The 57,671-nt window shown below is 63.0% G+C and carries 50 protein-coding genes (1 of these 50 running past the window's edge); 26 read left to right on the top strand and 24 right to left on the bottom strand.

The features are described from left to right. Together AC070A_RS16300 and AC070A_RS16295 are read right to left on the bottom strand one after the other, a co-directional pair. Positions 1-625 carry the 5' end (the start) of a xanthine dehydrogenase family protein molybdopterin-binding subunit gene (locus AC070A_RS16300; RefSeq protein WP_112997303.1) on the bottom strand. 1,721 nt of this gene lie to the left of the window's left edge, so the window shows 625 of its 2,346 coding nt (coding positions 1-625); its start codon is at positions 623-625; its stop codon lies beyond the left edge, outside the window. A gap of 81 nt (positions 626-706) precedes the next feature. Further along, positions 707-1,195, bottom strand: a complete 489-nt coding sequence (locus AC070A_RS16295) for a (2Fe-2S)-binding protein (protein ID WP_034802397.1) — start codon at positions 1,193-1,195, stop codon at positions 707-709. Between the two features lie 430 nt (positions 1,196-1,625). Between AC070A_RS16295 and AC070A_RS16290 the strand changes: the two genes are divergently transcribed. From AC070A_RS16290 to AC070A_RS16270, 5 genes are all read left to right on the top strand, one after another. Further along, entirely contained in the window at positions 1,626-1,883 is a 258-nt protein-coding gene (locus AC070A_RS16290) for a YMGG-like glycine zipper-containing protein (RefSeq protein ID WP_058321762.1), read from the top strand. Between the two features lie 218 nt (positions 1,884-2,101). Next, positions 2,102-3,331 (top strand): MFS transporter, encoded by a 1,230-nt coding sequence (locus AC070A_RS16285; protein ID WP_113736645.1) that lies wholly within the window; start codon positions 2,102-2,104, stop codon positions 3,329-3,331. Positions 3,332-3,600: 269 nt separating this feature from the next. Further along, positions 3,601-5,514 (top strand): autotransporter assembly complex protein TamA, encoded by a 1,914-nt coding sequence (locus AC070A_RS16280; protein WP_113736644.1) that lies wholly within the window; start codon positions 3,601-3,603, stop codon positions 5,512-5,514. A gap of 103 nt (positions 5,515-5,617) precedes the next feature. Continuing rightward, positions 5,618-9,796, top strand: a complete 4,179-nt coding sequence (locus tag AC070A_RS16275) for a translocation/assembly module TamB domain-containing protein (protein ID WP_112997082.1) — start codon at positions 5,618-5,620, stop codon at positions 9,794-9,796. Between the two features lie 160 nt (positions 9,797-9,956). Continuing rightward, positions 9,957-10,748, top strand: a complete 792-nt coding sequence (locus AC070A_RS16270) for an APH(3') family aminoglycoside O-phosphotransferase (RefSeq protein WP_255571358.1) — start codon at positions 9,957-9,959, stop codon at positions 10,746-10,748. Between the two features lie 66 nt (positions 10,749-10,814). Here AC070A_RS16270 and AC070A_RS16265 read toward each other — a convergent pair whose 3' ends face one another. Together AC070A_RS16265 and AC070A_RS16260 are read right to left on the bottom strand one after the other, a co-directional pair. Then, entirely contained in the window at positions 10,815-11,297 is a 483-nt protein-coding gene (locus tag AC070A_RS16265) for a VOC family protein (protein WP_057255053.1), read from the bottom strand. Positions 11,298-11,408: 111 nt separating this feature from the next. Beyond that, entirely contained in the window at positions 11,409-11,843 is a 435-nt protein-coding gene (locus AC070A_RS16260; RefSeq protein WP_043614769.1) for an Lrp/AsnC family transcriptional regulator, read from the bottom strand. A 154-nt stretch (positions 11,844-11,997) separates the two neighbouring features. Here AC070A_RS16260 and rocF point away from each other — a divergent pair, with 154 nt between their 5' ends. From rocF to AC070A_RS16240, 4 genes are all read left to right on the top strand, one after another. After that, positions 11,998-12,921, top strand: coding sequence for an arginase (rocF, locus tag AC070A_RS16255; protein WP_058321760.1), 924 nt, complete (start codon positions 11,998-12,000; stop codon positions 12,919-12,921). A gap of 22 nt (positions 12,922-12,943) precedes the next feature. Then, positions 12,944-14,149: an ornithine--oxo-acid transaminase gene (gene rocD / locus AC070A_RS16250; RefSeq protein ID WP_112997084.1), complete on the top strand. Its 1,206-nt coding sequence runs from the start codon at positions 12,944-12,946 to the stop codon at positions 14,147-14,149. A 339-nt stretch (positions 14,150-14,488) separates the two neighbouring features. Beyond that, a complete protein-coding gene (locus tag AC070A_RS16245) occupies positions 14,489-14,968 on the top strand; it encodes a chemotaxis protein CheW (RefSeq protein ID WP_057255050.1) in 480 nt (159 codons plus the stop codon). Positions 14,969-15,401: 433 nt separating this feature from the next. Beyond that, entirely contained in the window at positions 15,402-17,186 is a 1,785-nt protein-coding gene (locus tag AC070A_RS16240; RefSeq protein WP_113133418.1) for a methyl-accepting chemotaxis protein, read from the top strand. A gap of 150 nt (positions 17,187-17,336) precedes the next feature. On the opposite strand, the gene AC070A_RS16235 is transcribed toward AC070A_RS16240, so the two are convergent. From AC070A_RS16235 to AC070A_RS16205, 7 genes are all read right to left on the bottom strand, one after another. Next, positions 17,337-17,570 carry a formate dehydrogenase subunit delta gene (locus AC070A_RS16235; protein ID WP_057255048.1) on the bottom strand — a complete coding sequence of 78 codons (234 nt, stop codon included), beginning with the start codon at positions 17,568-17,570 and terminating at the stop codon, positions 17,337-17,339. Further along, the gene (fdhD, locus tag AC070A_RS16230) at positions 17,560-18,399 is read right to left on the bottom strand and encodes a formate dehydrogenase accessory sulfurtransferase FdhD (protein WP_113133417.1); all 840 of its coding nucleotides are present in this window, start codon (positions 18,397-18,399) and stop codon (positions 17,560-17,562) included. Before fdhD ends, AC070A_RS16235 begins: the two co-directional genes overlap by 11 nt. Positions 18,400-18,420: 21 nt before the next feature. Further along, entirely contained in the window at positions 18,421-21,300 is a 2,880-nt protein-coding gene (gene fdhF / locus AC070A_RS16225) for a formate dehydrogenase subunit alpha (protein ID WP_058321755.1), read from the bottom strand. Between the two features lie 11 nt (positions 21,301-21,311). Continuing rightward, a complete protein-coding gene (locus AC070A_RS16220; protein ID WP_112995707.1) occupies positions 21,312-22,868 on the bottom strand; it encodes a formate dehydrogenase beta subunit in 1,557 nt (518 codons plus the stop codon). After that, positions 22,865-23,344: a formate dehydrogenase subunit gamma gene (locus AC070A_RS16215; protein ID WP_057255044.1), complete on the bottom strand. Its 480-nt coding sequence runs from the start codon at positions 23,342-23,344 to the stop codon at positions 22,865-22,867. The genes AC070A_RS16220 and AC070A_RS16215 overlap by 4 nt, the downstream gene beginning before the upstream one ends. 179 nt (positions 23,345-23,523) lie before the next feature. Continuing rightward, positions 23,524-24,420, bottom strand: a complete 897-nt coding sequence (locus tag AC070A_RS16210; RefSeq protein ID WP_112995706.1) for a LysR family transcriptional regulator — start codon at positions 24,418-24,420, stop codon at positions 23,524-23,526. A gap of 220 nt (positions 24,421-24,640) precedes the next feature. Beyond that, complete coding sequence (locus tag AC070A_RS16205) at positions 24,641-25,408, bottom strand: SDR family NAD(P)-dependent oxidoreductase (RefSeq protein ID WP_112995705.1); 768 nt, start codon at positions 25,406-25,408, stop codon at positions 24,641-24,643. Positions 25,409-25,579: 171 nt separating this feature from the next. Here AC070A_RS16205 and AC070A_RS16200 point away from each other — a divergent pair, with 171 nt between their 5' ends. The 8 genes from AC070A_RS16200 (at position 25,580) to AC070A_RS16165 (ending at position 34,228) form a co-directional block, all read left to right on the top strand. Next, the gene (locus tag AC070A_RS16200) at positions 25,580-26,344 is read left to right on the top strand and encodes a DeoR/GlpR family DNA-binding transcription regulator (RefSeq protein ID WP_058321804.1); all 765 of its coding nucleotides are present in this window, start codon (positions 25,580-25,582) and stop codon (positions 26,342-26,344) included. A gap of 131 nt (positions 26,345-26,475) precedes the next feature. Next, entirely contained in the window at positions 26,476-27,993 is a 1,518-nt protein-coding gene (glpD, locus tag AC070A_RS16195; RefSeq protein ID WP_112995704.1) for a glycerol-3-phosphate dehydrogenase, read from the top strand. A gap of 139 nt (positions 27,994-28,132) precedes the next feature. After that, positions 28,133-29,203, top strand: coding sequence for an ABC transporter ATP-binding protein (locus AC070A_RS16190; protein WP_110878788.1), 1,071 nt, complete (start codon positions 28,133-28,135; stop codon positions 29,201-29,203). 21 nt (positions 29,204-29,224) lie between these two features. Then, positions 29,225-30,295, top strand: a complete 1,071-nt coding sequence (locus tag AC070A_RS16185) for an ABC transporter ATP-binding protein (protein WP_093233142.1) — start codon at positions 29,225-29,227, stop codon at positions 30,293-30,295. A 2-nt stretch (positions 30,296-30,297) separates the two neighbouring features. After that, complete coding sequence (locus AC070A_RS16180) at positions 30,298-31,164, top strand: carbohydrate ABC transporter permease (RefSeq protein ID WP_057255038.1); 867 nt, start codon at positions 30,298-30,300, stop codon at positions 31,162-31,164. 22 nt (positions 31,165-31,186) lie between these two features. Next, positions 31,187-32,005, top strand: coding sequence for a carbohydrate ABC transporter permease (locus AC070A_RS16175; RefSeq protein WP_057255037.1), 819 nt, complete (start codon positions 31,187-31,189; stop codon positions 32,003-32,005). Then, positions 32,005-32,427 carry a DUF2160 domain-containing protein gene (locus AC070A_RS16170; protein WP_082616181.1) on the top strand — a complete coding sequence of 141 codons (423 nt, stop codon included), beginning with the start codon at positions 32,005-32,007 and terminating at the stop codon, positions 32,425-32,427. Before AC070A_RS16175 ends, AC070A_RS16170 begins: the two co-directional genes overlap by 1 nt. A 79-nt stretch (positions 32,428-32,506) precedes the next feature. Then, positions 32,507-34,228, top strand: a complete 1,722-nt coding sequence (locus tag AC070A_RS16165; protein ID WP_057255036.1) for an ABC transporter substrate-binding protein — start codon at positions 32,507-32,509, stop codon at positions 34,226-34,228. A gap of 111 nt (positions 34,229-34,339) precedes the next feature. Here the strand turns inward: AC070A_RS16165 and AC070A_RS16160 are convergent, their stop codons facing one another. Continuing rightward, on the bottom strand, positions 34,340-34,795 hold the full coding sequence (locus tag AC070A_RS16160) for a hypothetical protein (protein ID WP_162728077.1): 456 nt from the start codon (positions 34,793-34,795) through the stop codon (positions 34,340-34,342). Between the two features lie 301 nt (positions 34,796-35,096). On the opposite strand from AC070A_RS16160, the gene AC070A_RS16155 reads away from it, so the two are divergent. After that, positions 35,097-36,584, top strand: a complete 1,488-nt coding sequence (locus AC070A_RS16155) for a nucleobase:cation symporter-2 family protein (protein ID WP_113133414.1) — start codon at positions 35,097-35,099, stop codon at positions 36,582-36,584. A gap of 158 nt (positions 36,585-36,742) precedes the next feature. Continuing rightward, positions 36,743-37,654 (top strand): DMT family transporter, encoded by a 912-nt coding sequence (locus AC070A_RS16150; protein ID WP_112995701.1) that lies wholly within the window; start codon positions 36,743-36,745, stop codon positions 37,652-37,654. 71 nt (positions 37,655-37,725) lie between these two features. Here the strand turns inward: AC070A_RS16150 and AC070A_RS16145 are convergent, their stop codons facing one another. Continuing rightward, a complete protein-coding gene (locus tag AC070A_RS16145) occupies positions 37,726-38,154 on the bottom strand; it encodes a Fur family transcriptional regulator (protein ID WP_057255032.1) in 429 nt (142 codons plus the stop codon). A 122-nt stretch (positions 38,155-38,276) separates the two neighbouring features. Between AC070A_RS16145 and AC070A_RS16140 the strand changes: the two genes are divergently transcribed. The 4 genes from AC070A_RS16140 to AC070A_RS16125 are packed head-to-tail and all read left to right on the top strand — an operon-like array spanning position 38,277 to position 41,816. Further along, positions 38,277-39,182 carry a metal ABC transporter substrate-binding protein gene (locus AC070A_RS16140; RefSeq protein WP_112995700.1) on the top strand — a complete coding sequence of 302 codons (906 nt, stop codon included), beginning with the start codon at positions 38,277-38,279 and terminating at the stop codon, positions 39,180-39,182. Next, a complete protein-coding gene (locus AC070A_RS16135) occupies positions 39,179-40,114 on the top strand; it encodes a manganese/iron ABC transporter ATP-binding protein (RefSeq protein ID WP_058321745.1) in 936 nt (311 codons plus the stop codon). Before AC070A_RS16140 ends, AC070A_RS16135 begins: the two co-directional genes overlap by 4 nt. After that, entirely contained in the window at positions 40,111-40,971 is an 861-nt protein-coding gene (locus AC070A_RS16130) for a metal ABC transporter permease (RefSeq protein ID WP_057255029.1), read from the top strand. Before AC070A_RS16135 ends, AC070A_RS16130 begins: the two co-directional genes overlap by 4 nt. Then, entirely contained in the window at positions 40,968-41,816 is an 849-nt protein-coding gene (locus tag AC070A_RS16125; protein ID WP_112995699.1) for a metal ABC transporter permease, read from the top strand. The genes AC070A_RS16130 and AC070A_RS16125 overlap by 4 nt, the downstream gene beginning before the upstream one ends. Positions 41,817-41,855: 39 nt before the next feature. Here AC070A_RS16125 and AC070A_RS16120 read toward each other — a convergent pair whose 3' ends face one another. Continuing rightward, positions 41,856-42,605, bottom strand: coding sequence for a F0F1 ATP synthase subunit A (locus tag AC070A_RS16120; protein ID WP_112995718.1), 750 nt, complete (start codon positions 42,603-42,605; stop codon positions 41,856-41,858). Between the two features lie 432 nt (positions 42,606-43,037). Then, positions 43,038-43,943: an aminoglycoside phosphotransferase family protein gene (locus tag AC070A_RS16115; RefSeq protein WP_112995717.1), complete on the bottom strand. Its 906-nt coding sequence runs from the start codon at positions 43,941-43,943 to the stop codon at positions 43,038-43,040. A gap of 277 nt (positions 43,944-44,220) precedes the next feature. Here AC070A_RS16115 and AC070A_RS16110 point away from each other — a divergent pair, with 277 nt between their 5' ends. Further along, entirely contained in the window at positions 44,221-45,147 is a 927-nt protein-coding gene (locus tag AC070A_RS16110) for a DUF6030 family protein (protein ID WP_255571356.1), read from the top strand. 36 nt (positions 45,148-45,183) lie between these two features. Here the strand turns inward: AC070A_RS16110 and AC070A_RS16105 are convergent, their stop codons facing one another. Beyond that, the gene (locus AC070A_RS16105) at positions 45,184-45,615 is read right to left on the bottom strand and encodes an Lrp/AsnC family transcriptional regulator (protein ID WP_057255025.1); all 432 of its coding nucleotides are present in this window, start codon (positions 45,613-45,615) and stop codon (positions 45,184-45,186) included. A 125-nt stretch (positions 45,616-45,740) separates the two neighbouring features. Here AC070A_RS16105 and AC070A_RS16100 point away from each other — a divergent pair, with 125 nt between their 5' ends. Continuing rightward, positions 45,741-46,844: a saccharopine dehydrogenase family protein gene (locus AC070A_RS16100; protein WP_057255024.1), complete on the top strand. Its 1,104-nt coding sequence runs from the start codon at positions 45,741-45,743 to the stop codon at positions 46,842-46,844. A gap of 223 nt (positions 46,845-47,067) precedes the next feature. On the opposite strand, the gene AC070A_RS16095 is transcribed toward AC070A_RS16100, so the two are convergent. From AC070A_RS16095 to AC070A_RS16060, 8 genes are all read right to left on the bottom strand, one after another. Further along, on the bottom strand, positions 47,068-48,495 hold the full coding sequence (locus tag AC070A_RS16095) for a mannose-1-phosphate guanylyltransferase/mannose-6-phosphate isomerase (RefSeq protein ID WP_112995698.1): 1,428 nt from the start codon (positions 48,493-48,495) through the stop codon (positions 47,068-47,070). Positions 48,496-48,749: 254 nt separating this feature from the next. Beyond that, the gene (locus tag AC070A_RS16090) at positions 48,750-49,151 is read right to left on the bottom strand and encodes a F0F1 ATP synthase subunit epsilon (protein ID WP_057255102.1); all 402 of its coding nucleotides are present in this window, start codon (positions 49,149-49,151) and stop codon (positions 48,750-48,752) included. 119 nt (positions 49,152-49,270) lie between these two features. Beyond that, positions 49,271-50,788, bottom strand: coding sequence for a F0F1 ATP synthase subunit beta (gene atpD, locus AC070A_RS16085; RefSeq protein ID WP_113736640.1), 1,518 nt, complete (start codon positions 50,786-50,788; stop codon positions 49,271-49,273). 24 nt (positions 50,789-50,812) lie between these two features. Beyond that, the gene (locus tag AC070A_RS16080) at positions 50,813-51,694 is read right to left on the bottom strand and encodes a F0F1 ATP synthase subunit gamma (protein WP_058325690.1); all 882 of its coding nucleotides are present in this window, start codon (positions 51,692-51,694) and stop codon (positions 50,813-50,815) included. Between the two features lie 27 nt (positions 51,695-51,721). Next, on the bottom strand, positions 51,722-53,251 hold the full coding sequence (gene atpA, locus AC070A_RS16075) for a F0F1 ATP synthase subunit alpha (RefSeq protein WP_057255020.1): 1,530 nt from the start codon (positions 53,249-53,251) through the stop codon (positions 51,722-51,724). Continuing rightward, positions 53,251-53,811: a F0F1 ATP synthase subunit delta gene (locus tag AC070A_RS16070; RefSeq protein ID WP_058325691.1), complete on the bottom strand. Its 561-nt coding sequence runs from the start codon at positions 53,809-53,811 to the stop codon at positions 53,251-53,253. The genes atpA and AC070A_RS16070 overlap by 1 nt, the downstream gene beginning before the upstream one ends. A gap of 262 nt (positions 53,812-54,073) precedes the next feature. Then, positions 54,074-54,460, bottom strand: a complete 387-nt coding sequence (locus tag AC070A_RS16065) for an AGROH133_08824 family phage infection protein (protein ID WP_057255018.1) — start codon at positions 54,458-54,460, stop codon at positions 54,074-54,076. A gap of 138 nt (positions 54,461-54,598) precedes the next feature. Continuing rightward, entirely contained in the window at positions 54,599-56,815 is a 2,217-nt protein-coding gene (locus AC070A_RS16060; RefSeq protein ID WP_112995697.1) for a primosomal protein N', read from the bottom strand. A gap of 177 nt (positions 56,816-56,992) precedes the next feature. Here AC070A_RS16060 and fsa point away from each other — a divergent pair, with 177 nt between their 5' ends. Then, complete coding sequence (gene fsa, locus AC070A_RS16055) at positions 56,993-57,646, top strand: fructose-6-phosphate aldolase (protein ID WP_057255016.1); 654 nt, start codon at positions 56,993-56,995, stop codon at positions 57,644-57,646. Positions 57,647-57,671 lie beyond the last annotated feature (25 nt).

Raw genomic sequence — 57,671 nt, 5'->3', positions numbered from 1 at the left:
TGCCAAGTGCGGCCCGCGGCTCCATCGGATTGGGCGAGAGCCGGTTGTTATGAATCGTGACCTCGGTGACATGCGCGGCCGATGCGATCGCCTTGTCAGTCTCCGATTCGTCGCCGATCTGCCAGTCGAAGATCAGGTTGTTGGGCGCTTCCGGATGAAGCTGTGGCTGTCCCGCCTCGAGCGCTTTCGACGCATCGATCACGACGGGAAGTTCCTGATAATCGACGACGACCGCCTCGGCCGCATCGCGTGCCTCGGCCACGCTATCGGCAACGACGATCGCCACGGCATCACCTACATAACGCACGGTCTCGTGCGCAAGCGGCCGCCAGGCGCCCATCTTCATCGGCGATCCGTCCTTGGAGTGGATCATCCAGCCGCAGATCAGGTTGCCGATACCGTCGGCGAGGATCTGCTTGCCGTCGAGCACGTCGATCACGCCGGGCATGTCCTTGGCCGCAGACGCGTCCACCTTCAGAATCTTCGCGTGCGCATGCGGGCTGCGCACGAACACCGCATATTTCATGCCCGGCACGGACATGTCGTCCGTATAGCGGCCCTTTCCGGTCAGGAACCGCTTGTCTTCCTTGCGCGCCACCCGCGCGCCAATGCCTTCAACGCCCATTGCCTATCTCCTCCCGAGATATCCAGCGACAGTCCTTCGATGACATGCCTTCGGGGCGAGGTCCCGCCCCCAAATCTACCGCTATTCTGCGGCCACGCGGGCGCCGCTCATCTCAGCGGCGGCAGCAAGGATCGCCTTGACGATATTGTGATAGCCGGTACAGCGACAGATGTTGCCTTCGAGCTCGGCGCGCACCGTCGCCTCGTCCAGTTGGCCCTGGTGCCTTCGGATCATGTCGACGGCCGTCATCACCATGCCGGGTGTGCAGAAGCCGCATTGCAGGCCGTGATTGGCCTTGAACGCCGCCTGCACCGGATGGAGTTCGCCGTCCGCCGCCAACCCTTCGATGGTGGTGATCGTGGATCCGGCCGCCTGTGCGGCGAGGATGGAACAGCTCTTGACCGATTTTCCGTCCATATGGATGACGCAGGCGCCGCACTGCGACGTGTCGCAGCCGACATGGGTGCCGGTCAGTCCGAGATTTTCGCGTATGAATTGCACCAGCAGTGTGCGGTCGTCGCAATGACCGCTCACCTGACGGCCGTTGACCGTCATTGTTACTTTCGCCATTTCGCTCCTCCGGGGTCGGTCAATGCCAACACGAGCGCGGCCGAAAAGTCGGGTGAGATGGTTCACGCGACTAGGGTACGCGCCAACTGATATCGATGCCCGTCGCCCACGGATCCGCTCCTCCGGATGTCGCAGGCTTGTTTGTATCATTTGTCTTTTTTGGGAATGCCGCAACCGCTACCGCCCGCCGGACGACAATATTTTTCCACGCGGGTTGTATCTCGCGGAACTGAGCCTTCATGTCCCGTTCAGGAACGATATCATTATCTTGCGCGCCGGAAGAAGCCGCAGGTCCCCGTAGACTTTCAATAGGGACCGCGTATTTTCCGAACTGCAAGTTCAGGTGGAGCGGGATGTTCCCGGCTTCGCCATCATCCACGGGACGGACTGAGCGCTAGGCTTAAGATCCGTAGAGATCGGAGAGAACAACATGAAGAAAGCCATCGCACTTGTGCTGGTCGCCCTATCGGTCGCAAGCTGCACCCAGACGGAAAAAGGCGCCGGCATCGGTGCCGTTTCCGGCGCGATCATCGGCGGCGCTGTCACCGGCGACGTCCGTGGCGCAGCGGTCGGCGCGGCCATCGGCGGCGTTTCCGGCGCAGTCATCGGCAACGTCACCGAGCAGCCGGGCCAGTGCTACTACCGCGACCGCTATGGCCGCCGCTACATCGACTCTTGCCCGCGCTAAGGCGTAGCGAAGACGGTCATCCTTCGGCGTAGCGCAAGCTCTCCGTAGGATCCAATTACCCCCCTCATGGCGCAAAGCCTGAGGGGGTTTTTCGTTCCGGACGCGCCGGCGAAGCTAGGCATACCCCCAAGAAATGATCCGACGCGCGCAAACCGGGTGGTTATCGGCCGCGCAAATCCGTCTGCTGTCCTCGAAGTATCATCCATCGAGGCCGTCACATGTCGAAATCACCAGGCAATCCACTGCCGCCAGCCTTCAAGCGGATCGGCTGGTCCAATCTTTTTGCGCAATTCTCGGAGCAGATGGCGCTGGCTGCCGCTCCGCTCGCCGCGGTGCTGCTGCTCGCCGCCGGTCCGGCGGAAACCGGATGGCTGCAGATGGCCCAGACACTTCCGTTTCTCCTGCTCGCCATTCCGGCCGGGCTCGTCGCCGATCGCGCCTCGCGACTGAGGCTGATGGTCTCCTCGGAAATGCTGCGCGCGCTGTCGCTGGTCGCCACGCTGCTCCTGATGGTCAGCGGCCTTTTGACCCTGCCGCTTCTGGCTGCGATGGGGTTCGTCGGTGCCATCGGCACCGTTTGTTACAATGTCGCTGCCCCTGCCCTTATTCCGGTGATCGTTCCCCGCGCCCAACTGGCCGATGCCAACCGCTGGCTGGAACTCGCCCGCAGCCTTGCCTATTCGGGCGGGCCGGCGATCGGCGGCGCGATCGTCGCATGGACGGACGCATCCCTGGCCTATGTCGCTGCCACATGCCTTTCTCTTCTCTCCGTCGTCCTGCTTGCCGGCCTTGGCGAGCATCACCAACCCGCCGCGGCAAAACGCAAACTTCTGCAGGATCTGACCGAAGGCGCACGGTTCCTTGCCGGCCACACGCTGCTCAGGCCGATCCTCGTCACGGCGATAGTCTTCAACACCGCCTGGTTCGTGCTGCAGGCGGTCTATGTCGCTTATGCCATTCAAACCCTCGGCATGACGGCGACAGGCGTCGGCATCACGCTCGGCATCTATGGCGCCGGCATGATGATCGGCGCATTCGCCGCGCCCGCCATTGCGCGCCGTGTCCCCTTCGGCGTGATGATTGCGCTTGGTCCGCTCGGCGGGTTGGCGGCGGCCGCCGTGATGCTCTCGACGATCTGGATGCCATCCGGCGTTCTTGCCGGCTTGAGCTTCTTCCTCTTTGGCGCAGGGCCTGTGCTCTGGTCGATCGCCACCCTCACCTTGCGCCAGGCCGTCACGCCGAATGCGATGCTGGGTCGGGTTTCCGCCTTCATCACCACAGCCACGTTCGGCGCGCGGCCGATCGGCGCAGCGCTGGGTGCCGTCGTCGCCACGCGTTTCGGCGTCGAGGCATGCCTGGCCGTTGCCGCGACGGGTTTCCTGGTCCAGTTTCTCGTTATCATAGCCTCTCGCGTGCCGCAGTTGCGGGCACTGCCGGAAGCCGCATAGGCCCGACGATCCGCGGACAAAACCAGCCAAACACCCAGCAAAATGCCGGCGCGCCTGGCTGGCAACCGTCCGTCCGGAGCCTATGGTTGTGCTGCGCCGACAACATTTCGGAGCTTTTTCCCGGAAAACGGCACCGAAAATCGGTATCAGGGGTGGATGCAGCCGGCTGTCATCGTTAACAGATGGAAAACCTTAGGCATGCAATAGTGACCCGGCCGCATAAGCAGGCAGTTTGTATTGGGTCGCCTGAAGACGGGATGCGGAAGCGAATGTCCCCACCACGGTCGAGTATTGCGTACTGGAAGGCCGCAACTGCGCTTGCAGTCGCCTTCTCGTTTGCGCTCGGCCCGATTTCCGCCAAAAACGCCCATGCCTTCAAGCTCTTCGGCATGAAGTTCTTCGAGAGCGACGAAGAGGAAGCGCCGGTCATCGACCCGGTCAACTATACGCTTACCTTCGACGCCGGCACCGAAGACAAGGAACTGAAGGAAGCGCTGGAAAACAGCTCGCAGCTCGTCCAGGGTCAGGAAAAGCCCGTGTCCGGCGATCTCGGTCTTGCCATCCGCGCGCGCGACGATCGCGACCGGCTGCTCGCCGCCCTCTACGAAAAGGCCCGCTACGGCGGCACCGTGGCAATTCGCGTCAACGGCCAGGACATCGACAGCCTGCCGCCGGATCCCGCCTTCCCCGACGGGCAGGCGATCCCGGTAACGGTCACCGTCACGCCCGGCCCCGCCTTTACGGTCGGTTCCGTCAGGTTCGAAGGTGATGCGGCCGGCTTCAATCCTGATAACTATGGCCTGCCTGCCGGCGCACGCGCCGATTCGACCCTGATCATCAAGGCTGGCGAAAAGGTCGTGAACGACCTGCGCGAGCAGGGCCGGCCACTCGCCAAGCTCACCGAACGCAGCGCCGTCGCCAACCACGCCAATTCCACCGTCGACGTCGTCATCGGCGCAAGCGGCGGGCCGGTCGCGCCTGTCGGCGATGTCAGCGTATCGGGAACCAAGACCGTCGATCCCGGTTTCGTGCGCGACTATTCGCGCCTCAACGAAGGGCGCCCCTATTCGCCCGAGGATATCCGCAAGGCATCCGAGCGCCTGCGCCAGCTCGGCGTGTTCTCAAGCGTGACGATCAAGGAAGCCAACACGCTGTCGCCTGACGGATCGATCCCAATGAAGATCGAGGTCTCGGAAGGCAAGCATAAATATTTCGGCTTCGGTGCGCAGGTTTCGACCACCGATGGTCTGGGTGTCTCGGGTTATTGGGGACACCGTAATCTCTTCGGGCGGGCGGAATCGCTGCGCATAGAAGGCTCGGTCGACCGCATCGGCGAGACGAAGGAACTGGACAGGCTCGACTATTCGGTCGGCATCCTCTTCGCCAAGCCCGGCGCCTTCGGCCCCGCCTCGACCTTTACCGCCAGCCTCAAGGCCAACATCCAGGATCCGGACGCCTACCGCGCCAAGATCCTGACGGGTGCTGCCGGCGCCACATTCGAACTCTCGCCGACCGACACCGTGTCCGGTGGCGGCGAGCTGAGCTGGGCCAACATCGACGACGCCTTCGGCTCGAACTCCTACCTGACTGCCGCCATTCCGCTCGAATATGTGCGCGACACTCGCGACGACAAGCTGAACGCGACCGACGGCTACCGGGCGATGATCAACGCCAAGCCGAGCTACGAGATCAAAGGCCAGACCTTCTTCTCGTCCTTCGAAGCGTCGGCATCGGGCTACCATGCGCTCGGCGACGAGAAGCGTTTCGTTCTCGCCGGCAAGATCGGCGCCGGCGTGCTCGTCGGCGGCAGCGGGCTTGAGGATATCCCGGCGAACCGTCGCTTCTATCTTGGCGGTGGCGGTTCCGTGCGCGGCTACTCCTACCAGGAGATCGGCCCGCGCAACGCCGACAACGAGGAGACCGGCGGGCGTTCCTATGTCAACGCCTCGCTTGAAGCCCGCATCGCGATCACCGACACGATCGGCGTGGTGCCGTTTATCGATGCCGGCACGGTGTCGGCGAAAACGACGCCCGATTTCTCCGACATTCGCGCCGGCGCCGGCATCGGCCTGCGTTATGCCACGCCCTTCGGCCCCATCCGTCTCGACTTCGCCGTGCCGCTCAACAAATATCCCGGTGGCACCAAGTACGGCATCTATGCCGGTATCGGCCAATCGTTCTGAGTAGGGCCGATTCTCCAGCAAGAACCGGCAAATTGCCGTCATTGCGCGATAGTTTCGCCCTGCGGCGATTCCGCTGCAGCGCAACTTGCGCTAAGGGTAGAGCATGAATCAGGTCGTCCGCTTCCTTCGCGCGACGCTGCGCTATGGCCTTCGTGTGCTTGGCGTGATTGCGGTCGTTGCCCTCCTTCTCGTCGCCTTCGTGGGCTTCACGACTCCAGGCGCCCGCCTCGTCGCCTGGGCAATCGAGAAATATGCGGCAACGCCTGACCAGATCGTGCGGATCGCTGATCCGAGTGCGCTGCTGACAGGTGAGTTTGCGGCAGGAAGCATCACGCTTTTCGACGGCCAAGGCGTCTATGCGGAGGTCCGCGACCTCAAGCTCAACTGGTCGCCGGCGGCCCTCCTCTCCTTCCGCTTCGACGCCGCGGCGTTGTCCGCCGGCTCGGTGCGTGTCGAACGCCTGCCGATCCCCTCGACCGAGACCAAGGAAGTGCGCGCGACCTTCGCGCTTCCCGTCGACGTCAAGATCGACGCGATCGATCTCAAGGAGATCGTCATCGGCAAGGCAATCGCCGGCGAAGATCAGTTCCTGACCGCCAGCGGCAAGATCAATGCGACCAACGAGAGCATTGCCCTCAGCCTGACCGCCGCCCAGCGTGACCGGCCGGAAGCGCGCGCCGTCGCCGATATCGTCTTCAACCCGGCGGGCAACGAGCTGAAGCTGGAGGCAACCGTCGATGAGCCCAACAACGGCGTGCTCGCAAAACTCCTTCGCCTGCCCAACGAGCCCGCGGTCAACATCAAGCTGACCGGCGAAGGTCCTCTTTCCGACTGGGCCGGCACTGCCACGGCCGCGCTCGACGGCAGCGAGATCCTCAAGCTCGACGGTCGCCACGTCCAGACACCCGACGGCATGCATCGGCTCACCGTCACTGGCGGCGGCGGCTTCGGTTCGCTGATGCCGCCGGCACTGCGTGCGATGTTCGAGGGCGAGACCAGCATCGACGTCGCAGCCGCGTTCAACGGCCAGGGCATGGTGCGCGTCGACAAGGGGCAGATCGCGACCGGCGCGCTGACCTTTGGCGCCTTCGGCACCTTCGACAGCAAGGGCGACAACAATCTGCAGGCCCGGCTTGCCGGCACCAACGGCGCGATCGACTTCCGCTGGCCGCTGCAGAAGGGCGAGGCCCAGGCAAAGATCAACGCCGTCAACCTGTCGCTGATCGGCGACGCGCAGGCCGCAATCCTCGATCTCGCCGCCGACGTCGCCTCCGTGACGCTGCCGGACGCGGCACTTGGCGCCGTCAAGCTGTCGGCGCGCAGCGACGGCTTCAACCTCGCTACACAATCAGGCCCGCTAAAAACGGTGATCGAAGTCGGTGAGGCAGGCTTCGTCGACGCCAACGTCACCCGGCTGGTCCAGGCGCCAATGAAGATCGACGCCAGCCTGTCGGTGACGAAGGAGAACATCGTCTTCGATCCGGTGACGATCGAAAGCCCCGGCATTGGCGGTTCGGTCACCGGTGCCGTCTCACGTGAGGAAAACACAGTTGCCGCCGCGTTCAAGCTCTTTACCGTTCCGGAGGCTCTGCCGCCGGCTGCGGCAGCGAAGTTCGACGGGACCATCGCGCTTGCCGGCGAAGTGAAGACGGCGACCGACGGCAGCGTGACCGTCGAGGGCCTCGAGCTCAAATCGAGCACGATCGAGGCGGCCGGCACGATAGCCTTGGCCCAGGGACAACTGACCACCGATCTCAAGGGAAAGCTGCCCAATCTCGGCAAGCTTCTGGCTGACGCCAAGGGCGAGGCTGAGTTTACCGCAGCCGTGACCGGCCCGCTCGCCGAACTCGGCATCAAGGCCGAACTGACCTCGAGCGGCGCCACGCTCGCCGGACGCACCCTCAGCGACCTCACGATCAAGGCCGACGCGAAGGCCAACCCCTCGAGCCCGCAGGCGAGCCTGACCGCAACCGGTGCGCTCGACGGCCAGGCGATCGACGTCAAGGCCGACGTCGTCTCCAAGGACGGACGCACCGCGATCCCCGTGCTCGAAGCCAGGATCGGTGAAAACAAGCTGACCGGTGCGATCAGTTTCACCCCGGACTTCAAACCGGACGGCAAGATCGATTTCAACCTGCCCGATCTCGGCCTGCTTGCCGCCATGGCCGGGCAGAAAGCCTCTGGCGATCTCAACGGGTCGGCCGCAATCAAGACCGCAAACGGCATCACCTCCGTCGTCGTCAAGGCCGGCGGCAGCGGCATCAAGCGTGATGCCCTGACGATCGCCAAGCCGACTGCCGATATCACGATCTCCGATGTCGCGGCCCTCGCCATCAAGGGCAGCGTGCGCGCCGAAACCATCGCTCAAGGCGCCAACCGCGTTGCCGGCCTCGCCGTCGATTTCCAGCAGCAGGCGGGACGCACCGGCTTTTCGATCGACGGCAAATATGATGGTGGCCCGCTCACGGCTAAGGGCGATCTCACGAGTGCGAAGGGACGCACGGAAATTCGCCTCGCCTCCTTCGGCGCGACGCCAAAGGGCATCCCGCTGAAGCTCGCGCAGCCGACGGTCATCGCCATCGAAAACGGCACCGTCCGCCTCAACGCGCTGACGATCCAGGCATCGAAGGGCACCATCGCGGTCAACGGAACGGCCGGCGAAAAACTCGACATCACCGCCAAGCTCAATGCGCTGCCCGCAGCGCTGGCCAACGCTTTTGTCCCGGACCTCGGCGCCGAGGGCACGATCGCCGGCACCGTCGACGTCGCTGGCGCAACGTCCGCACCTGTCGTCGCCTACAACCTCAAATGGTCTGGCGCGTCGCTGGCCGCCGCACGCACGGCCGGGGTCGCCGCCTTCGACATCGCCGCCAACGGCAAGTTCGCCAACAACAAGGTAACGCTCGACACGACGCTTTCGGGCGCCAGCGGCCTTTCCTTCAAGGGCGGCGGCAATGTCGATATCGGCGGCAACATGCCGATCGCAATGAAGTTCAACGGCAACCTACCCTTTGCCCTCATTGCCAACCTGATGGCGGAAAAAGGCTTCACGCTCACGGGCCAGGCCGGCATCAACCTCGCGATTTCCGGCTCCGCCAAGGCGCCGCAGATCGCCGGCACCGTCACGACATCCGGCGGGCGGCTCGTCGACGTGCGCCGCAACCTGGCACTGAACGATCTGACCGCCAATGTCGCGCTCGACGGAAAGCAGGCGACGATCTCCAAGCTCTCGGCCAATCTCGCGACCGGCGGCTCGATCGAGGCGACCGGCACCGTCGGCACGGTCCCCGGCTCCGGCTTCCCGGCCAATCTGACGATCCGCCTGAACAATGCCACCTATGTCGACGGCACGCTGTTCAACGCCAATCTCAATGGCGAAATGACGCTGACCGGTCCGCTGGTCGCGACCCCGACGCTCGGCGGCAAGGTTACGATCCGCAAGGCATCGATCACCATTCCCGAGAAGCTGCCCACCTCGCTCTCGGCAATCGACATCAAGCACAAGAATGCGCCGCCCAAGGTGCAGAAAATGGTCAAGGACCTGCGCAAGGACGAGGTGCCGGCAGCCGGCGCCAATGCCAGCGGCGGCATCGCCTTCGATCTGGCAGTTGCCGCCAACCAGGTCTTCGTGCGCGGCCGCGGCATCGACGCCGAACTCGGTGGCAACCTGACGATCCGGGGCACGGCCGTGCAGCCGATCGTTTCCGGCGGCTTCGAAATGCGCCGCGGGCGCCTCGAAATCCTCGGCAAGCGCCTGACCTTCACCGACGGCAATATCGGCTTCGGTGGCGACCTGATCCCGACGCTTGACCTCAAGGCGACCTCCAGCGTCGGCTCGACGACCATCACAGTCTCGGTTGCGGGCCTCGCTAACAATCCGCAGATCGCCTTCTCGTCATCGCCGGCGCTGCCGCAGGACGAGATCCTGGCACAGCTGATCTTCAACCGGTCGCTGTCGAACCTCTCGGCCTTCCAGATCGCCCAGCTCGCCTCCGCCGTCAGCCAGCTTGCCGGCGGAGGCTCGACGTCGCTGCTTGATGGCCTGCGCAACAAGCTCGGCGTCGACGACCTCGACGTCACCACCGACGAGCACGGCGGCGCTTCGGTGCGCGCCGGCAAGTATCTCAACGACCGGACCTATATCGAGCTGCAGCAGGGCTCTGATTCCGCCTCCAGCAAGGCGGTCATCAATCTCGATGTCGGCAAGGGCGTGAAACTCAAGGGCTCGGCCGCCGGCGACGGCTCGGCCTCGGGCGGTATCTTCTTCGAAAAGGAATATTGAGGGGCGGTTTGTCTGGCGTCGCGCTCCTCGACGACATTTTGATCAGATCAAGATATGGCCTGCGGACCGAATACGATCCGCAGCCGCGCGAATGCGTACCTACATCGGCATCAGCCGCCGTCACGGCCGATTTGCTGCATTCATTTTTCAGGTGATTGTATTGTCTTCCCGAAAACCGCATCTCGAATTGCCCGAGAATCTCCTGCCACTCGTTGCAGGCTATGACTGGAATCATGACACGCTCGGACAGTCGGACTCGAGCATCTATCTGCTGAAGGCGCCGGATCGCGCGATGCTGGTGCTGAAAGTCGAGGCTGCCGGCCCCTTCAGCGAATTCGTTGACGAGGCGGAGCGGCTTGATTGGCTGGCGTCTCAGGGCATGCCCTGTCCGCGGGTGATCGCCCGCGCCTTCGACGCGGAAACGAACTGGCTGCTGCTGCAGGCTGTCGAGGGCACGGACCTCGCCTCCACGACGCTGTCGCCAAAGGACCGGATCGTCATCTTGGCGGACGCCCTGAAACGCTTGCATGGGCTGGACGTCGCCGACTGCCCCTTCGATCACCGGATCGAAAAGCGCATCGCCATCGCGGGAGCGCGCACCGAAGCCGGCCTTATCGATGAAGACGATTTCGACGAAACGCGACTCGGCCGCACGGCGGCAGATCTTTTTGCAGAACTCCGAGCCCGCGTACCTTCGATCGGCAAGCTCGTCATTACCCACGGCGACGCCTGCCTGCCGAACATCATTGAGAGGTATGGCCGGTTCTCCGGTTTCATCGATTGCAGCCGGCTGGGCGTCGCCGATCCCTATCAGGACATTGCACTTGCCTGTCACAGCATCGCCCACAATCTCGGCGAGGAATGGGTGCAGCCGTTTCTGGCGCGCTATGGCATCGACAGGGACGATCCGGAGAAACGCGACCTCTACTGCCTGCTCGACGAGTTCTTCTGATTGCCACGCGGCGGGCAACATATCCCGCCAAAGTGCACGGCCATACAGGGAGAGGCCCGCAACGCCTCAGGCGGCGTTGCGGGCCTCGATGTTCAGATCGACGATTTCGGCATCCTCAATGGCGTTGAACAGCGCCCAGATATGGCCGAAAGGATCGATAAAGGCACCGACGCGGTCACCGGTCGACAAAGTCTCGGCCGGATTGCGCAGGCTTGCCCCCGCGCCGATCGCCCGGCCGATCACACGATCGACATCGCGAACATGCAGTTCCAGGATCACCGCCGTCGTGCCCAGCGCATGCGGAGAGCGCGGTCCTCCAAGCTTGGGCTCCGCATCGCGGCGCGGGTTGGCCCCGGCAATCCGGAAGACCGATTCCCCGATCCTCAGATCCGCACTCGTCAGAATGCCGCTCGGCCATTCGTGCCGCTGCAGGAGCTCGGCGCCGAGCGCCTCGCGATAAAAGGCGATGGCGCGATCCTCGTCGCCATGCCTGACAAACAGCTTCACACAGATCTGCCGATCGGCAAGCCTGCCGCCATTGGCAACCATGACATCCTCCATCTTGGGTGAGGCGCACATCATAGCGAAACATGAGAACAAAGCAAGAACAATTCGACTCCGAGTCGCGATTTCCTCACCGCTTTGGGCGGCGAAAGATGATCAGAATGCACCGGTCATCTTGCTGGTTTTCAACAGGATATTCGTCTCGGTGACGGTGATCCCGTCGATCAGGCGGATGCGCCGCAGCGTCTCGTCGAAGGAGACGAGATCGCGATCCTGCAGCTCGGCGATGAAGTCCCAGCGGCCATTGGTGCTGTGCAGCGCCCGGACCTGCGGCAGGCCGCGCAACTGTTCGGCAACGCGGTCGGCCATCTTTCCATGCACCTCGATCATCACCACGGCGCGGACCCCGGAAGCCGGGATTTCCGCGCCGGTTCGGATGGTAAAGGCGGCGATCGTGCCATTAGCGACGAGCCTGTCGATGCGGGCAGCAACGGTCGCGCGCGATACGCCTGTCATTTCCGATAGCGTTGAAACGGGGATGCGCGCATTCTGGCGCAAGGCGCTGATGAGTGCCTGATCGAGATCATCCATTGCTATCACTTTGTAACATGGTGCTTATCAATCTGTCGATTTTATCTCACTAATCGGCAGTTTTCCATCTTTTTGCTGACATGCATTTTGGCCATAATCCGCGCGATCCCAACCGGGTACACACGGAATTATCTTGAGAAGGAATCGGGCGGATATGACGACCATCACGCTGATCGGCGCACCCATCGAAGAAGGTTCTGGACGGCGCGGCGCAGCCATGGGGCCGACGGCCCTGCGCATAGCCGGCATCGACACGGTGCTGCGCGACCTCGGCCACACGGTTCACGACGAAGGCGACGTCAAGCCGCTGCCGGCCCGCGACCTCGCCAACCACCCGGGCGCCAACAATCTGCAGATCGTCGCAGCCTTTGCCCGCGCGCTGCACGATTCCGTGCACGACACGGTTCGCAAGGGCCACTTCCCGATCATCCTCGGCGGTGACCACGCGCTCTCCATGGGCAGCGTCTCCGGCATGGCGCGTTACGCCGCCGAAGTCGGCCGGCCGCTCTTCGTGCTCTGGCTCGACGCCCACGCCGACTTCAATTCGCCGTCAACCTCCCCCTCCGGCAACATGCACGGCATGCCGGTCGCGTATTTCTGTGGCGAAGCGGAATTCGCTCCGATTCTGCCGGCCGACCGGCCGTTCGTCGATCCGAAGAAGGTCTTCCAGGTCGGCATCCGCTCCGTCGACGATCGCGAGCGCGAAGAGATCACCGAGCACGGCGTACGCGTCTATGACATGCGCGCCGTCGACGAACTCGGCATGGCCCACATCATGCGCCAGATCCTCAATGAGGTTCGCGCCGCCAACGGCCTGCTGCATGTCAGCCTCGACGTCGATTTCATGGATCCGGAACTCGCCCCCGGCGTCGGCACCACCGTTCCCGGCGGCGCGACCTTCCGCGAGGCGCACCTGATCATGGAAATGCTCTGGGAAAGCGAACTCGTTTCCTCGCTCGACGTCGTCGAGCTCAACCCCTTCCTCGATGACCGCGGCAAGAGCGCGCGTATCCTGGTCGAATTGACGGCGAGCCTCTTCGGCCGCCGCGTGCTCGACCGGCCGACCCGCAGTGCCTGAGATAACAAACGGAGGACAATGTATGAATACGACGGCAGCCCTGATCGAAACCGAATACCGGCTTGGCGCGCATAACTACAAACCGCTCGACGTGGTGCTCTCGCGCGGCGAAGGCGTCTATGTCTGGGACATGGAGGGCAATCGCTACCTCGATTGCCTCTCGGCCTATTCGGCCGTCAACCAGGGCCACTGCCATCCGAAGATCCTGAAGGCGATGATGGTGCAGGCGCAGAAGCTGACGCTCACCTCCCGCGCCTTCCGCAACGACCAGCTCGCGCATTTCTATGAAGAGATCGCAGCCCTCACCGGCTCGCACAAGGTGCTGCCGATGAACTCCGGCGCCGAAGCCGTCGAAACCGCCGTCAAGGCGGTGCGTAAGTGGGGTTACGAGGTCAAGGGCGTGGCCGAAAACCAGGCCGAGATCATCGTCTGCTCCAACAACTTCCATGGCCGCACCATGGGCATCGTCGGCTTCTCCACCGACCCGGATGCCCGCACCGGCTTCGGCCCGTTCGCGCCCGGCTTCAAGGTCGTGCCCTTCGGCGACATCGAGGCTTTCCGCGCTGCGATCAACGAGAACACCGTCGCCTTCCTCGTCGAGCCGATCCAGGGCGAAGCGGGCGTTATCGTTCCGCCGGTTGGCTATTTCACGACCGTTCGCGAGCTCTGCACCAAGCATGGCATCACGCTGATCCTCGACGAAATCCAGACCGGCCTTGGCCGCACCGGCAAGCTGCTCGCCGAAGAGCACGAAGCCATCGAAGCCGACGTGACGCTGATCGGCAAGGCGCTCTCTGGCGGCTTCTACCCGGTCTCCGCCGTGCTTTCGAACTCCGAAGTATTGGGTGTTCTGAAGCCGGGCCAGCACGGTTCGACCTTCGGCGGCAACCCGCTCGCCTGTGCCATCGCCCGGGCGGCGCTGAAGGCGCTGACGGAAGAAGGCATGATCGAGAACTCAGCCCGCATGGGCGAGCGCTTCCAGAAGGGCCTCACCGACATCCGCTCCAACATCATCAAGGAAGTTCGCGGTCGCGGCCTGATGCTGGCGGTCGAGCTGGTGCCGGAAGCCGGTGGCGCCCGCAAGTACTGCGAAGCACTGAAGCAGCTGGGTATCCTTGCTAAGGACACCCATGGCGACACGATCCGCATTGCGCCGCCGCTAGTGATCAACGCTGAACAGGTCGACTGGGCCGTGGAACAGTTCGCAAAGGTTCTCGCCTCCGCCTGACCCCAAGATCCGATCCGCCCCGAGCCAGGCTCAGGGCGGATCTTCCTTGAAGCGACGCAATTCCGGACGGAAAACCGTTTCACACTTTTCCTGGAACTGCTCTAAGCACTTGCAAAAGCAAGTCTTAACGAATCCCGGCCTATAGTCCCTTCCCAAAGCGCAAAGCGGTTCTTCCGCGCATGATGCAGCTGCGCCCCGCCGGATGTGATCGGCGGACTGTAAGGATCTCTCCCCAACGGACCATCGCCGCGCTCCCATGCGCCGGCAGCCATGCGGAGATATCTCGAGTTTGGCGGTGTCGCGCCATGGGCGTCGACCGGAAAGCTGGAAGGACCTTCGATGACAAGCACACTCAGGACGGCCGGGTTTGACGGCGAGACGCTGGAGATCATTGCGTTCCGCCTCCACGATCAGGAATTCTGCGTCAAGACGACGACGATCCGCGAAATCCGCGGCTGGGCGCCCTCCACCCCCATTCCCCATTCGCCGCCGGAAGTGATCGGTGTCATGAACCTGCGCGGCACAGTGATCCCGATCATCGATCTTGCCCACAAGCTCGGCATGAAATCGACGACGGCCAACGAACGCAGCGCCATCGTCGTCGCCGAAGTGCACAACATGGTGATCGGCCTCGTCGTCGATCGCGTCTCCGACATCCTCACCGTTCAGGGCAGCCAGGTGCAGCCGGTGCCGGAAGTGACAGCGTCCTTCGACAAGAGCTTTGCCGAAGGCATCATCGCCAACGAGAACGGCATGATCTGCTTCCTCAACCTGGCGCGAATGTTCAAGGAACGTGAAGTCGAAGAACTGGCCGCCTGAGGTAACCCTGAGGTAGCAGACGAACGACATGAAGGCCGCCCTACGTGCCGTGGGGCGGCCTTTCTTATTGGCGGCAGACCCAGATTGCACGGCAGTAGATTAGAAAAGCAGGATCAACTAATTCAACTAAAATTGGATATACGAGTTTTTACAACTGAAATTTGATAGTTGCTATTTTAACACCTGCTTAATAGTCCTGTTACTAACCTAGATTGTAGAAACACGGCGCCTTGGGCATGAAGCCCGGTAGTTCGAACTCCCCTCACGAAGCACGAAGCCGCTGACCCGGTGGGCCGGCGTAGGACGACCAGACAATTTTCGGCAGGCCGGTATTTGTCTTAGTCCGGGAGTTGCGCCGCTTTGGCCCCGCAAACCCTGTCAAAGAAGGCACGAAGCCCCGGCTTGAGCCAACAAACGAGATCAGAGGGTTACAATGTTCGCTCTCGGTAAAATTGCAGATGCGCGCCAGATCGTCGCCGCGCTTTCGAAGTCGCAGGCCATCATTCAGTTCGACCTGACCGGCAAGATCCTGACCGCCAATGAGAACTTCTGCCAGGCGCTCGGCTACGGCCTTTCGGAAATCGTCGGCCAGCACCATCGCATGTTCTGCCCGGCCGACTACACCCAGACGCAGGAATACCGCGACTTCTGGGCCCGCCTCGGGCGCGGCGAGTTCGACGCCAATGCCTACAAGCGCATCGCCAAGGGCGGCCGCGAAATCTGGATCCAGGCGACCTACAATCCTGTGTTCCGCGGCGGCAAGCCGTACAAGGTGGTGAAGTTCGCAACCGACATCACCGCCGCCAAGGCGCGGGCAACCGAGGATGCCGGCAAGCTCGACGCGATCTCCCGTTCGCAGGCGGTCATCGAGTTCACACCGACAGGCGAAATCCTGACGGCCAACGAGAATTTCTGCGCCGCACTCGGCTACAGCCTCTCGGAAATCCAGGGCAAGCATCACAGCATGTTCTGCGAACCGAATTACGCCCGCACCGCCGAATATGCCGACTTCTGGAAACGTCTCGCCGCCGGCGAATTCTTCTCCAACGAGTTCGTGCGCTACGGCAAGGGGGGCAAGGAGATCTGGATCCAGGCGGCCTACAACCCGATCCGCGACTTCAGCGGCAAGGTCTACAAGGTCGTCAAGTTCGCGACCGACGTCAGCGAGCGCATGAGCGCGATCAACAGCCTCGGCGCCGGCCTGAGGGCGCTCGCCGAGGGCGACCTGACCCGCAACCTCGACACGCCCTTCGTGCCCAGCATGGAAACGGTGCGGACCGACTTCAACGGGGCGACCGCCAAGCTGCGCGAGGCGATGCGCACCGTCGGCGACAATGCCAGCGCGATTGCCTCCGGCGCCCGGGAAATCCGCTCAGCGGCCGACGACCTGTCGAAGCGCACGGAACAGCAGGCGGCCTCCGTCGAGGAAACCGCAGCCGCGCTCGACGAGATCACCACGACGGTTGCCGACTCCAGCCGCCGGGCCGAAGAGGCGGGCGGACTGGTGGCCAAGACCAAGGCCGGCGCCGAACGCTCCGGCAATGTGGTCAAGAGCGCCATCGGCGCGATGGGCCAGATCGAACAGTCGTCACGCGAAATCTCCAACATCATCGGCGTCATCGACGACATCGCCTTCCAGACGAACCTCCTGGCGCTCAACGCCGGCGTCGAGGCGGCACGCGCCGGTGAAGCCGGCAAGGGCTTCGCCGTCGTCGCCCAGGAAGTGCGCGAACTGGCGCAACGCTCCGCAAGCGCGGCCAAGGATATCAAGGCGCTGATCGGCACCTCCACCGAACATGTCAAGAACGGCGTGTCGCTGGTCGGCCAGACGGGTGCGGCGCTCGAAGAGATCCTGACCCAGGTCCAGGAGATCAATGCCAACGTCTCGGCGATCGTCGAGGCCGCCCGCGAACAGTCGACCGGCCTCAAGGAGATCAACCAGGCGGTCAACTCGATGGACCAGGCGACCCAGCAAAATGCAGCGATGGTCGAGGAAAGCACGGCCGCAAGCCACGCCATGGCCCGCGAGGCAGACGCCCTGCACGAACTGCTCCGACAGTTCCGCTACGGCGAGCAAGCCCAGATCATCGACGCGAACCGCCACTTTGACGACCGCGCGCAACCGACCCGGCTCCACGCAACCGCCCGCGCCATGCGCAGCGGCCAACGAACAAGCCTTGCTGCGGCACCGGCCGCGGATGGCTGGCAGAATTTCTGAGCGCACATCCCTGCACCCCGCGCTCGGGAATGGGGAAGGCGGCTACCGGTAGCCGCCTTCCCTTAAATCTTTTCAGACGCAGCAATTGCTTGGAAAACGCCCTGTCCGCGGAGAGCGGAGAACCTGCGGTCGATGATGAGCGCAGGCTAGCTAGGCGGCTTCCGGACGCTTGATCTTCGCCGCCGCTTCCAGCACCAGCGGCGTCAGCCCCTCGCCGCCATTGTCGATATGCTCGAACAATTTCCGCCGCATGCGTGGCTCCCAATATTTGTTGATATGGGTGGCAACGCCCTGGGCCGCCTCGTTCTGCGGCTGGCTCTTGAAGAAGGTGGCGATCTGGTTCGCCATGTAGATCAGCTTGGCGTTGGTGTTGTCATGCGACATCGGCGACAGCTCCGGACTTGATGCGTTCGGCATGGGTGAATATCTCGAATTCGTCGCCGCGCACCAGCGCAATCAGCGTCATGCCCGCAGCCTCGGCCGTGCGGATGGCCAGCGCCGTCGGCGCCGAAATGGCGATGATCACGGGGCTGCCGACGACAGCCGTCTTCTGCACCATCTCGACGGAAACGCGGCTGGTGACGACGACGACACCCTCGCTTCCCCTAAAGCCGGCACGCGCCGCAGCACCCACCAGCTTGTCGAGCGCATTGTGGCGGCCGACATCCTCTCGGACCGCGATCAGGCCGCGTCCAGGCACATAAAAGGCAGCACCGTGCACGGCGCGCGTCTCGAAATGCAGCGGCTGCTGGCCGTTGAGCAGTGCCACGGCGGAGACGACATCCTCCTGCGACAGCGTCAGCTTCGACCCGGAAACATCCGGCGTCGGCCGCACCGCCTGCTCGATCGATTCGATGCCGCAGAGCCCACACCCGACCGGACCCGCCATGTGCCGGCGACGCTGGCGGAGCATGTCGTTCTCTTCGTCCTCAAGCACAATCTGCAGGTCGATGCCGAGATTGCCGGCCACCGTCTCGGCGACGATCTCGACCGTTTCGATCTGGCCGGGATCCGTGATGATGCCTTCGGTCAGGCTGAAGCCGACGGCGAAGTCTTCAAGGTCGCCGGGCGTCGCCATCATCACCGCGTGGGTCGAGCCGCCATAGCTGAAGGCAACCGGCGTCTCCTCCGGCACGGCGCGTGAACCGTCCCGAAGCGCGCCCTTGCGGCGGGCAGCCTCGGGAACGGTTGTCGATGTCCTAAACGTCGCCATGGTCGGTCGCGGCGCAAAACATCATTCCGCCGCCTCCAGCTTGCCGGAAATCCGGCGCGACTGGCGGGCCTGCTCGTCATAGTCCACCTGCCAGTCCGAAGGCCCGTTCGACGGCATCACCTGCACCGCCGTCACCTTGTATTCCGGGCAGTTCGTCGCCCAGTCGGAGAAGTCGGTGGTGATGACGTTTGCCTGCGTCGTCGGGTGGTGGAAGGTGGTGTAGACGACGCCCGGCGCCACGCGGTCGGTGATCAGCGAACGCAGGGTCGTTTCACCGGCGCGGCTGGCAAGCCTGATCCAGTCGCCGTCGCGAATGCCGCGCTGCTCTGCGTCGTGCGGGTGGATCTCCAGCCGGTCCTCCGCGTGCCAGACAACGTTGTCGGTGCGCCGCGTCTGGGCGCCGACATTATACTGGCTGAGGATACGGCCGGTGGTCAAAAGCAGCGGGAAGCGCGGACCGGTGCGTTCGTCGGTCGCGACATATTCGGTGCGGATGAACTTGCCCTTGCCACGCACGAAGCCGTCGACATGCATGATCGGCGAGCCCTCGGGATGCTTCTCGTTGCATGGCCACTGCACCGAGCCCAACTTGTCGAGATAGTCGTAGGAGACCAGCGCGAAGCTCGGCGTCGTCGCGGCGATCTCGTCCATGATCTCGGACGGATGACGATAGTTCCAATTGAGGCCCATGGCCTGGGCAAGCTTCTGCGTGACCTCCCAGTCGGCATAGCCGTTCTTCGGCGTCATCACCTTGCGCACCCGGTTGATGCGGCGCTCGGCATTGGTGAAGGTGCCGTCCTTTTCCAGGAACGTCGAACCCGGCAGGAAGACGTGGGCGTAATTCGCCGTCTCGTTGAGGAAGAGGTCGTGCACGACGACGCACTCCATCGCGGCAAGCCCGGCGGCCACATGCTTGGTGTCCGGGTCGGACTGCAAGATGTCTTCACCCTGGATATAGATGCCCTTGAAGGTGCCATCGACCGCGGCATCGAGCATGTTCGGGATGCGCAGGCCAGGCTCGTTGGAAATCTCGACGCCCCAGAGCTTCTCGAAGGTTTCGCGCGTCGCGTCGTCGGAGATATGGCGGTAGCCCGGCAGCTCGTGCGGGAACGAACCCATGTCGCAGGAGCCCTGCACGTTGTTCTGACCGCGCAGCGGGTTTACGCCGACGCCCGGCCGGCCGATATTGCCGGTGACCATCGAGAGGTTGGCGATCGCCATGACCGTCGTTGAGCCCTGGCTGTGCTCGGTGACACCAAGACCATAGTAGATCGCGCCATTGCCGCCGGTGGCATAGAGCCGGGCGGCACCACGCACGAGTTCGGCCGGCACGCCGGTATAGGCCTCGGTCGCTTCCGGGCTGTGATAGGGCTCGGCGACGAAAGCCGCCCAGTCCTCGTATTCCGACCAGTCGCAGCGCTCGCGGATGAATTTCTCGTCGGCGAGGCCTTCGGTGACGATCACATGCGCCATCGACGTCAGGATCGCGACATTGGTGCCTGGCTGCAGCGGCAGGTGATAGGAGGCTTCGATATGCGGCGAGCGCACGATGTCGGTGCGCCTGGGATCGATGACGATCAGTTTGGCGCCCTCGCGCAGCCGCTTCTTCAGTCGTGACGCGAAGACCGGATGGCCGTCCGTCGGGTTGGCGCCGATGATGACGGCAACGTCAGTGAACTCGACCGAATCGAAATTCTGCGTGCCGGCCGATGTGCCGAAAGCCTGGCCGAGTCCGTAGCCGGTCGGCGAGTGGCAGACGCGGGCGCAGGTATCGACATTGTTGTTGCCGAAGCCGGCACGCACCAGCTTCTGCACCAGATAGGTCTCTTCATTGGTGCAGCGCGACGAGGTGATGCCGCCGACGGAATCACGGCCGTACTGATACTGGATCCGCCGGAACTCGGAGGCCACATGCGCATAGGCCTCCTCCCAGGTGACCTCGCGCCAGGGATCGGAGATCTTCTCGCGGATCATCGGGTTGAGGATGCGGTCCTTGTGGTTGGAATAGCCATAGGCAAAGCGACCCTTGACGCAGGAATGGCCGCGGTTGGCCTGGCCATCCTTCCACGGCACCATGCGCACCAGCTCCTCGCCGCGCATCTCCGCCTTGAACGAGCAGCCGACGCCGCAATAGGCGCAGGTGGTGACGACGGAATGTTCCGGCTGGCCGATCTCGATGACCGATTTCTCTGTGAGCGTCGCCGTCGGGCAGGCCTGCACGCAGGCGCCGCAGGAGACGCATTCGGACGACATGAAGTCTTCCGCCATACCGGCCGAAACGCGACTGTCGAAACCGCGGCCGCCGATCGTCAGCGCAAAAGTCCCCTGCACTTCCTCGCAGGCGCGCACGCAGCGCGAACAGACGATGCACTTGGCCGGATCATAGGTGAAGTACGGATTGGATTCGTCCTTCGGCATCCACTTGGCGTTGATCTCGCCATTGTTGCGGGCCGTGACGTGGTTCTCGCCCTCGTAGCCGTAGCGCACGTCGCGCAGGCCGACGGCGCCGGCCATGTCCTGCAGCTCGCAATCGCCGTTGGCCGCACAGGTCAGACAGTCGAGCGGGTGGTCGGAAATATAGAGTTCCATCACGCCGCGGCGCACATCCTTCAGCCGCGGCGTCTGGGTGGAGACTTCGATACCCGCCGCCACCGGCGTGGTGCAGGATGCCGGCATGCCGGCGCGTCCCTTGATCTCGACGAGACAGAGCCGGCAGGAGCCGAAGGCATCCATCATGTCGGAGGCGCAGAGTTTTGGCACTTCGATGCCAGCGTCCATCGCCGCACGCATGATCGAGGTCCCCTCAGGTACCGTGACCTCGCACCCGTCGATCGTCAGCGTCACCAGTTTTTCGGACTTGGAAGCGGGAGTGCCGTAGTCGATTTCATGTATGAGAGACATGGTCTTCCTCCTCACTCCGCCGCTTCAACGCGCGGTGCCGGCTGAAAGTCATCCGGGAAATGGGTCATGGCGCTCATGACGGGATAGGGCGTGAAACCGCCGAGCGCGCAGAGCGAACCGAACTTCATCGTGTTGCAGAGGTCGGCGAGCAGTTCGCGGTTTTTCTCCGGCTCGATGCCGGCCGCGATCTTGTCGGCCACCTCGACGCCGCGGGTCGAACCGATGCGGCAGGGCGTGCACTTGCCGCAGCTTTCGACAGCACAGAATTCCATGGCGAAGCGCGCCTGGTGCAGCATGTCGACGGTATCGTCGAAAACGACGATGCCGGCATGGCCGATGAGGCCGTCGCGCGCGGCAAAGGCCTCATAGTCGAACGGCGTGTCGAACAGAGCGCGAGGGAAATAGGCGCCGAGCGGGCCGCCCACCTGAACGGCCTTCACCGGCCGGCCGCTCGCGGTGCCGCCGCCGATGTGATCGATGATCTCACCGAGCGCGAGGCCGAAGGCGGTCTCGAACAGGCCGGCATGCTTGACGTTGCCGGCGATCTGGATCGGGATCGTACCGCGCGAGCGGCCCATGCCGAAATCGCGGTAGAAGGTAGCCCCCTTGTCCATGATAACAGGGACGGAGGCGAGCGAGATCACGTTGTTGATCACAGTCGGACAGTCGAAGAGGCCCTTGTGGGCCGGGAGCGGCGGCTTGGCGCGAACGATGCCACGCTTGCCTTCGAGGCTGTTGAGCAGCGCCGTTTCCTCGCCGCAGACATAGGCGCCGGCGCCGGTGCGCACCTCCATGTCGAAGGCCTTGCCGGAGCCGAGCACCGAAGCGCCGAGCACGCCGGCCTTGCGCGCGATCTCGATCGCCTCAGCCATCGCCGCGATCGCATGGGGATATTCGGAGCGGGTATAAATGAAGCCCTTGGTGGCGCCGGTCGCGATGCCTGCGATCGCCATGCCCTCGATCAGCACGAAGGGATCACCCTCCATGATCATCCGGTCGGCAAAGGTGCCGCTGTCGCCCTCGTCGGCATTGCAAACGATGTATTTGCGTGTCCCCGCGGCCTCGAGAACCGTCTTCCACTTGATGCCTGTCGGGAAACCGGCGCCGCCGCGGCCGCGAAGGCCGCTCTCGGTCACCTGCGCGACGATCGCCTCCGGCGCCATGGCGATGGCGTTGCGCAGACCGGCAAGGCCGCCATGGGCCTGGTAGTCGTCGAGCGACAGCGGATCGGTGATGCCGCAGCGCGCAAATGTCAGTCGCGTCTGCTGCTTGAGGAAGGGGATCTCCTCGGTCTTCCCGAGACAGAGCGCGTGGTCGCCGCCATCGAGCAGCCCGGCATCAAGCAGTGAACCGGCATCGCGTGCCTTGACCGGACCGTAGGCGACGCGACCTTCAGCGGTTTCCACTTCGACCAGCGGCTCCAGCCAGTGCATTCCGCGTGAGCCATTGCGTATGATTGTCGCGTCGAGACCGCGGGCCGCGATCGTCTCGGCCACGGCCTTGGCGACCTTCTCGGCACCGAGCGCCACGGCGGCGGCGTCACGCGGGATATAGATTTTCACCGTCATCGCCGCGCCTCCTGAACGAGCGCCTCGAGATCGGCGGCATCGACCCGGGCATGCACCTCTCCGTCAAGCATGGCCGAGGGTGCGCAGGAACAGAGCCCGAGACAGTAGACCGGCTCCAGCGTCACCGCGCCATCCGGCGTCGTCTCATGGAAATCGATGCCGAGCAGCCGCTTGGCGCGCTCGGCGAGCTGATCACCGCCCATCGACTGGCAGGCCTCGGCGCGACAGAGCTTCAGCACATGGCGTCCGGCCGGATGCTCGCGGAAGTCATGGTAAAACGTCATCACACCGTAGACTTCGGCGCGCGACAGGTTGAGCTCGCGCGCAATCACCGGAAGGCACTCCTGCGGTACGTAGCCGAATTCCTCCTGCAACTCGTGCAGGATCGGCAGCAGCGGACCTTCGAGCCCTTTGAGCTCCTCTACGATGGCAAGGGTGGTTTCCGCGATGTCGGCACGCGGCTGATGGATGTTCAACGGGAGCCCTCCCGGCTCATGGGCTGGACGGCGACACCCGCAAACGGGCGACCGGTCCAGCCGACATTTCAATACCTGGCGAAGGCCGTTCCTCGGCGGTCTCCGGCCATGATCAAAAAAGCTTCGCGCTTATGGCCCGATGGGTCAATAAGGCTGTTCCGTCGATCGATAGAAAAAATCTATTGAACCTGGTTTCGCTCACCCAGGATACGCGCCTCGTGCAACAGAGCCGAGACAAGCGGCGTAAACGGCTCACGATGGGTCGCAACCAGGCCGACCGTGTGACGGGCATCCGGCTCGACGATCGGGATCATCCGGATAGCCTCATGAAAACCGAATGATTTCGCGACGTTGAACGGCATGATGCTGGCCCAGCGCCCGGTCCGCACATGCGAAAAAAGCACGATCATCGAGTTCGATTCGAGCGTCGGCCTGGCGACCACGCCTGCCTCGGCAAAATGCTGGTTGACGATGCGGCGGTTCTGCATGTCGGCCGTCAATAGACAAAGCCGAACGTCGCTAACCTCTTTCCACGTCACGCTTTCCCGCTCTGAAAGCGGCGTTCCGGCGGCGGTGACGAGGTGATAGCGCTCGACTTGCAGCGGAACGCTGGTTACCCGGCCGAGCGGCTCGTTCTCCAGATAGGTGAGACCTGCATCGATCTCGAGGTTTTCGAGCAGCGCCAGAATCTGCAGCGACGTGGTCGACAGCACCGAGAAGGTGACATCAGGATGTTTCTCCTGGAATGGCGCGGTAATCATCGGCACCATCGCCAGCGTCGTCGGCACCGCGGCCAGGCGGATATGGCCGGAAAGGCCCTTGCGCGCCGCCCGCATCTCCTCGCGCATGGTGCGGGCATCGCCGACGATACGGCGCGCCCATTCGAGCACGCGCTGCCCCTCCGGCGTCAGTCCCTGGAAGCGCGACCCGCGGCTGACGAGCATCACGCCAAGCTGATCCTCGAGCTGGCGGATGGCGGCCGACAAGGTCGGTTGCGCTACGCCACACTCCTCCGCCGCGCGACCGAAGTGTCTTTCGCGCGCGAGAACGAGGAACATTTCCAGCTTGTCGATCATGTCATGCCTTTGGAGTTCTTGATTCTGCCACGCTACTGGACTGGCTTGCCCCTCACCCTAACCCTCTCCCCGCTCGCGGGGAGAGGGGACGTGCCCGGCGAGACAAGCCCGCTTGCAGTCAAGGCAGAACAAATACGGCGCAGCGCTGTCCCTTCTCCCTGCGCGCGGGGAGAAGGTGCCGGCAGGCGGATGAGGGGCGAACGCCGACGCAAACACATGTTCAAGCAATCAATTGCCCGCCATTGACCTCCAACACCTGCCCGGTGATGTAGCCCGACAGCGCGTGCGAAGCGAGGAACAGATAGGCCGGCGCGCAATCTTCCGCCGTCCCGAGCCGGCCGAGCGGGATGGTCTTGCGGGTCGCCTCCAGTTTTTCCGGCGACGAATAGCGCTCGTGGAAGTCGGTGGTGATCGTGCCCGGCGAAACGCAGTTGACCCGGATGCCCTCGGGCGCGAGCTCGCGCGCCAGCGCCTTGGAATAGGTGGCGACGAAGGCCTTGCTGGCCGAATAGATCGAAGAGCCGGCGCTGCCCCCTGTCAGGGCAGAGATCGATACGGTGTTGACGATCGCCGGATGCGTACCCTTACGCAGAAGCGGCAGCATCGCCCGCGTCATTTCGACGACCGCAGTCTGGTTGAGCTGCACGACGGTTTGGTACTGCTCGTCGGTCAGCTCTGCCGCCGGGAAGCGACCGACCATGGTGCCGGCATTGTTGATGAGGATATCGATGCTATCGAACTGGCCTCTGACCTCCTCGGCCAGCCCCTCGACGCCACCGGGCGCCAGAAAATCCGCGGTGACGACATGCGCCCGGCCTTCCGTCGCCGCCGATTCGAGAAAATCGGGCAGATCGCCGATCGATCGGCCGGCATGGACGAGCACATGCGCGCCGCAATCCAGAAACTGCCGGGCAACCTCCAGCCCGATGCCGCGCCCTGCACCGGTGACCACAACGGTCATGCCCTTGAACAACGCCGGATGAAACATGTCCTTCCCCTCTTCATTCCTCAAGCAGAGTCGCCCATCGGCGAAACGAATGCAACGCGCACTGATCCTTTGGCCCGCAGCGAAAGCGATTTCATCGAAACCGCCGAATCTGAAATTGCATGGCTTTCGTTTTTGCATATTATGAAACAAAACGAAAATGGGGAGGACGGAATGTACCTGACAGGTCGGCAGGCGGAAATCCTGGAGCTGGCGAAGAGCGAGGGCCGGGTGCTCGTGGAGGAACTGGCGCAGCGCTTTTCCGTTACGCCGCAAACCATCCGAAAGGACCTGAACGACCTCTGCGACGCCAAGATTTTGAACCGCATTCATGGCGGTGCGATCTTCCCGAGCGGCAAGGAAAACGTCAAATACGATGCCCGCCGCCAGATCGCAGCACCGGAGAAGCAGGCGATCGGCAGGGCGGCCGCCGAACTCATCCCCGACAACGCCTCGCTGTTCATCAATATCGGCACGACGACCGAGGCCGTGGGTGAAGCGCTGCTCGACCACAAGGAATTGATGGTCATCACCAACAACATCAACGTCGCCAACCGCTTGCGAGTGTTCCCCTCGATCGAGGTGGTGATCACCGGCGGCGTCGTGCGTGGCTCCGACGGCGGTATCGTCGGCGAGGCCGCCGTCGACTTCATCAAGCAGTTCAAAGTCGATTTCGCGGTCATCGGCGCCTCGGCGATCGACCATGACGGCGCGCTACTCGATTTCGATTTCCGAGAAGTGAAAGTCGCCCAGGCGATCATCGCCAATGCACGCCATGTCATCCTCGTTTCCGACTCGACCAAATTCGAAAGAACCGCGCCGGTGCGCATCGGCCATATCTCCCAGGTCCAGACCTTCATCACCGATCGCTGTACGCTTGAAAATGTCAGGAAAATCTGTGCCGAACAGGATGTTCGGCTGATCGAAACCGACGTCTGAATCGGGAGGTTTAGACACCCCTAAAGATTCGGGGAGCATTCGTTTGACATTCGGTATGTTTTCGTTTTAACTGATTTCACTTTCGCTCATGCATCAATTTGTGCATCGCGAAAAGTGGAGGGGAAACAGCAGTGTCAGAGCAGGCAATCTACGACGTCTTCGTCATCGGCGGCGGCATCAACGGATGCGGCATCGCGCGCGACGCGGTCGGCCGCGGATACTCGGTCGCCTTGGCCGAAATGAACGATTTCGCCTCCGGCACCTCTTCCGGCTCCACCAAGCTCATTCATGGCGGCCTGCGCTATCTCGAGCATTACGAGTTCCGCCTCGTGCGCGAAGCGCTGATGGAGCGTGAAGTGCTCTGGGCAATGGCGCCCCACGTCATCTGGCCGATGCGCTTCGTGCTGCCCTATCATAAGGGCGGCCTGCGCCCGGCCTGGCTCATCCGCCTCGGCCTCTTCCTTTACGATCACATCGGCGGCCGCAAGCTGCTGCCGGCAACGGCGACGCTGGACATGAACCGCGATCCGGCCGGCAAGCCGCTGAAGCGGCTGTTCAACAAGGCGTTCGAATATTCCGACGGCTGGGTCAATGACGCCCGCCTGGTTGTGCTCAATGCCCGCGATGCTGCCGATCGCGGCGCCGTGATCATGGCCCGAACCCGCGTCGTCTCGGCACGGCGTAACGGCGCGCTCTGGACCGTCGAGACCGAAAATCAGGCAACCGGCGAACGCAAGACCCTGCAGGCGCGCATGCTCATCAATGCGGCCGGCCCCTGGGTCGATGCGGTGCTTTCGGGCGCGCTCGGCAAGAACGACGTCCACAATGTCCGCCTCGTCCAGGGCAGCCACATCGTCGTGAAGAAGAAGTTCGACGATCCGCGTGCCTATTTCTTCCAGAACCCGGATAGCCGCATCATGTTCGCCATCCCTTACGAGGAAGACTTCACGCTGATCGGCACCACCGATCGCGACTACACCGGCAACCCGGCGGATGTGCGCATCAGCGATGCCGAGGTCGACTATCTCTGCAGCGCGGCGAGCGAATATTTTCTGGAACCGGTGACGAAGGACGATATCGTCTGGACTTATTCGGCCGTGCGCCCGCTCTATGATGACGGCGCCAGCAAGGCGCAGGAAGCAACCCGCGACTACGTGCTGCGCGTCGAGGGCGACAAGGGTGCGGCACCGCTGCTCAACGTCTTCGGCGGCAAGCTCACGACCTACCGCCGCCTCGGTGAATCCGCGCTCGAAAAGATCGGCGAGGCGATCGGCGTCAAGGGTTCGAAATGGACCGCAGGATCAAAGCTGCCGGGCGGAGAATTCCCCGCCCAGGGTTATGCCGACGAAGTCGCAAGACTGCAAAAGCAATACCCCTTCCTTGCGCCTGTGCATGCCCGTCGCCTTGTGCGCCTCTACGGCACGCAGGCAGCCACCCTCCTGGGTTCGGCCTCGAACGAGGCGGCGCTCGGCCGCCGCTTCGGCGCCGATCTCTACGAGGCGGAAGTCAAGTGGCTGATCGCCAAGGAATGGGCACGGCGCGCTGAGGACGTGCTGTGGCGCCGCACGAAACTGGGATTGAAGCTGACGCCCGGCGAGGCGGCGGCACTGGAGGAATACATGCGAGGCGCGGCCGACGCAGCCGCGTGAGGATCCTCGCATTCCGAAGCATTTCCAGCCAAAGCGCGCTGCGGTTCTGGGTCCGGAAATGCGAAAAACGACGAGATGGAGCGTTTCCACGCCGGCTTGGAAACGCTCGGGACTGCCGACAGGCTGGGTGGAGAATTCAATGCTTGAAATGAAGAAGATATCCAAGGTCGTGGGCGGGGAGACGCATATCTACCCGACCGACCTGGTGCTGGAGAGGGGGTCGCTCAATGTACTGCTCGGCCCGACCCTGTCCGGCAAGACGTCGCTGATGCGGCTGATGGCCGGTCTCGACAAGCCGGCTTCCGGTTCGCTGATCTTCGACGGCATCGATGTGACGGGCCTGCCGGTGCAAAAGCGCTCGGTCGCCATGGTCTACCAGCAGTTCATCAACTACCCGGCGATGACCGTCTATGAGAACATCGCCTCGCCGATGCGCATCAGCGGCGCCGACACCGCGACGATCGACCGCGAAGTGCGCAAGGCCGCCGATCTCCTGAAGCTGACGCCCTATCTCGACCGCACGCCGCTCAATCTCTCGGGTGGCCAGCAGCAGCGCACGGCGCTGGCGCGCGCCATCGTCAAGAACGCCGATCTCGTGCTGCTCGACGAACCACTCGCCAACCTCGACTACAAGCTGCGCGAGGAACTGCGCGAGGAACTGCCGAAGATCTTTTCCGCCTCCGGTGCCATCTTCGTCTATGCGACGACAGAGCCTTCGGAAGCGTTGTTGCTTGGCGGCAATACGGCAGCCCTCAGCCAGGGCCGCATCACCCAGTTCGGCAAGACCATCGACGTCTATCGTCGTCCGGTCGACCTCATCACCGCCCGCACCTTCGCCGATCCGCCGCTGAACTGCATCGAACTCGTCAAATCAGGCGCGGCTTTCGCGCTCGACGGCAAGCCGGTGCTGACGGTGCCTTCGCATCTGGCTGGCATTGCCGACGGTCCCTGCACTGTCGGCTTCCAGCCGCACCATATATCGTTCGATCGTCCGCAAGGCAGCGGCGACGCACTCACCGTCAAGACCGCGATCTCCGAGATCGCAGGCTCGGAAAGCTTCATTCACGTCGGATTTGCCAATGCGCGCTGGGTCATGCTCGCGCCAGGCATTCACGACATCGAACCCGACGCGACCCTCGAGGTCTTCGTCGACACCCGTCATCTCATGGCCTTCGGGCCTGATGGACGCGCCATCGGCGGCGCGGCCTAAAGGGGGCGCTGGGAGGAAAACATGGCACGCATCGATCTCGAACATATTCGCCACGCCTATGGCGCCAAGCCGAAGTCTGAAAACGACTACGCGCTGAAGGAAGTGCATCACGAATGGAACGACGGCGGCGCCTATGCGCTGCTCGGCCCTTCCGGCTGTGGCAAGACCACGCTGCTCAACATCATCTCGGGCCTGATCAATCCGTCCGAAGGGCGCATTCTCTTCGACGGCAAGGACGTGACGCATCTCTCGACCCAGGAACGCAACATCGCCCAGGTGTTCCAGTTCCCGGTCATCTACGACACGATGACCGTCTACGACAATCTGGCCTTCCCCTTGCGCAACCGGCATGTGCCGGAAGCCGAGGTCGACCGCCGCGTCAAGGAGACGATCGAAATGATCGGTCTCGGCGGCTGGGCGAAGAAGACCGCCCGCGGGCTGACCGCCGACCAGAAGCAGAAGATCTCGCTTGGCCGCGGCCTCGTGCGCAACGACGTCAGCGCCATCCTGTTCGACGAGCCGCTGACCGTCATCGATCCGGAAATGAAGTGGGTGCTGCGCTCGCAGATCAAGCGGCTGCACAAGCAGTTCGGCTTCACCATGGTCTATGTCACCCACGACCAGACCGAGGCGCTCACTTTCGCCGACAAGGTCGTCGTCATGTATGACGGCCAGATCGTTCAGATCGGTACCCCGGCCGAACTCTTCGAGCGCCCGCGCCACACGTTCGTCGGCTACTTCATCGGTTCGCCGGGCATGAACGTGCTTCCGGTCAAGCTCGACGGCAACACCGCGACGGTCGGCGGCGAACACGTGGCCTTGAACTTCCTGCCCAAGTTCAAGGCCGGCGCCAAGACCGAGCTTGGCATCCGCCCGGAATTCGTCTCGCTCGGCCGCGAAGGCATGCCCGTCGCGATCACCAAGGTCGAGGACATCGGCCGCCACAAGATCGTGCGCGCCCGCTTCGCCGATCAGCCGATCTCGATCATCGTCGACGAGGATGGCGAGATCCCCGCCGATCCGCGCGTCCGCTTCGATCAGAAAGCCATCAACATCTACGCCGATTCCTGGCGCGTCGGCGAGGAGGCCTGACCATGGAAAAAACCTGGAACAACAAGGCCTGGTTCATGGTGCTGCCGGTTCTCGTGCTGGTCGCCTTCTCGGCCGTCATCCCGCTGATGACCGTCGTCAACTATTCGGTCCAGGACACCTTCGGCAACAACGCGTTCTTCTGGGCCGGCACCGACTGGTACGTGCAGGTGCTGACCTCCGACCGTTTCTGGGACGCGCTCACCCGCAACCTGATCTTCTCGGCGATCATTCTGGCCATCGAAATCCCGCTCGGCATCATCATCGCGCTCAACATGCCGAAGAAGGGCCTCGGCGTCCCGGTCTGCCTCGTCCTGATGGCGCTGCCGCTCCTGATCCCGTGGAACGTCGTCGGCACCATCTGGCAGGTGTTCGGCCGCGTCGATATCGGCCTGCTCGGCCGCACGCTCGAAGGCATGGGCATCAACTACAACTATGTGCAGAACCCGGTCGCTGCCTGGGTGACGCTGATCGTCATGGACGTCTGGCACTGGACGAGCCTCGTCGTGCTCTTGTGCTATGCCGGCCTCGTCTCGATCCCGGACGCCTATTACCAGGCGGCCAAGATCGACGGCGCCTCGCGCTGGTCGGTGTTCCGCTACATCCAGCTGCCGAAGATGAAGCGTGTGCTCCTGATCGCCTTCCTGCTGCGCTTCATGGATAGCTTCATGATCTACACCGAGCCCTTCGTCGTTACCGGCGGCGGCCCCGGCAACTCCACCACCTTCCTGTCGATCGACCTCGTCAAGACGGCCATTGGCCAGTTCGACCTCGGTCCGGCGGCAGCGCTATCGATCATCTACTTCCTCATCATCCTGCTGCTCTCGTGGATCTTCTACACCGTGATGACCACGAGCGACGCGCAAGGCTGATAAAGGCGGGAGGAGAACCAACATGCAAACACAACCGCTTACCGAACGCCTTTCCTGGCTGGTGCCGACGATCTACATCGTCTTCCTGCTCCTGCCGATCTATTGGCTCGTCAACATGAGCTTCAAGGAAACGAGCGAGATCCTCAGCACCTTCTCGCTCTGGCCGGTGAACCCGACGCTCAGGAACTATCAGGTGATCTTCACCGATCCATCCTGGTACAACGGCTACATCAACTCGATCATCTACGTCGTGATGAACACGGTGATCTCGGTATCGGCAGCGCTGCCGGCGGCCTACGCCTTCTCGCGCTACCGCTTCCTCGGCGACAAGCACCTGTTCTTCTGGCTCTTGACCAACCGCATGGCGCCGCCGGCCGTTTTCGCCCTGCCGTTCTTCCAGCTCTATTCGGCCTTCGGCCTGATCGACACGCACATCGCCGTGGCGCTTGCCCACTGCCTGTTCAACGTGCCGCTCGCCGTCTGGATCCTCGAAGGCTTCATGTCGGGCGTGCCGAAGGAAATCGACGAAACCGCCTATATCGACGGCTATTCGTTCCCGCGCTTCTTCGTGAAGATCTTCATGCCGCTGATCGCCTCGGGCATCGGTGTCGCCGCCTTCTTCTGCTTCATGTTCTCCTGGGTCGAACTGCTGCTAGCCCGCACGCTGACGACCACGGACGCCAAGCCGATCGCCGCCACCATGACCCGCACCGTCTCCGCTTCCGGCCTCGACTGGGGCGTGCTGGCCGCTGCCGGCGTGCTCACCATCATTCCGGGGGCGCTGGTGATCTATTTCGTCCGCAACTACATCGCCAAGGGCTTTGCCCTGGGGAGGGTATGATGACCGCTCAACCCATTCGCAAGGCTCGTTGGCAACTGCCCTTCGCCGCCGTTCTGATCGTCTACGCCGCCGCCGCCGGGCTGCTCATGAGCATGCTGCCGATCAAGGACGGCGCACGCGACTGGTTCGCGCCGCTGGTCGCCGGCGGCTGGATGGCCTGGTCGTTTCCGTCGGCCATGTTCTTCCTCACCATCTTCGCGCTGCTGTCGATGATGGCGGTCTGGGAATATGCCGCGCCGGGCGGAAACCCGCGCGTCGGCATCCTGCGCTTCGAGACGACACGGGGCGATCGCCTCTTCGTGTCGCTGCTCGGAAGCGCCTTCATTCACCTCGCATGGCTCGGTTTCGTCGGCGGGCAGAACCTGTGGTGGGCGCTCGCGCTCTCGCTGGTCTATGCCGTCGGCGTCTTCCGCTATGTCTGAGGCGAGCCGATTTGAGGGGCCGCGGGAGCGGCCCCTCAAAAGCTAAAGAACCGCATTCGCAAACCTAAGGGAGGGAATTATGCGACGGCATCTTTTGACTACGACGGCGGCTATGCTGCTGGCTTTCACCGGCACCGCTTTTGCCGGCATGGACGAGGCAAAGAAGTTCCTCGATACCGAAATCGGCGACATGTCCTCGCTCGACCGCGCGGCCCAGGAAGCCGAAATGCAGTGGTTCGTCGATGCGGCCAAGCCCTTCGCCGGCATGGAAATCAAGGTCGTTTCCGAAACAATCACCACCCATGAATACGAATCGAAGACCCTGGCCAAGGCCTTCGCCGACATCACCGGCATCAAGATCACCCACGACCTGATCGGCGAAGGCGACGTCGTCGAAAAGCTGCAGACGCAGATGCAGTCGGGCGAAAACGTCTATGACGCCTACATCAACGACTCTGACCTGATCGGCACCCATTGGCGTTACCAGCAGGCGCGCAGCCTGACGGACTTCATGGCCAATGAAGGCAAGGACGTCACCAACCCGAACCTCGACATCGACGACTTCATCGGCAAGTCCTTCACGACCGCGCCGGATGGCAAGCTCTACCAGCTGCCCGACCAGCAGTTCGCGAACCTCTACTGGTTCCGCTACGACTGGTTCAACGACGAGAAGAACAAGGCGGACTTCAAGGCGAAGTACGGCTACGACCTCGGCGTTCCGGTCAACTGGTCGGCCTATGAGGACATCGCCGAGTTCTTCACCGGCCGCGAAGTCGACGGCAAGAAGGTCTATGGCCACATGGACTACGGCAAGAAGGACCCGTCGCTCGGCTGGCGCTTCACCGACGCCTGGCTGTCGATGGCCGGCAACGGCGACAAGGGCATCCCGAACGGCAAGCCGGTCGACGAATGGGGTATCAAGGTCGACGAGAACTCGCGTCCGGTCGGCTCGTGCGTTGCCCGCGGCGGCGACACCAACGGCCCGGCCGCCGTCTACTCGATCCAGAAGTACCTCGACTGGATGAAGGCCTATGCACCGGCTGCTGCCCAGGGCATGACCTTCTCGGAATCCGGTCCGGTTCCGTCGCAGGGCGAAATCGCCCAGCAGATGTTCACCTACACGGCCTTTACCGCCGACTTCGTCAAGCCGGGCCTGCCCGTCGTCAACGAGGACGGCTCGCCGAAGTGGCGTTTCGCGCCGAGCCCGCACGGCGTCTACTGGAAGGACGGCATGAAGCTCGGCTACCAGGACGCCGGTTCCTGGACGCTCTTGAAGTCCACCCCGGACGACCGCGCCAAGGCCGCATGGCTCTATGCGCAGTTCGTGACCTCGAAGACCGTCGACGTGAAGAAGAGCCATGTCGGCCTCACCTTCATCCGCCAGTCGACGCTCGACCACAAGAGCTTCACGGACCGTGCTCCGAAGCTCGGCGGTCTGATCGAGTTCTACCGTTCGCCGGCCCGCCTGCAGTGGTCGCCGACCGGCACGAACGTTCCTGACTATCCGAAGCTGGCTCAGCTGTGGTGGCAGGCGATCGGCGATGCATCCTCGGGTGCGAAGACCGCTCAGGAAGCCATGGACTCGCTGTGCGCCGAGCAGGAGAAGGTTCTCTCCCGTCTCGAACGTTCGGGCGTTCAGGGAGACATCGGTCCGAAGCTCGCCGAAGAGCATGACCTTGAGTACTGGAACGCCGAAGCCGTCAAGGCTGGCAACCTCGCTCCGCAGCTGAAGGTCGAGAACGAGAAGGAAAAGCCGCAGACCGTCAACTATGACGATCTGGTCAAGAGCTGGCAGAAGTAACAAGAAGGCCGCCCAAACCGGGCGGCCTTTTTCTTTCAGGAGATGCGGCACCGGGGTCGGCAACGGCCCCGGTATTTCTTTGCCGGCAATCCCTGAGCGGCATGGCCGTGCCTACATGCGGGCCAGCCGAAGGCGTCCGGACTTCTCGGACCGGCGCTTGTCGAAGATCGCCCGGACGGCGCGCGTCGAGCCGTCGTCCATCTGCACGGTCATGTCCATCTCGAGATGCTTGTCGACGATAGCGATCCGGATATCGAATGGCCGGCCGCGATAGTGGCTGTCCCCGTCCTCGCTCCAGCGGCCGATCCCCTCGGCGCTATGGCCGCCTCCAGCGCGTCCGAGATGGACCACCGCGAACCATCCGTCCTTGCCCGTCACCTTCAGGACCGGACCGTTCCGCTTGATTTCGACCCAGCAGGTCCCGCAGGCGTCCGTGCCGGACGCCACCTGCTGCCACTGCCCCGGAAAGGTGGCGCCGTTGGCGCGCGCGGCAACCGGTGGAAGCGCGAAGGCGAGCGCGAACGGCACAGCGAGCAAGCGCCAGAAGGCCAATCTCCAAGATACCATCGATCATGATCCCAAACGAACAGCGCCGGAGCACCGGCGTAAGGGACCATCGCTGCTTCGCATTGCGGCTACGTTGCATGGTCTCCGGCCTCGTCAGGCTCGCCTGCAGCTTTTCGTCAAGGCTCGCGGCCTTGCGGCAACCGTTCCCGCCGCCAGCGCATCGTGACTGATTTCCCCCGGATTCCGGAAAGTGTTTTCGTTTTCGCAATACTTGCGACATTCTGCCTCGGCACGGAAAAATTGCGCTCCCCTGTTGGAGGACGGGGGAACCGGACTGGTCGACGTGATGGGAGGAGGAACCATGAGCGACGTTTCCAGCATACACCCGGTGGACGAGAAGCTGCCTGTGGGCAGGCTCGCGACGCTTGGGATCCAGCACGTTCTTGTCATGTATGGCGGCGCCGTCGCGGTACCGCTGATCGTCGGCCGGGCATTGCAGCTCAGCCCCCAGGATGTCGCTTTCCTGATCTCGGCCGATCTGTTCGTCTGCGGCATCGTCACCATCATCCAGTCGCTCGGGCTCGGTCGCAGCTTCGGCATCCGCCTTCCCGTCATGATGGGCGTCACGTTCGCGTCTGTCGGCCCGATGGTTTCGATGGCGGCGATGACCCCGGGCCAGGAGGGCGCGCGCATGATTTTCGGCGCCATCATCGGCGCCGGCCTCGTCGCCCTGCTGATCGCGCCGTTGATGGGCAGATTGCTCAAGTTCTTCCCGCCGATCGTCACTGGCACCATCATTCTCGTCATCGGCGTTTCGCTGATGCGGGTGGGCGTCAACTGGATCTTCGGCAATCCTTTCGGCCCAACGGCGCCGAAACTGGTCGACCCAGCCCATGCCGAATGGCTGGCCGCGATGAAGGCCGCGGCCGCCGCCGGCGGCGGGCCTGCTATTCCTGATGGTCTGGTGCTCGGCGCCACGGTGCCGAACCCGCTCTATGCGGAGCCGAGCCACATCGCGCTTGCCGCCTTCGTGCTTGTGTCCATCCTCGTCATCGCACGCTTCGGCCGCGGATTGATCAGCAACATCGCGGTGCTGACCGGCGTCGTCCTCGGCTGCGTCCTCGCCGCCGCACTCGGCATGATGCACTTCGACCGGGTGGCCGACGCCGGTTGGTTTGCCGTGGTCACGCCGCTGCGCTTCGGCATGCCGATCTTCGATCCGGTTCTGATCGCCACCATGTCGCTCGTCATGATCGTCGTCATGATCGAATCGACCGGCATGTTCCTGGCGCTCGGAGAAATGACCAACCGCGAAGTATCGCAGCAGCAATTGACCGCCGGCCTTCGGGTCGATGGCCTCGGCACGATGATCGGCGGCCTGTTCAACACCTTCCCCTATACGAGCTTCTCGCAGAATGTCGGCCTCGTCGGCGTCACCGGCGTGAAGAGTCGCTATGTCTGCGTGATGGGGGGCGTCATCATGATCGCGCTCGGACTGATCCCGAAGATGGGCGCTCTGGTGGAAGCGGTGCCGACCTTCGTGCTCGGCGGCGCCGGCCTGGTGATGTTCGGGATGGTGGCGGCCACCGGCGTGCGCATCCTGTCGACCGTCGACTTCAAGTCGTCACGCAACAACCTCTTCGTTGTCGCCGTCTCGGTCGGCTTCGGCCTGATCCCGTTGATCGCGCCGAACTACCTGATGTGGCTGCCGCATGCGATCCACCCGATCATCGAGTCCGGCATCGTGCTCGCCTCGATCTCGGCGGTGGTGCTCAACGCCTTCTTCAACGGCCTGAGCCTGGAAAGGTCCGCGTCCGTCAACGCGGCCAAGCTCGCCGACAGCCACTGAGCGATACAGAAAGCACCCGCCCCGGTCCCGAAAGGTGACCGGGGCTTTGTCGTCTCACGTCCACGGAGAGATCTCGATACTTCGATCGCCACCGAAGCATCTGCCATCTCCACGGCGCTAGAAGAAGGACAACGACGACGACACGAAGGTTCCATGCCATGGCCAAGACCAATCTCACCCTCGAGCTTCTCCTGCTGCTTGCGCTTGCCACGCTCTGGGGCGCTTCCTACACCTTCATCAAGATCGGCGTTGAAACCATTCCGCCGGTCACGCTGATTGCCGCTCGTACCTTGATCGCCGGCGCCCTGCTTCTCGCGGTTCTCCGTTGGCGTGGCCTGAAGATGCCGCGCGACCTCGCAACCTGGCGACGGTTTCTGTTTCAGGCTTGCCTCAACAGCGTCGTGCCCTTCACACTGATTGCCTGGGCCGAGCAGACGATCGATGCCGGCATCGCCTCGATTCTCAATGCGACGACGCCGATCTTCGCCTTCCTTATGACGGCCCTGGTCACCCACCACGAGCCGGTCACCGCCCGCAAGCTCGTCGGCGTCATTGCCGGCATGACCGGCATCAGCCTGATCATCGGCATGGAGGCCTTCGGCGGCCTCGGCGAACAATTGCTGCCACAGCTCGCCGTGGTGCTCGCCACCGTTTGTTATGCAGGTGCCGCCATCTTCGGGCGCAGCTTCAAAGGGCTCGACCCGATGATGCCCGCCGCCGGCTCGCTGATATCAGGCACGGTGCTGCTGATCCCCACCAGCCTCATCGTCGACAGGCCCTGGACGCTGGCTCCATCCATGGATTCGCTGCTTGCGCTCCTTGGCCTCGCAGTCTTTTCGACAGCACTTGCCTTCGCCATCTACTTCCGGCTGATCCAGACGCTGGGTTCGGTCGGCGCCACGGCCCAGGCCTATCTGCGCGTGCCGGTCGGTGTCGCCATCGGCGCGATCTTCCTCGGCGAACGGTTGTCGGACACCGCCTGGATCGGCCTGGGTTGCGTCATCATCGGCGTTGCGGCCATGACCATACCGGCACGGCGGCGCACCTCCGACGTCGCGGGTCGCGGCTGACACTCTTTCATTTGAAAGCAAAAGGAGACGTTGCGCGACATCACGAGCGCAACGTCTCTGACGAGCTTCGCTCAGTCCTTGCGCTTGCGGCAGTAGAGCTCGAGCCGGTGGCGCACGAGATCGTAGCCGAGCTCGGCGGCAATCTCCGCTTGCAGTTGCTCGATCTTGTCGGAACGGAACTCGATCACAGCCCCCGTGTCGATATCGATCAGATGATCGTGATGCGGCGCGTCGGCGGTCTCGAAACGCGCCGTCGCGCTTTCGAAGGCATGGCGCTGCACGACGCCCTGCTGCTCGAGCGCTGACAGCGTCCGGTAGACCGTCGAAAGCGAGACGGTGGCGTCGATTTCCTTCGCCCGGCGATGCAGTTCGTTTGCATCCGGATGGTCTTCGGCGGTGGCGAGAATCTTCAGGATTGCGGAGCGCTGGCGCGTAACGCGCACGCCGCCATCCCGCAAAACGCCTTCCAGCTCTTCGACACGATTCTTGTTCTGTTTCATGGTCGTTACACTAGCCAAGGGCATTGGTTTTGAAAATAGCTAGTTGCGAATGCTTCGCATTTGCATTGACTTATGCAAATCATTCCCCTACTCCTGTTGATGTCAACATCTGGGAGTAGCGAATGATCGATCAGACGAAGCGCGCGATCCTGGCAGCGGCAGCTGCCCTGGCAGCCATCGCGCTCTTTCCCGGCGCCGGCTCAGCGCAGGAGAAATTCAAGGCAGTGACGACCTTCACGGTCATTGCCGACATGGCGAAGAACGTCGCGGGCGACGCCGCAATCGTCGAATCGATCACCAAACCGGGTGCCGAGATCCACAACTACCAGCCGACCCCGCGCGACATCCTGAAGGCGCACGACGCCAAGCTGATCCTGTGGAACGGTCTGAACCTGGAACTCTGGTTCGAGAAGTTCTTCCAGAACTTTGATGACGTCCCCGGTGCCGTCGTCTCGACCGGCGTCGAGCCCATGGGGATTGCCGAAGGCCCCTACAGCGGAAAGCCCAATCCGCATGCCTGGATGTCGCCATCGGCAGCCCTCATCTATGTCGACAACATTCGCGACGCCTTCGTGAAGTACGATCCCGCCAATGCCGAGACCTACAAGGCGAATGCCGAGGCCTATAAGCAGAAGATCGAGGCGACCATCGCGCCGATCCGCGCCGAGATCGCCAAGATCCCCGAAGACAAGCGCTGGTTGGTTTCGAGCGAAGGCGCCTTCAGCTACCTGATCCGCGATTTCGGCATGAAGGAACTCTACCTCTGGCCGATCAATGCCGACCAACAGGGTACCCCGCAACAGGTCCGCAAGGTCATCGACGCCGTCAGGGCCAACCACATTCCGGTCGTCTTTTCCGAAAGCACGATCTCGCCCGATCCGGCTGAGCAGGTGGCGCGCGAAACCGGTGCAAAATACGGTGGCGTGCTCTACGTTGATTCCTTGAGCGAGGCGGACGGTCCGGTTCCCACCTATATCGATCTGCTGCGCGTCACATCGGAAACCATCGCCAAGGGGCTTTCGCAATGAACCTTCAGGTGAAGCCCCGCTCCGGCCCCGTGCCGGCGTCCGGCGAACAGGGCAGCGGCATCCGTGTCTCTGGCGCGACAGTCACCTACCGCAACGGCCTGCGGGCCCTGCGCGACGCGACCTTCGAGATCCCGACGGGCACGATCACCGCGCTCGTCGGCGTCAACGGCAGCGGCAAGTCGACACTCTTCAAGGCGATCATGGGCTTTGCCCGGCTCTCGCGCGGCGAGATCTCGATCCTTGGCCGTTCGGTTCCGGAAGCGCTCAAGAAGAACCTCGTCGCCTATGTGCCGCAGGCCGAGGAGGTCGACTGGAACTTCCCGGTCCTGGTCGAGGACGTCGTCATGATGGGCCGCTACGGCCACATGAACATGCTGCGCATCCCGAAGACGGCGGATCATGAGGCGGTCGAGGCAGCGCTTGCGCGCGTCGGCATGAGCGACTATCGCAAGCGCCAGATCGGTGAACTCTCCGGCGGCCAGAAGAAGCGCGTCTTCCTGGCGCGCGCGCTCGCCCAGGATGGCAAGGTCATCCTGCTCGACGAACCGTTCACCGGCGTCGACGTCAAGACCGAGGACGCGATCATTCGCCTCCTGATCGGCCTGCGTGACGAGGGCCGGGTCATGCTGGTTTCCACCCACAATCTCGGCAGTGTGCCGGAATTCTGCGACCGCACCGTGCTCCTCAAGAACACCGTGCTCGCCTATGGCCCGACGGAAACCACCTTCACCCGCGAAAACCTGGAACTCGCCTTCGGCGGCGTTCTCCGGCACTTCGTGCTCGGCGGCGAAAACCTGCATGACGATGCCGATCCGCGGCAGCTCGCCGTCATCACCGACGACGAGCGCCCGCTCGTCATGTATGGCGACAAGGATCGGATGGTGGCGCAGCCGGCAAAACCCGAGACCAACGGGGAACCGAACGGCAAATGATCGCCACGCTCCTGGAACCCTTCACCTATGGCTACATGGTCAATGCCATGTGGGTGAGCGCGCTGGTCGGCGCCGTCTGCGCCTTCCTCTCCTCCTATCTGATGCTCAAGGGCTGGTCGCTGATCGGTGATGCCCTCTCGCATTCGATCGTCCCGGGGGTCGCCGGCGCCTATATGCTGGGCCTGCCCTTCTCGCTCGGCGCCTTCTTCTCCGGCTCGCTTGCCGCCGGCGCCATGTTGTTTCTCAACCAGCGCACAAGGCTCAAGGAAGACACGATCATCGGCCTGATCTTCACCTCCTTCTTCGGCCTCGGGCTTTTCATGGTCTCGCTGTCGCCGACATCGGTGAATATTCAGACCATCGTGCTCGGCAACATCCTGGCGATCACGCCCGCCGACACACTGCAGCTCGCGATCATCGGCATCGTCTCGCTGGTCATTCTGACAGCGAAGTGGAAGGACCTGATGGTGACCTTCTTCGATGAGAGCCACGCCCGCTCGATCGGCATTCCCACCACCTTCCTCAAGGTGCTGTTCTTCACCCTGCTCTCGGCCTGTACGGTCGCAGCACTGCAGACCGTCGGCGCTTTCCTTGTCATCGCCATGGTGGTGACGCCTGGCGCGACCGCTTACCTGCTCACGGATCGCTTTCCGCGGCTGATCCTGATCAGCGTCGCCATCGGTGCGCTGACGAGCTTCTTCGGCGCCTATTTCAGCTACTTCCTCGACGGTGCCACCGGCGGCATCATCATCGTGCTGCAGACACTCATCTTCCTGACGGCCTTCGTCTTGGCCCCGAAGCACGGGCTGCTCGCCGCGCGCAGGCGCAGCGCCGAACCGATGGAGGCTGCCCGATGATCTCGCTCGACATGCTGCTTGCGGTCTTCGAATTCGAGTTCATGCGCAACGCGCTTCTGATCTCGGTGCTGGTGGCGATCCCGACCGCCATGCTCTCCTGTTTCCTGGTGCTGAAGGGCTGGTCGCTGATGGGCGACGCGATCTCGCATGCGGTCTTCCCCGGCATCGTCATCTCCTACATCGTCGGCCTGCCGCTTGCCGTCGGCGCCTTTGCCGCCGGCATGTCCTGCGCGCTTTTGACCGGCTATCTCAAGGAAAACAGCCGCATCAAGCAGGATACGGTGATGGGCGTGGTCTTCTCCGGCATGTTCGGCTTCGGGCTGGTGCTCTACACCAAGATCCAGAGCGACGTGCACCTCGACCACATCCTCTTCGGCGACATGCTCGGCATCGGCTGGCGCGACATCGCCGAGACCGGCGTGATCGCCTTGGTCGCCACCGGTATTCTCGCCGTCAAATGGCGCGATTTCCTGCTGCACGCCTTCGATCCCGCCCAGGCCAAAGCCGTCGGTCTTCCGGTTAACTGGTTGCACTATGGGCTGCTCGCGATCCTGTCGCTGACGATCGTCGGCGCGCTGAAGGCGGTGGGGCTGATCCTTGCCATCGCCATGCTGATCGCACCCGGCGCCATCGCCTTCCTGGTCACCCGCACCATGGGCGCCATGCTCATCGTCGCCGTGATCATCGCGATGACGGCCTCCTTCTGCGGCGTCTATCTCTCCTTCTTCATCGACAGCGCGCCGGCGCCGACCATCGTGCTCCTGATGACCGTGATGTTCCTGATCGCCTTTGCCTGGACCTCCTGGCGGACCTACCGGAACGAAGCGCGGCGGGCGATCGAATGACAAAGAGGCTCCCGGTGCAGGGAGCCTCATCGCCTGTTCTCAGTGGCTCGGATGGAGCGCGTCGTTGAGATACATGCAGGTCAGCATGGTGAAGATATAGGCCTGGATGAGCGCCATCAGCAGTTCGAGCCCGGTCAGCGCCACCGTCATCAGCAGCGGCATGACCGCGGCCAGGATCCCGAGCGCCCCAAAGCCGCTGAGGCCCACGACGAAACCGGCGAAAACCTTGAGCGTGATGTGGCCGGCCAGCATGACCGCGAATAGACGAACCGAGTGGCTGACGGGACGCGAGAGGTAGGAGACCACCTCGATCGGGATGATGATCGGCGCCAGAATCAACGGCACGCCCGCCGGCATGAACAGCCTGAGGAAGCCGAAGCCGTGCCGGTAAAGGCCATAGAGCGTGACCGTCAGGAACACCAGCATGGCCAGCGCGAAGGTGACCGCGATATGGCTCGTCACCGTGAAGGCATAGGGGAACATGCCGATCAGGTTGGCGGTGAGGATGAACACGAAAAGCGAGAAGACCAGCGGGAAGAAGCGCATGCCCTTCTCGCCGGCATTGTCGCGCAGCGTCTTTGCCGCAAACTCATAGAGGATCTCTGCCGCCGACTGCGCCCGGTTCGGCACGAGGCCGCGTCTTCCCGTTGACAGGATCAGGAACAGACTGGCGATCGCCACCGTCAGCACCATATAGGCGGCCGAGTTGGTAAAGCTGATCTGGTGACAGCCGATCTCGGCGATCGGTAGGAGTGACTTGATCTCAAATTGTTCGATGGGTCCGGCTATCATCAACCTCATGTGTTGGCGGAGACGCATCGGCGGCGCGCGTCGGCGGCCGCCGGCGCGTCAATGTGTTGGATAAGCGATCGGCGGCCGAGGCCGTCCCACGAAGCGATTGCTTCCGATGGAATGACTAGAGCGCCGCGCGTTCAACTGAACGCGCAAAGGACGCTCTAGCACTTTGATTCTAGAGCATCTTTCCGCCTCCAGTGACTCCACTTGAGAGCGGGATGCTCTAGGCTGCTCAATAAAGGGAAAGGTCGCGCGGACGTGCCGCGAGCTTTGGGGCTGCATGATGCGATCGACTCCAAGTATCTCGGTCGAGATACTGGGGCCGTCCCCAGGCGAAGCACCGACGCGGGTCGTCCCGCGTGCGCCTGAGCTAGAGGCAATTTGCAGCGGGGTCAAGCTGGCTTGCGCCCGATCGTGGCTCGGGCGCTAGCCGAAGCGGCGATGATCCGCAAGCACGTCTTCGATCACCGTGAGCTGCTTTGCCTTCTCGCTTGCGGACGCGCCGGTCATGCCGGCAAGCACGATCAGCGCCTTCCACAGGGTCCAGCCACGCCCGCACGCCCAGGCACCGCGATCGAGTGCCATGCCATCACGGAAGACCTCGCGGCTCTCGCCGTGGAAGAACGTCCAGGCTATCGCCAGATCGCAGGCGGGGTCGCCGACACCCGAGGTGCCGAAATCGATGACCGCGCTCAAGCGACCTTGCTCGACCAAAAGGTTGCCCCAGGCGATGTCGCCGTGAAACCAGACGGGGGCCCCCTCGAATGGCGCAGCAAGGGCCGCTTCCCAGACCTCTCTGGCCGCCGCCGTGTCGACCTGTCCCTCAAGCAGTGCGAGCGCCTGGCGCGTCTGCTCGTCATAGAAGGCAGGCGGACCGCCGCGGTGGAAATTGTGGTCGCCAGGCAAGGGCCCACCCGCGGCATCCGCCTGCCGCAAGGCGCGCAGAAACCGCGTGAGATCCTTCGCCACTTGCCCGAGATCTGCGACCCGCTCCACGGCCAACGTTTCCCCCTGACGCCAGCGGTAGACCGACCAGGGCCAGGGAAAGCCTTCTCCCGGCATGCCCTTGGCCAGCGGCACGGGAATGGGCAGCGGCAATTGGGGAGCCAGCCGCGGCAGCCAGCGGTGCTCCTTATCCACTTGCAGCACATAGTGCTCGGCGCTCGGCAGGCGCACGGTCATCCGCTCGCCGAGCCGGAAGCTCCTGTTGTCCCAGCCGCCGGGCTCGATCGGACGCACCGCAAGATCCGACCACTGCGGAAACTGTGTCGCGATCAGCCGCCGTACCAGCGACGCATCGATCACAAGCTCGGCTGAATTCGGGTTTGCCATGACGTATTCCATTCGATGTTTGCGTCCAGCAAGCTATGTGATCGCCCCCGGATTTCAACTTCCTAGTTCACGGTAATTCTCGTTCAGCGGCGCGTTGTGTTGAGACGTGACAGTGGCTTGCCGATATCGGCGGTTGCATATTGCGACCGCGACGGATTTCGGGGATGAAGAAGGCCTAGACCCGTTGATAACTTGAGATCATGGAAGCCCGGCCGACCGATCACCTTTTGCTGGAGGTACCGCGCCTCATCGCGCCCCGCCGGGCAGGCGGGACCGCATGAGCACGCCCCGTGGCAAGACGCCGGCTCCAAAGCCTGCCGGTCGGACGGGACTGCGCTTCTTTCTCGTCGCTCTCATCCTGATCGTCACCGCCATTCTCGCGACGGCCCTGCTTGCCAACGAACAGCGCAACCTCAAGAAAGTTCTCGTGGCATTGGGTCTGCCGACGACCTTCCTGGCGAAGAGCAAGCCCTCCGAATCGACGGCCGAGAAGCCGGCAAGGCGCGAACCGCCACGCATCGCCCTGCCCGCCTGGACCTTCCAGGATCTGCAGACGCCGGAGCAGCAGTTCCTGCGCGTCATCCGCAGCGATCCCAAGGCGCTCTGCGACGAGTTGCGCGACGCCGGCTTTCGCGAACTCGAATGGAAAGCCGGTGCCGGTGAGCGTGCCCAATGGGAATGTTCGTCACTCGTCTCCTTCCCGCGTCCGGGCGAGGACAAGCCCTCATCGATCTTCATCTTCGTCAAAGGCAGCGGCGAGGAGGAAATCACCTCCTTCCGCGTCAAGCTCAACATCGAGCGACCGGAGGACCGCCAGGCCGTGACCACGGCAGCGGCGCGGGCAGCGGCGGTGTTCCTCGACCACGTGCGCTGGGCCGATGCCGCAAGCGTCACCCTGCAAATCCAGGCGCTGAAGGAATTCGATCTCAAGCGTTTCGGCAGCCGCATCCAGTTCAAGCGCGAGTCCGACGAGGTGACGCCGCGCTTTAACTTCCTTGCCAACCAGCCGCCGCGCGCGCGGCCGAAGAGCATTGCCGAGCTTTACTTCGACCGGAGCAAATGGCTCGCCTATGGCGATGCCGGACTGCGTAGCTTCGTCAAGGGCCCGACAGACTGGAACGTGCCGGCAAAAGTGCCGAATGGGAAGGAGCCAGCGACGGACGCCACATCAGGCGAGAAGCCCTCCGCGGGGCATGCGCCATGACGATCCCGTCACTCGCTGACTTAGGAAAGCAACGGCCTACCGATCGATCCGGGTCGAAAGGATAATCGAAGAAAGCGTCCGGTCGACGCCGTCGATCTCGCCAATGCGATCGATCAGAAGATCGAGTTCGCTGATCGACGTCGCCGCGACCACCGCGATAAGATCGAAACTGCCGCTGACAGAATGCAGCGTCTGGATTTCACGGATGGCACTGAGTTCGGGGGTCACGCGGCTCAGCGCCCGCGGCGCGATGGTGATCAGCACATGCGCCTTGACCAGCCCCTTCTCGTAGCTCTCCGACAGGCGCACGCCATAGCCGGCGATGATTCCCTCGCGCTCCAACCGCTCGATCCTCGCCTGCACTGTCGTGCGCGACAGGCCGAGCCGGCGCGCGATCGTCGCCGTCGGCATGCGGGCATTTTCGCTGAGGACGGCGAGGAGCTCTCGATCCTTATCCGTGATTTGCATTTCGTCGGTCCGGTTGGGCAATCTGCCGAATATCTATAGGCGATTTAGTCGTTTCAGCGCTTCAAATCAACAACCCCTCCCACGACAATAGGGGCACACACAGTTCTCATGCCCTGGGGGAAAGAATGAAGAATATCGTCGTCATCGGAGCAGGCAAGATCGGCTCCACCATCGCTCGCATGCTCGCCCATACCGGCGACTACAGCGTCTGCGTCGCCGACCGCAGCGCCGAGCAGCTGGAGCAGGTGGAAAAGCACGCTGCTATCACGACCGCGACGGTCGATATCGCCGACAAGAAGCAGCTCGTCGCTCTTCTGTCGGGCAAGTTTGCCGTCCTCAGCGCCGCTCCGTTCCACCTGACGGTCGCCATCGCCGAAGCCGCTGCTGAAGCCGGCATCCACTACCTGGACCTGACCGAAGACGTCGAATCCACTCGCCAGGTCAAGGCGATCGCCGCCAAGGCGAACACCGCCTTCATCCCGCAGTGCGGCCTCGCACCGGGCTTCATCTCGATCGTCGCCAACGATCTCGCCAGCCACTTTGAGACGCTGGAAAGCGTGCGCATGCGCGTTGGCGCCCTGCCGCAGTACCCGTCGAACGCGCTCAACTACAATCTTACCTGGAGCACCGACGGCGTTATCAACGAATATATCGAGCCCTGCGAAGCGATCGTCGAAAACAACCTCATCGAAGTGCCGGCCATGGAAGAGCGCGAAGAATTCTCGCTCGACGGCGTCACCTATGAAGCCTTCAACACCTCGGGCGGTCTCGGCACCCTCTGCGAAACGCTGAAGGGCAAGGTTCGCACGCTCAACTACAAGACGATCCGCTATCCGGGCCATGCCGCCATCATGAAGGCGCTCCTCAACGACCTCGGCCTGCGCCACCGCCGCGAAGTCCTCAAGGACATCTTCGAGAACGCCCTGCCGACCACCACCCAGGACGTCGTCGTGATCTTCGTTACGGTTTCGGGCTTCCGCAGCGGCCGCCTGATCCAGGAAACCTACGCCAACAAGGTCTATAGCGGCGTCGTTGCCGGCCGCATGCAGAGCGGTATCCAGATCACCACGGCAGGCAGCATCTGCGCCGTGCTCGATCTGCTCGCCGAAGGCAAGATCGCCTCGAAGGGCTTCGTTCGCCAGGAAGACATCAGCCTCGACACCTTCCTCGCAAACCGCTTCGGCCACTACTACGCTCAGAAGGGCGAAACCGAGCGCGTCGCCGGCTGATCCATCAGCTATAAGCGTGCCGAATTTGGAGCGGGACAGCCCTCCCGCTCTCACCTACGCAAAGCCCGGGTCTTGGCCCGGGCTTTTTTCGTGTCGTCCGATCATTCGGGCCTGCGGCGCAGTCTCATCAGACGCGCAAAGGTCGCTAGCACTTTGATTTGCTGCAGGTCTTCGTCCTTAAATCGAGGCCGATTCAAGGAGACATGCAGTAAGGGATTACCCCTTAGCTTCGGCCGAATTCGTCCTCGATACGGATGATGTCGTCTTCGCCGAGATAGGAGCCGGTGCGCACCTCAATCAGTTCCAGCGGGATTTTGCCCGGGTTGTGAAGCCGATGCACGATCCCCGGCGGAATATAGACCGACTCATTCTCGTGCAGCATTCGCGTTTCCCCGGACATCGTGATCTCCGCCGTGCCGCGCACCACGATCCAATGTTCCGCCCGATGATGATGCTTCTGCAGTGAGATCTTCTTGCCGGGGTTCACGCGCAGACGTTTGACGGCAAAGCGTTCTCCGTCCGAAATGGCCGCGACCGCCCCCCAGGGGCGATAGGACGTCGGGTGTATCTCGGTCAGCGCCGCCGTCTGTGGCGACTTCGCCAGCGTCTTGACGATGGAACCGACGCTCTGGCTATCGGCCAGCCGTCCGACATAGACGGCATCCTCGCCGGCAATGACGGCGACATCGTCCAGCCCTTGAACTGCAAGGTGAATGTCGCGCGACAGGACCAGCGAATTGCGCGTGTTCGACACCGTGGCCTTGTCGGTGACGACATTGCCGTCGCCGTCCTTTTCTCCCGTCTTCCAGACGGCGTCCCAGCTGCCGAGATCGGACCAGAGGAAGGAAGACGGCACCACGGCTGCCCGCTCGGTCTTTTCGAAGACCGCATAATCGACTGAAATATCAGGCGCGGCCGCGAAGCTCTCGGCATTCAGCCGCGTGAAGTCGAGATCCTTCTGAGCCCCGTCGACCGCGAGCTTCGTCGCTTCCCAGACTTGGGGCGCGTGGCGCTTCATCTCATCAAGAAAGGGTTTTACCGGCAGCATGAACATGCCGGAGTTCCAGAGGTAGCGCCCGGTCTCGAGCATTGCCTCGGCTTTGGCGCGGTCCGGCTTCTCGACGAACCGCGCCACACGGTTCGTGCCAGCCGTCAGTTCTTCGCCGCGCTCGATGTAGCCGTAGCCGGTCGCCGGTTCCGTCGGCGTGATGCCGAAGGTCACCAGTTCTCCGTGGCGGGCGGCCTGGTGCGCCCTGAGTATGCAATCCCTGTAGACCTCGCCGGCATCGATCTCATGGTCAGAAGCAAGCACCTGCATGACCGCACCCTTGCCGTAACGGCTGAGTACCTGGAAAGCCGCGGCAGTCAGCGCCGGCGCTGTGTTGCGTGCAACCGGCTCAAGGAGGATGTCGCCCAGATGTACGTCGATCGCCCGCGCCTGCTCCGCGACGATGAAGCGAAAGTCGCTGTTGGTGACGATGATGGCCGGCTCGAACTGGCCGGCGTCGCGCACGCGCTCCAGCGTCTGCTGGAACAGTGAACGATCGGAAAGGATCTGCAGGAATTGCTTCGGAGCGGCGGCGCGAGAGAGCGGCCACAAACGGGTGCCGCGCCCGCCCGCCATGATCACCGGAACAATCTTTGACGTCATGCCGGCGCCTCTTCTTCTTTGAGCTGAACTTTCAGGGACCAATAAAGGGCTTCTGATGAAGAATAGCTAAAGCGCCGATCCGGGCAAGCCATTCACCGACGCGAAGGCTAATACTGATGAGGAAGGGTATACGGTTGTCCGCCCGCATCCCGCTCCACTTAAGCGAAGCGTCACGGCAAAGAACTCGCGATCAACAAAAAACCCCGCACGAAGGCGGGGCTTTCGGATTTGCATTACCCTTCCGGGTGTCCCTTTCAGGCCGGGATCACGATCTCGCCGAGCTTCGTCAGTTCGGCGACGAACTGCTCGAGACGGGTCTTCTTCTCGTCGCCGGCGCCTTCCAGCTCGGCACGAACCGCATCGATGCGGTTTTCAAGAACCGTACGGTCGAGTTCGTCGACGTGGACGGCGGACTCGGCCAAAAGCGTGCAGCCGGTCGGCAGGATGTCGGCAAAGCCGCCGAACACAGCAAAGCGCTCGGTCTTGCCGTCCGCCGTCTTCACCGTGACCACGCCGGGCTTGACCGTCGTCATCGTCGGAGCGTGATTGGCCATCACGGTCATCTCGCCCTCGGTCGCCGGAATGACGACTTCCGTCACCTTTTCGGAGAGGAGCAGGCGCTCGGGGGAAACAAGCTCAAAGTTGAAATCGGCCATGACCATTCACTTCTCGTGGGCGCGCCACCTAAAAGGCGGCTGTGCATGTCTTCCCTGCCTTCTGATAAGGCAGGATGAAAGCCTCGGCGCTTGGATCGCGCCGAGGCTTAACAGTGCAATCAAGCGGCTTCAGCAGCCAGCTTCTTGGCCTTTTCGACCGCTTCTTCGATCGAGCCGACCATGTAGAAGGCAGCTTCCGGCAGGTGGTCGTATTCGCCGTTGACCAGGCCCTTGAAGCCCTTGATCGTGTCTTCGAGAGCGACGAGCTTGCCCGGCGAACCCGTGAAGACTTCGGCGACGAAGAACGGCTGCGACAGGAAGCGTTCGATCTTACGAGCGCGGGCAACGGCGATCTTGTCTTCTTCAGACAGTTCGTCCATGCCGAGGATGGCGATGATGTCCTGGAGCGACTTGTAGCGCTGCAGGGTCGTCTGCACCTTACGCGACACTTCGTAGTGCTCCTCGCCGACGATCATCGGGTCGAGCATGCGCGACGTGGAGTCGAGCGGGTCAACGGCCGGGTAGATGCCCTTTTCGGCGATCGAGCGCGACAGAACCGTCGTTGCGTCCAGGTGGGCGAACGAGGTAGCCGGCGCCGGGTCGGTCAAGTCGTCGGCCGGAACGTAAATGGCCTGAACCGAGGTGATCGAACCCTTGGTCGTCGTGGTGATGCGTTCCTGCATCTGACCCATGTCGGTCGCCAGCGTCGGCTGGTAACCCACGGCCGAAGGAATACGGCCGAGCAGAGCCGACACTTCGGAACCTGCCTGGGTGAAGCGGAAGATGTTGTCGACGAAGAACAGAACGTCCTGGCCCTTGTCGCGGAAGTCTTCAGCGATCGTGAGGCCCGTCAGAGCGACGCGAGCGCGGGCGCCCGGCGGTTCGTTCATCTGGCCGTAAACGAGCGCAGCCTTGGAGCCTGCGCCGCCGCCCTGCTTGTTAACGCCGGACTCGATCATTTCGTGGTAGAGGTCGTTGCCTTCGCGGGTGCGTTCACCCACGCCTGCAAACACCGAGTAACCACCGTGCGCCTTGGCGACGTTGTTGATCAGTTCCATGATGAGAACGGTCTTGCCGACGCCTGCACCACCGAAGAGGCCGATCTTGCCGCCCTTTGCGTAAGGCGCGAGAAGGTCGACGACCTTGATGCCGGTGACAAGGATCTGTGCTTCCGTCGACTGCTCGACGTAGGACGGCGCATCCTGGTGGATCGCGCGCTTGCCCGAGGTAACGAGCGGACCGGCTTCGTCGACCGGCTCGCCGATGACGTTCATGATGCGGCCGAGCGTTTCGTCGCCAACCGGAACCGTGATCGGCGCACCGGTGTCGGTGACCGGCTGGCCGCGCACGAGACCTTCGGTCGAGTCCATGGCGATCGTGCGGACGGAGTTTTCGCCGAGGTGCTGAGCGACTTCGAGAACGAGGCGGTTACCGTGGTTGTCGGTCTCCAGCGCGTTCAGGATCTGCGGAAGCTGGCCTTCTTCGAACACGACGTCAACGACGGCGCCGATGACCTGCGTTACGCGACCGACAGCGCCGGTTGCGGCAACTGCTGCGGTCTTGGCGGAAGCTGCCTTCCTCGGTGCAGCGGGCTTCTTCTCCACTGCGGTTTCTTTCGGGGTAGCTGCCTTAGCCATAATCCTTACCCTCTTTCCGTAACCTTAGAGCGCTTCCGCGCCCGAGATGATTTCAATGAGTTCCTTGGTGATCTGAGCCTGGCGCTGACGGTTATAGTTCAGCGTCAACTTGTTGATCATCTCACCAGCATTGCGCGTCGCATTGTCCATCGCGCTCATCTTCGCGCCCATTTCGCCGGCGACGTTCTCGAGCAGGGCCCGGAAGATCTGCACGGAAATGTTGCGCGGAATGAGGTCGCTCAGGATCGCGCCCGCGTCCGGCTCATATTCATAGACGGCCGAAGCATCCGATGCTTCCGCTGCGACCGGGCCGGCCGAAGCGGGGATCAGCTGCTGAGCCGTCGGAATCTGGGCGATAACGGACTTGAACTCGGAGTAGAACAGCGTGCAGACATCGAACTCGCCCTTTTCGAAGAGCGCGATGACCTTGTGGCCAATCTGGTCGGCGTTTTCGAAGCCGATCTTCTTGACTTCACGCAGGTCGACACGATCGATGATCAGCGACGCGAATTCGCGACGCAGAATATCGAAGCCCTTCTTGCCCACGCAGATGATCTTGACCGTCTTGCCGGCTGCGAGCAGCTTGCGAACGTGGTCGCGGGCATGACGGGCGATCTGCGAGTTGAAGCCGCCGCAAAGGCCGCGTTCAGCCGTGCAGACGACCAGAAGGTGCGTATCGTCCTTGCCGGTTCCGGTCATCAGGGCAGGCGCGCTGTCGTCCGCACCAACCGCCTGAGCGATGTTGGCGAGAACGGTAGCCATGCGCTGCGAGTAAGGCCGGGCGGCCTCGGCCGCCTCCTGCGCACGCCGAAGCTTCGCCGCGGCGACCATTTTCATCGCCTTGGTGATCTTCTGCGTCGCCTTGACGGAGGCGATCCGGTTCTTCAGATCCTTAAGTGAAGGCATCCGTTATCCGTCCTAAATGAAATCCGCTCAGGCGAAAGACTTGGCGAAGCTGTCGATTGCAGCCTTCAGCTTGCCCTTGACGTCGTCGGAGATCGCCTTGTCCTTGCGGATGGTTTCCAGGATGTCCTTGCCTTCCGAACGCATGTACGAAAGCAGGCCCTGCTCGAACTTGCCGACCTGGTTGACCGGCAGCTTGTCGAGGTAACCGTTGACGCCAGCGAAGATGACCGCGACCTGCTCTTCCGTCTTCAGCGGCGAGAACTGCGGCTGCTTCAGGAGTTCGGTCAGGCGGGCACCGCGGTTCAGCAGGCGCTGCGTAGCGGCATCGAGGTCCGAGCCGAACTGCGCGAAGGCGGCCATTTCACGATACTGAGCGAGTTCGCCCTTGATCGAGCCGGCAACCTGCTTCATCGCCTTGATCTGCGCGGCAGAGCCGACGCGCGAAACCGACAGACCGACGTTAACGGCCGGACGGATGCCCTGGTAGAACAGGTCGGTTTCAAGGAAGATCTGGCCGTCGGTGATCGAGATCACGTTGGTCGGGATGAACGCCGAAACGTCATTGCCCTGCGTTTCGATGACCGGCAGAGCCGTCAGCGAACCGGCGCCATTGTCGTCCGAGAGCTTTGCAGCGCGCTCGAGCAGGCGGGAGTGCAGGTAGAAAACGTCGCCCGGATAAGCTTCGCGGCCCGGCGGGCGGCGCAGCAGGAGCGACATCTGACGGTAGGAAACAGCCTGCTTCGACAGGTCGTCGTAGCCGATGAGGGCATGCTTGCCGTTGTCACGGAAGTATTCGCCCATCGCGCAACCGGCGAACGGTGCGAGGTACTGCATCGGAGCCGGGTCGGATGCGGTTGCAGCAACGATGATCGAGTACTGCAGAGCGCCACGCTCTTCCAGAACCTTCACGAACTGGGCAACCGTCGAACGCTTCTGGCCGATTGCGACGTAGACGCAATACAGCTTGTCACCTTCCGGACCATTGTCGTGAATGGCCTTCTGGTTGAGGATCGTGTCAAGGATGATCGCGGTCTTGCCGGTCTGGCGGTCGCCGATGACGAGCTCGCGCTGGCCACGACCAACCGGGATCAGAGCGTCGATGGCCTTGAGGCCGGTCGACATCGGCTCATGAACCGACTTGCGCGGAATGATACCCGGAGCCTTGACGTCAACGCGCGAGCGCTGCTTGGCGTTGATCGGGCCCTTGCCGTCGATCGGGTTGCCGAGCGCGTCGACGACGCGGCCGAGCAGTTCCGGACCAACCGGGACGTCCACGATGGCGCCGGTCCGCTTGACGGTGTCGCCTTCCTTGATGTCACGGTCCGAACCGAAAATAACGACACCGACGTTGTCGGCTTCGAGGTTCAGCGCCATGCCGCGAATTCCACCCGGGAATTCGACCATCTCGCCTGCCTGAACATTGTCGAGGCCGTAGACGCGGGCAATACCGTCACCGACGGAAAGCACCTGACCGACTTCGGAGACTTCTGCTTCCTGGCCGAAATTTTTGATCTGATCTTTGAGAATTGCGGAAATTTCCGCGGCGCGGATATCCATCAGCCGACCTCTTTCAGTGCAAGCTTAAGGGTAGAGAGTTTGGTGCGAAGGGAGGTGTCAATCTGGCGGGACCCGACCTTGACGATCAGACCTCCAAGAATAGACGGGTCGACGGTGACGTTGACCGTCACGTCTTTGCCGGTGACGCTTTTCAGCGTCGCCTTCAATTCGTTTTCCTGCACTGCAGAGAGCGCATGGGCCGACGTGACGTCGGCGGAGACTTCGCCACGATGGCGTGCGGCGATCAGGCGGAACGCCTTGATCATGCCCGGCAGCGCGAAGAGGCGGCGATTGCGGGCAACGACCTTGAGGAAGTTGCCGACGAGCCCGGAGATACCAGCCTTCTCGGCAACTGCCGAAATGGCCTTGAACTGGTCGTCTGCAGAAAAGACCGGGCTTACGATCAGCCGCTTCAGATCATCGCTGCCGTCGATCAGGGCCTGGACGCGGGTCAGATCCGCGCCGACTGCCTCGACGGAACCGGCGCCGAGCGCGAGTTCAAAAAGCGAGGACGCGTATCTTTCTGCAACACCGGAAATAAGCTGGGATGTGTCTGCCACGGGCACAAGCTTCTCTCATTTTCATCCAAGAACCGAGCTGGCGGTGGGCCGTCAACTTAAATTCTTGAATTTGCTGCAATAATTTGCAGGATATCGAGGCCTGGCGACCCACTTCCCCCGCAATTCGCGGTTCGTCTAGCATAGGATGTTTGGACTCGCAACACGCGAACGGCAGGAATGCGGCATAAGTCGGCCACCTTGGCCGAATTTTGCCGTAAATTCGTTTCCTGCGTTGTGAATCGCGGAACGGCCCGCGGCACGATCAGATCATGCCGAAGACGTATGCGAGCGGAAGGATGGCGAGTGCCGCCTGAACGAAGAGCGCCAGCCAGTTGTAGACCGTGCCGCCGTTGTCGCTCATCATCGAGAGGATTCGGCCGAAGGCGGCAAGCGCGAACGCCGCTCCGACTGCAAGATAGACCATCGGCTGCGCCAGGAGGATCGCGGCAAGGCCGAGCCCCACATGCATGCCGCCCATGGTGGAGCGTGCCTCGGCATAACCGCCGCGCCGCCCCTCGGCAATGCCGATGCCAGCCGCACGAAAGGTAAGCCGCGGCGCAAACAGCATGACGACGCCGATCAGCGCCGCAGCCACGGCCGCGCAGAAGGCGAGGAATTCGCCGGTTTCCGTCGGAATGTAGAATTCCATGCCCGTTCCTGCAGATGAGCCCTTGTCATGCCGTTTCGTCTTCGGCCGAAGCGGCGCGTCCTTGACCTCTAGCGCATGTCGCCCCGGTTGTGAATCGCCCGCGGCCTGTTCAACGCGACGATCACAGGAAACTTGAATTTACAGGAAGCTTTGGGGATCGATGTCGAGCTGGACGCTGATCGAGCCGCGCTCCTTGGGGCCGGCGGCGATCATCGCCTTGACGAAAGCCTGCATGTCGCTGTTGCGCCGGCCATGCACCAGCAGGCGGAAGCGATGCCGTCCACGGATCAGCGCCAGCGGCGCCTCCGCCGGGCCGAGAATGGTGATGCCGTCGGTCCGCGGCGCAGCCATGCGCAAGCCCCGCGCATGGCCCTCGGCATCCTGACGGGTATCGGCCGAAACGATCAGCGAGGCGAGCCGGCCGAAGGGCGGCAGCAAGGCCTTTTCGCGCTCGGCGATCTCTCGGTCGTAGAAGGCATCCGCATCGCCGGAGACGATGGCCTGCATCACCGGATGCTGCGGCTGGTAGGTCTGCAACAGGCCGAGACTCTTGAGGCCGGTTCGCCCGGCGCGGCCGGTCACCTGCGAAAGAAGCTGGAACGTCCGCTCGGCTGCCCGCGGATCGCCATTGGCCAAGCCGAGGTCGGCATCGACGATGCCGACCAGCGTCATCAGCGGAAAGTTATGCCCCTTGGCGACAAGCTGGGTGCCGATGACGATGTCCGCTTCGCCGCGCGCAATGGCGTCGAGTTCCAGCCGCAGCCGCTTGACGCCCATGAGGTCGGAGGACAGCACGATCGTGCGCGCCTCGGGGAAATGCCGCTCCACCTCCTCGGCAATGCGTTCGACCCCCGGGCCGCAGGCAACGAGATGATCGAGCGTGCCGCATTCGGGGCAGGCCTCCGGCGTCTTCTCCGTATAGCCGCAATGGTGGCACTGGATCTGCCCGCGGAAGCGGTGTTCGACGAGCCAGCTTGAACAGTCCGGGCACTGGAAGCGATGGCCGCAGACGCGGCAGAGCGTCAGCGGCGCATAACCGCGGCGGTTGAGGAAAAGCAGCGCCTGTTCGCCGCGCTCAACGGCCTTGCCGATCTGGTTGATGAGAACCGGCGAAAGGAAGCCGCCGCGCGCCGGCGGATGCTGGCGCATATCGACCACGCCGAGCCGCGGCAGCGCCGCATCGCCGAAACGCGTCGGCAGGTGGATCGGCTTGTAACGGCCGACTTCGCCATTGACTCGGCTTTCGACCGATGGCGTCGCCGAGACGAGCACGACGGGAAAGCCGGTGATCCGACCGCGCACGACCGCCATGTCGCGCGCATTGTAGAAGACGCGGTCTTCCTGCTTGTAGGCCGGGTCGTGCTCTTCGTCGACGATGATGAGACCGAGCTCTTCGAACGGCAGGAACAGCGCGGACCGCGCGCCGGCAACGACACGCACCGTGCCGGTCGTCACCTGGCGCCAGACCTTTTCGCGCGTCCGCGGCGCAAGGTCCGAGTGCCACTCCGCCGGCTTCGCCCCGAAACGATCCTGGAAGCGCTCGAGGAAACTCGATGTCAGCGCGATCTCCGGCAAGAGTATCAGCACTTGCTTGCCTGCCCGAAGCGTCGCGGCAATCGCCTCGAAATAAACCTCGGTCTTGCCGGAGCCGGTGATGCCGTCGATCAGCGACACAGAGAAGCCGCCCTCCTCCACCGCCGCCAGGAGATCGGCTGCCGCATCCTTCTGGGGCCCTTCGAGCCGGGGCGCGACAAAATCGGGATCAGGCAAGGCAACCACCGGCGGCGGCGCCATGAATACGGTTTCTAAGACGCCTTGCTGCGTCAGCCCCTCGATCACGCTCGACGATGTGCCGGCCGCATGCGCAAGCCCGGAGCGCGTCCAGGAGAGGCCGTCGCTCGCGGTCGCGATGACGCGCTCACGAGCCGCCGTCATGCGCTCCGGTCGCATCTCCGTGAGGCGCAGCGCTTCCACCATCGGCTCCGGATCGAAGGCCGCCGGTGCCCGGAGCGCCATGCGCGCGACGAGCCCCGGCGGCGTCACAGTGTAGGCAGCAACCCAGTCAAGAAAAGTTCGCATGTCCCTCGTCAGCGGCGGGCAGTCAAAAACCTTCTCGATTGTCTTGAGTTTCTTCGGATCGACATTGCCGTCATCGTCTCCATCCCAGACCACGCCGACGACGAGACGGGGGCCGAGCGGCACCTGCACGATCGAGCCCGGCTCGACCGCCATGCCGTCGGGAACCGCATAGGAATAGGCTTTCGGCGCCGGCATGGGCACCAGGACCGGCACGACGCGACGGGCAGAAATCGGCCCGAGCAAATCGCCGAATAAATCGGTTGAATCGCGAGTCATTTTGCCGTGACCTTGCCACGTGTTTCGGTTAAAGAAAACTGCGCTGCGAACCGCAGCCTTGCCGGCGCAGGGTTTGTCACGGTTCCACCAGAGTTTCAACGCGCGCGATCTCTGCCAACGGAATTCCTCCCCGGTAGAGATGCGCCCGAGCGGCAATCGTGCCCAAGGAGTGACTCCATGAAATTTTTCGTTGATACCGCCGACGTCAAGGAAATCCGCGAGCTGAACGATCTCGGCCTTCTCGATGGCGTCACCACCAACCCGTCGCTGATCCTGAAGTCGGGCCGCGACATCACGGAAGTCACCAAGGAAATCTGCTCGATCGTCGAAGGCCCGGTTTCGGCTGAAGTGACCGCCACCGAATACGCCGAGATGATGAAGGAAGCGGCCGTTCTTTCGAAGATCGCCGACAACATCTGCATCAAGCTGCCGCTGACGCTCGACGGTCTCAAGGCCTGCAAGGCGCTGACCTCGGACGGCCACCAGACCAACGTGACGCTGTGCTTCTCGGCCAATCAGGCCCTGCTCGCCGCCAAGGCCGGCGCGACCTTCGTTTCGCCCTTCGTCGGCCGCCTCGACGACATCGCCTTCGATGGCATGGACCTGATCCGCGAGATCCGCCACATCTTCGACAACTACGGCTATGAGACCGAGATCCTTGCAGCCTCGATCCGCACCGTGAACCACGTCAAGGAAGCCGCCCTCATCGGCGCCGACGTCATCACCGCGCCGCCGGCAACGCTGAAGGCTCTGGTCAAGCACCCGCTGACCGACAAGGGCCTCGAAATGTTCCTGGCCGACTGGGCCAAGACCGGCCAGAAGATCGCCTGATTGCTTCAGGAATGAATGAAAACCC

Source organism: Ensifer sp. GW101-20A05 (genome assembly GCF_059424735.1).
The sequence above is the reverse complement of the archived record's forward strand: the minus strand, read 5'-3'. Positions and strand labels throughout refer to the sequence as shown.

Bases quoted from the DNA above. Each gene is read 5' to 3' on its own strand.
- AC070A_RS16170 (WP_082616181.1), top strand. From the start codon at position 32,005: ATGACCGCTCAACCCATTCGCAAGGCTCGTTGGCAACTGCCCTTCGCC.
- AC070A_RS16155 (WP_113133414.1), top strand. From the start codon at position 35,097: ATGAGCGACGTTTCCAGCATACACCCGGTGGACGAGAAGCTGCCTGTG.
- AC070A_RS16275 (WP_112997082.1), top strand. From the start codon at position 5,618: ATGAATCAGGTCGTCCGCTTCCTTCGCGCGACGCTGCGCTATGGCCTT.
- AC070A_RS16060 (WP_112995697.1), bottom strand. From the start codon at position 56,815: ATGACTCGCGATTCAACCGATTTATTCGGCGATTTGCTCGGGCCGATT.
- AC070A_RS16130 (WP_057255029.1), top strand. From the start codon at position 40,111: ATGATCGCCACGCTCCTGGAACCCTTCACCTATGGCTACATGGTCAAT.
- AC070A_RS16095 (WP_112995698.1), bottom strand. From the start codon at position 48,495: ATGACGTCAAAGATTGTTCCGGTGATCATGGCGGGCGGGCGCGGCACC.
- atpD (WP_113736640.1), bottom strand. From the start codon at position 50,788: ATGGCTAAGGCAGCTACCCCGAAAGAAACCGCAGTGGAGAAGAAGCCC.
- AC070A_RS16280 (WP_113736644.1), top strand. From the start codon at position 3,601: ATGTCCCCACCACGGTCGAGTATTGCGTACTGGAAGGCCGCAACTGCG.
- AC070A_RS16190 (WP_110878788.1), top strand. From the start codon at position 28,133: ATGCTTGAAATGAAGAAGATATCCAAGGTCGTGGGCGGGGAGACGCAT.
- AC070A_RS16145 (WP_057255032.1), bottom strand. From the start codon at position 38,154: ATGAAACAGAACAAGAATCGTGTCGAAGAGCTGGAAGGCGTTTTGCGG.
- AC070A_RS16115 (WP_112995717.1), bottom strand. From the start codon at position 43,943: ATGGCAAACCCGAATTCAGCCGAGCTTGTGATCGATGCGTCGCTGGTA.
- rocF (WP_058321760.1), top strand. From the start codon at position 11,998: ATGACGACCATCACGCTGATCGGCGCACCCATCGAAGAAGGTTCTGGA.
- fdhD (WP_113133417.1), bottom strand. From the start codon at position 18,399: ATGGCGACGTTTAGGACATCGACAACCGTTCCCGAGGCTGCCCGCCGC.
- AC070A_RS16100 (WP_057255024.1), top strand. From the start codon at position 45,741: ATGAAGAATATCGTCGTCATCGGAGCAGGCAAGATCGGCTCCACCATC.
- fsa (WP_057255016.1), top strand. From the start codon at position 56,993: ATGAAATTTTTCGTTGATACCGCCGACGTCAAGGAAATCCGCGAGCTG.
- AC070A_RS16125 (WP_112995699.1), top strand. From the start codon at position 40,968: ATGATCTCGCTCGACATGCTGCTTGCGGTCTTCGAATTCGAGTTCATG.
- AC070A_RS16165 (WP_057255036.1), top strand. From the start codon at position 32,507: ATGCGACGGCATCTTTTGACTACGACGGCGGCTATGCTGCTGGCTTTC.
- AC070A_RS16110 (WP_255571356.1), top strand. From the start codon at position 44,221: ATGAGCACGCCCCGTGGCAAGACGCCGGCTCCAAAGCCTGCCGGTCGG.
- AC070A_RS16210 (WP_112995706.1), bottom strand. From the start codon at position 24,420: ATGATCGACAAGCTGGAAATGTTCCTCGTTCTCGCGCGCGAAAGACAC.
- AC070A_RS16295 (WP_034802397.1), bottom strand. From the start codon at position 1,195: ATGGCGAAAGTAACAATGACGGTCAACGGCCGTCAGGTGAGCGGTCAT.
- AC070A_RS16235 (WP_057255048.1), bottom strand. From the start codon at position 17,570: ATGTCGCATGACAACACCAACGCCAAGCTGATCTACATGGCGAACCAG.
- AC070A_RS16285 (WP_113736645.1), top strand. From the start codon at position 2,102: ATGTCGAAATCACCAGGCAATCCACTGCCGCCAGCCTTCAAGCGGATC.
- AC070A_RS16140 (WP_112995700.1), top strand. From the start codon at position 38,277: ATGATCGATCAGACGAAGCGCGCGATCCTGGCAGCGGCAGCTGCCCTG.
- AC070A_RS16065 (WP_057255018.1), bottom strand. From the start codon at position 54,460: ATGGAATTCTACATTCCGACGGAAACCGGCGAATTCCTCGCCTTCTGC.
- AC070A_RS16185 (WP_093233142.1), top strand. From the start codon at position 29,225: ATGGCACGCATCGATCTCGAACATATTCGCCACGCCTATGGCGCCAAG.
- AC070A_RS16090 (WP_057255102.1), bottom strand. From the start codon at position 49,151: ATGGCCGATTTCAACTTTGAGCTTGTTTCCCCCGAGCGCCTGCTCCTC.
- AC070A_RS16240 (WP_113133418.1), top strand. From the start codon at position 15,402: ATGTTCGCTCTCGGTAAAATTGCAGATGCGCGCCAGATCGTCGCCGCG.
- rocD (WP_112997084.1), top strand. From the start codon at position 12,944: ATGAATACGACGGCAGCCCTGATCGAAACCGAATACCGGCTTGGCGCG.
- AC070A_RS16290 (WP_058321762.1), top strand. From the start codon at position 1,626: ATGAAGAAAGCCATCGCACTTGTGCTGGTCGCCCTATCGGTCGCAAGC.
- AC070A_RS16150 (WP_112995701.1), top strand. From the start codon at position 36,743: ATGGCCAAGACCAATCTCACCCTCGAGCTTCTCCTGCTGCTTGCGCTT.
- atpA (WP_057255020.1), bottom strand. From the start codon at position 53,251: ATGGATATCCGCGCCGCGGAAATTTCCGCAATTCTCAAAGATCAGATC.
- AC070A_RS16175 (WP_057255037.1), top strand. From the start codon at position 31,187: ATGCAAACACAACCGCTTACCGAACGCCTTTCCTGGCTGGTGCCGACG.
- AC070A_RS16105 (WP_057255025.1), bottom strand. From the start codon at position 45,615: ATGCAAATCACGGATAAGGATCGAGAGCTCCTCGCCGTCCTCAGCGAA.
- AC070A_RS16205 (WP_112995705.1), bottom strand. From the start codon at position 25,408: ATGTTTCATCCGGCGTTGTTCAAGGGCATGACCGTTGTGGTCACCGGT.
- AC070A_RS16245 (WP_057255050.1), top strand. From the start codon at position 14,489: ATGACAAGCACACTCAGGACGGCCGGGTTTGACGGCGAGACGCTGGAG.
- AC070A_RS16180 (WP_057255038.1), top strand. From the start codon at position 30,298: ATGGAAAAAACCTGGAACAACAAGGCCTGGTTCATGGTGCTGCCGGTT.
- AC070A_RS16220 (WP_112995707.1), bottom strand. From the start codon at position 22,868: ATGACGGTGAAAATCTATATCCCGCGTGACGCCGCCGCCGTGGCGCTC.
- fdhF (WP_058321755.1), bottom strand. From the start codon at position 21,300: ATGTCTCTCATACATGAAATCGACTACGGCACTCCCGCTTCCAAGTCC.
- AC070A_RS16135 (WP_058321745.1), top strand. From the start codon at position 39,179: ATGAACCTTCAGGTGAAGCCCCGCTCCGGCCCCGTGCCGGCGTCCGGC.
- AC070A_RS16160 (WP_162728077.1), bottom strand. From the start codon at position 34,795: ATGGTATCTTGGAGATTGGCCTTCTGGCGCTTGCTCGCTGTGCCGTTC.
- AC070A_RS16080 (WP_058325690.1), bottom strand. From the start codon at position 51,694: ATGCCTTCACTTAAGGATCTGAAGAACCGGATCGCCTCCGTCAAGGCG.
- AC070A_RS16260 (WP_043614769.1), bottom strand. From the start codon at position 11,843: ATGGATGATCTCGATCAGGCACTCATCAGCGCCTTGCGCCAGAATGCG.
- AC070A_RS16265 (WP_057255053.1), bottom strand. From the start codon at position 11,297: ATGGTTGCCAATGGCGGCAGGCTTGCCGATCGGCAGATCTGTGTGAAG.
- AC070A_RS16200 (WP_058321804.1), top strand. From the start codon at position 25,580: ATGTACCTGACAGGTCGGCAGGCGGAAATCCTGGAGCTGGCGAAGAGC.